Raw genomic sequence first — 56,031 nt, forward strand, 5'->3', positions numbered from 1 at the left:
GCCACACCGCATCAGGCGGCGATGAACTCGTTCCACTTGCGGATGAGGTAGGTGTTCTCATCCATCACCGCGTTCCAGCAGGCCACCCGGCCCATGCGTTGCTCATAGGAACCGCCGTCGCGCACCGTGCCCGCCTTCTCCAGCAGCGATCCGTCCGGCGCCTTGATGTCCTTCTCCGCCGGCTTGCCCTCCATCCAGTAGGCCCATTCGTAGGGCTCCATATGGGCCTTGGCCGTGCTGAGCACCGCCGAGTAGTAGCCCTGCCGGTTCAGGAAGGCGCCGGCCCAGCCGGACAGGAACCAGTTGATGAAGTCATAGGCCGCATCCAGCTTGCGCCCCTCCAGCGTGCGCGGGATGCCGAAGCCCGAGGCCCAGGCACGATAGCCCTCGCGCAGCGGCTGGAAGACGCAGGGGATGCCCTGCGAGCGCACCTTGGTCACGGCGGGCGACCACATCGACTGGATGACGGTCTCGCCCGAGGCCATCAGGTTCACGCTCTCGTTGAAGTCGCTCCAGAAGGCGCGGAACTGCCCCGCCTTCTTGGCCTCGGTGAGGATGCCGAGGGTCTTGTCGATCTCGGCCTTGGTCATGTTGCCCTTGTCGGCATAGGTGTGGGCGCCCAGCGCCTCCACCACCATCGCCGCGTCCATGATGCCGATGGAGGGGATGTTCAGGATCGAGGCCTTGCCCTTGAACTCGGGGTTCAGCAGCTCCTTCCAGCTCTCGATCGGGCGCTTGATCAGGTCGGGGCGGATGCCCAGCGTGTCGGCGTTGTAGGTGGTGGGGATCAGGCTCATCCACTCGGTCGGGCCATCGGCGAACTCCTTGGAGTTCCGCCCCTTCATGAACTGCACCTTCTTCGGCGCGGTGCCCTGCTCGCCGATCTTCCTGCCGTCGATCTCACCCTTGGTGAAGACCGGGGTAATGTTGTCGAACTCCTTGATCCGCTTCGCCTCGATGCCCTGCAGGTTGCCCGAGGGCGCGACGCGCTTGGCGGAGAAGTACTCCATGTCCAGCAGGTCGAAGGTGTTGGGCTGCGTCACCGCGCGGCGGATCACGTCATCCGTCACCACCGGGATGTATTCGATGGTGATGCCCAGGTCCTGCTTCACCTTGGCGGCTATCTCGGCGCTCTGGTTCACCGCCGTGCCGAGATAGCGCAGCGTCACCGGCTCCTGCGCATGCACCGCCGGGGCGGCCAGGCGGAAGGCACCGGCCGTGGCCAGGCCGCCCGCGGCGCCGAACAGCGCGCGGCGGCCCAGCGTCCCGAGGGCGCCCCGGGGGGAACCATGGGGCTTCGCGCCGTTCTTCCTGCTCTCGTTCATGAGCCTTGCTCCTCCGTGGCGGGTGCTGGTCGCCGCCGTGTCTGCGTCATGGCCATCCGGCCCACCGGACCGGGGATGGCGGAAAACCGCGCCGCGCTCAGGCCGGCAGCGCCTGGTCATGGGCGGGTACGCTCAGCCGGTGCGCGTCCGTGCCGCTCCAGCCCACCGTCACCGCCTCGCCCTGGCTCAGCGGCGCGGCCTCGAAGGCATCGTCGGGCAGGATGGCGGTCATCTCCGGCAGCGTGTCGCGATAGGTGCCCTCCCCGGCGAGGCGGAGCTGCACGAAGCTGCCCTGGTACTCGACCATGGCAACCCGGGCCGGCAGCCCGTCCATGCCGTTCTCGCCCGGCCAGCCGCGCGCCACCCGCATCCGGTCGGTCCGCACCGCGAAGGGCCCGCCCGCCCCGGGCAGGTCGATCACGTTGTGCCCGCCGATGAAGCGCGCCACGAAGGGCGTCGCGGGCCGCGAGAAGACCGTGCGCGGGTCGTCCGCCTGCTCGATCCGCCCGGCATTCATCACCACGGCGAGGTCGGAGAGCGCCATCGCCTCCTCCTGGCTGTGGGTGACATGGATGAAGGTGATGCCGAGCTCGTTCTGCAGCCGCTTCAGCTCCGCCCGCACCTGGATGCGCAGGAAGGGGTCGAGCGCCGAGAGCGGCTCGTCCAGCAGCAGCACGGAGGGTTCCGTCACCAGCGCCCGGGCCAGCGCGACGCGCTGCTGCTGCCCGCCCGAAAGCTGCGCCGGCAGGCGGCCGGCATATGCCTCCATATGGACGAGGCGCAGCATGGCCTCGGCCTTCGCCCGCCGCTCCGCCTTGCCCACGCCGCGCATGCGCAGGCCGAAGGCGACATTGTCCAGGCAGTTCAGGTGCGGGAAGAGCGCGTAGCTCTGGAACATCATCGCCGTCCCGCGCGCCGCCGGGGCCAGGCCGCCGACATTGCGCGGGCCGATCAGGATGTCGCCGTCGCTGATCTCCTCATGCCCGGCGATCATCCGCAGCGTGCTGGTCTTGCCGCAGCCGGACGGGCCGAGCAGGCAGCAATAGCTCCCCGCCGGGATGCGCAGGTCGATCCCCTCCACCGCCACCGCCCCATTGGGGTAGCGCTTGGTCACCTTCACCAGCTCGACACTCGCGCCGCGCATGAGCCCCCAGACCAATCCGTGTCCCCACCCCGAGGAACGCAAAGCCCGTGCCACTCCGCCCATTCCCGGAAGCATGGGTCAGGCGGGTTTTCAGGCGGCCAGCCCCGGGTGGAGGCTCCGCCTCCCCCGGTCCCCCTCCGCTCAGGGAGGCAAGGGCCTCCCCGAGACCCCGCCTCTCATTGGCACCGGTGGCAAGGTCAGCCTATGGCCTGATCCCTGGGAGCAGATGGATCGGCGGGGCTCCCGAAGAAGACGATCACCGTGCCTGCGCCGGCAGTCGCCGGAGAGTATCGCTCTCCGGCGCGATGCGGTGTCGGCGAGCGACAACGAACCGGGTCCGGCCCGCAGGGTCCTGGCGGATGGGGGGCCAAAGGGGAAAACATGGGGGAAGGCGGAGCCTTGCCCCCGGAGCGGCGGAAAACGCGGACAAGTGAACATTCTTTGTGCAGAACGGGCCGTAATGAAGCAGGCGCGGGGCAAACATGCACCGGATTCGCGGAGGAGGCTTGACCTTCCCGGAGAGGGAAGCCCCACCTCTGCTCCATGCCAGACGACCTTTCTTCCCGCACGGCGGACAGCGCTCCGGGCAACGGGCCCAGCCTCGACCTCCTGGTGGAGGGGATGACCTGCGCCTCCTGCGTGCGGCGGGTGGAACGTGCCCTGACCCGGGTGCCGGGCGTGGAATCGGCCCAGGCGAACTTCGCCACCGGCCATACACGGCTGCGCCTGCAACCCGGCACCGATCCCGCCGCGCTGGCGGATGCACTGGATGCGGCGGTGGAGAAGGCCGGCTATGCCGTGCTGCATCCGGCGCCCGGGGATGACGCCCCGGCCCCGCGCCAGCGGGCGGGATGGCTGCATCCCGCCCTGGCCGGGCTGCTCGCCCTGCCTTTCCTCCTCGGCATGATCGGCATGGGGCTGGGCCGCGACTGGATGCCGCCGCCCTTGGCGCAGTTCGTCCTGGCCACGCTGATGCAGTTCGGCATCGGCGCCGGGATCTATCGCAAAGCCTGGGGCGCGGTGCGGAGCCTCACCGGCAACATGGAACTGCTGGTCGCCATCGGCACCACGGCGGCCTGGGCGCTTTCCACCGTGCTGATGCTGAACGGGGGGCATCATCTGTATTTCGAGGCCTCGGCCCTGATCCTGGCCTTCGTCTCGCTCGGCCGCTTCCTGGAGGAACGCGCCCGCAACGCCGCCGCCGGGGCGGTGGAAACCCTGCTGAAGCTGCGCCCGGACACCGCGCTCCGCCTCGATGCGCAAGGGCAGGAGGAGGAGATCCCCACCGCCCGTCTGCGCCGGGGCGACCGCATCGCCATCCGCCCCGGCGCCCGCATCCCCGCCGATGCCGTGCTGGAGGACGGCGAGGCCGGGGTGGACGAATCCGCCCTGACCGGCGAATCCCGCGCCGTGGCCAAGAGCCCGGGCGACGCCCTGGCCGCCGGAACGGTGGTGCTGGACGGGCGGCTGGTGGCCCGCGTCACCGCCACGGGGAAGGACACGCGCCTCGCCCGCATCGCCGCGCTGGTGGAGGAGGCAGGCAGCAGCCGTGCCCCGATCCAGCGCCTCGCCGACCGGGTGAGCGCCGTCTTCGTGCCCGTGGTGCTGGCCATCGCCGCCGTCACCTTCCTCGGCTGGCTGCTGGCCGGGGCCGCCGCGCAGGTGGCGCTGCTGCATGCCGTGGCGGTGCTGGTGGTGGCCTGCCCCTGCGCCCTGGGCCTTGCCACCCCCGCCGCCGTGGTGGCCGGCACGGGCGCCGCCGCCCGCGCCGGTATCCTCCTGCGCGATGCCGAGGCGATCGAGCGCGCCCGTGGCCTCTCCATCGTCGCCTTCGACAAGACCGGCACGCTGACCGAGGGCCGGCCTCGCCTCGCCGCCCTGGTCCCGGCGGAAGGCGTGGCGCGGGAGGAGGCGCTGCGCCTCGCCGCGCGGCTCCAGGCGGGCAGCGAGCACCCCCTCGCCCGTGCCGTGCTGGCCGAGGCCGGCGGCACGCCGCAACCGGCGGAATCCTTCCGTGCCCTGCCCGGCCGTGGGGTGGAAGGGGTGGTGGAAGGCCGGCGCCTGCGCCTGGGCAGCGACCGGCTGCTGCCTCCGGGCGGCGCGCCGGAGGCTCTGGCCGCCGCCTCGGCGGAGCAGGCGGCGCTCGGCCACACGCAGTCCTGGCTGGTCGAATCCCGGCCGGAAGGCGAGTGCGTGCTGGCCCTGATGGGCTTCGAGGATGCCCCCCGCGCCGGCGCCGCCGAGGCGGTGGCACGGCTCCACGCCCTGGGCCTGCGCACCGCCATGCTGAGCGGCGACAACGAGGCCGCCGCGAAGGAAGCCGCGCGCCGCTTCAGCATCGACGAGGTCGCGGCCCGGCTGCTGCCGGAGGACAAGGCCGCCCGCCTGGCCGCCTGGCATGCCGAAGGGCGCCGCGTCGCCATGGTGGGGGATGGGGTGAACGACGCCCCGGCGCTCGCCGCCGCCGATCTGGGCATCGCCATGGGCGGCGGCACCGATGCTGCCTTCGCCGCCGCGCATCTGGCCTTGCTGCGCCCCGATCCGCGCCTCGTGCCCGCCGCGCTGTCCGTGCTGCACGCCACCTGGCGCACCATCGCGCAGAACCTCGGCTGGGCCTTCGCGTTCAATACCCTGGCCATCCCCGCCGCGGCGCTGGGCGGCCTGTCGCCGGCCCTGGCCGGTGGCGCCATGGCACTGTCCTCGCTGACCGTGCTCGGCAACGCGCTGCGCCTGACACGCTGGAAGCCGGAAGGGGAGACCGCTCGTGAACATCGGTGAGGCGGCCGCGGCCAGCGGCCTCAGCGCCAAGGCGATCCGCCGCTATGAGGAGGCCGGGCTGATCCGCCCGCGCCGCCTCGCCAATGGCAACCGCAGCTACAACGAACGCGACGTCGCCGCCCTGCGCTTCGCCCGCCATGCGCGGGAACTGGCCTTCCCGCTGGCCGAGGTGAAGCGCCTGCTGGAACTCTGGAGCGACGGCAGCCGCGCCAGCGCCGATGTCCGCGCCATCGCGCAGGAGCATATCCTGGCGCTGGAGGCCAAGGCCGCCTCTCTGCAGGCCATCGCCGGCAGCCTGCGGCAACTCGTTTCCTGCTGCCGGGGCGATTCCCGCCCCGACTGCCCCATCCTGGAGGAACTGGCGAAGTGATCGAACTGACGGTGAAGGGCATGGACTGCAACCACTGCGTCCATGCGGTGACAGAAGCGGTGAAGAGCGTGGACCCCGCCGCCAAGGTCGAGGTGGACCTGCCGACCGGCCGCGTCCGTGCCGAGACCGAGGCCGGCCGTGCCCGCCTCGCCGAGGCGATCCGCGCCGAGGGCTATGAGGTGGCGGAAGGCTGACCGGGGGGACACTCCACGGGGCGCGGCGGCCGTGGTCCACCCCCGGGGGACAAGGCTCCGCCTTTTCCCCCGGAACCCCCTTATCCGCCAGGAACCTGAGGTTCCTGGACCTCCCACCCGCTGGCTCCTGCTGAGGCAGATCACGCCGGAGAGCGATGCTCTCCGGCGACGGCCGGTACCACCAGCGCGGAGAAGGATTCTTTCTTTTTCGGAGCCCACTGATCCACCTGCGCTCAGGGATCGGACAGCAAACTGGCGGCCACCACCAGCGCCCACGAAAGCCCGGGGTCCGGGGACCGGCTTCGGTCCCCGGCGGTGAGGGGGTCCGGGGCGAGAGGCAGCGCCTCTCCCCCGGGGCAGCCACGAAGCGGAACGCCCAGAGCGGGGACAGGGGAGCTCCCGGTGCCGAAGACAGCAGGCACCAGAGCGTGAAGCCCCAGGGTTCCGCCGCGTGGTGCCTGCGCCTATATCGCTGCCGTGCTTATTCCCTTCCGCAAGATGCACGGACTCGGCAACGACTTCGTCGTGCTCGATGGCCGTGAGCAGCCCCTGCCCCTGACGCCCGGGCGCATCGCCGCCATCGGCGACCGCCGCCGGGGCGTCGGCTTCGACCAGCTCGTGGTGCTGGAACCGGCACCGGAAGGCAGCGACGTCTTCATGCGCATCGCCAACCCGGACGGTTCCGAGGCCGGGGCCTGCGGCAATGCCACGCGCTGCGTCGCCAGCCTGCTGATGGCCGAGACCGGACGGGATCGCGTCACCATCCGCACCCTCTCCGGCGCCCTGCCGGCGGAGGCGCTGCCGGACGGGCTGATCCGGGTGGATATGGGCCCACCGCGCCTCGGCTGGCGGGACGTGCCCCTGGCGCGGGAGGCGGACACGCTGCGCCTGCCGCTGGCCCTCGGCCCGGTTTCCGAACCCGCGGCCTGTTCCATGGGAAACCCGCACGCCACCTTCTTCGTCAAGGATCTGGCGGCGATCGACCCGGCGGCCCTCGGCCCGGTGCTGGAGCATGATCCCTGGTTCCCGGAGCGGGCCAATATCGGCTTCGCCCAGGTCCTGGCCCCGGATCAGATCCGGCTCGTGGTCTGGGAGCGCGGGGCCGGGCTGACCCTGGCCTGCGGTTCCGGGGCCTGCGCCACGCTGGTGAACGCGGCGCGGCGCGGGCTGACGGGGCGGGAGGCCACGGTGTCGTTGCCGGGCGGCGACCTGCGGATCGCCTGGCGGGAGGATGGGCATGTGCTGATGACCGGACCGGTCGCCACCGCCTACCGGGGCGAGATCGAGATCTGAGGGCGGCCCCGCCGCCCTTCGTTCCAGCGGCCCGGGCACCCGTTCCCGCCCCCATCCTCCGGGGCCGGTCGCCCAGGGCCATCATCGAGACACCGCTTTCCGGGCTCCTGGCCGGGGCGGCAAGGGAGGCAGGAATCGCATGGCGCTGAAGGATCTCTGGAACCGGCTGACCGGCCGCGCGCCAGCCACGGAAACCCCGACGGAAACCCCGCCCGGTGGGCTGCCGGAACCCTTCGAGCCACCGCCGCCCCCCGATGCGGCGGGCATCGACGTATGGTCCAACCCCCTCCCCGCCGTGGCCCCGGAAGGCGGCGTGCCCCTGGAGGCACTGGACCCGGCCGCCGCGGCCGAGGAGGAGGTGCAGGCCAGGCTGGCACAGACCCCGCCGCCCCTCGGGCATCCCGACCTTCCCCCGGCACCGGCACAGGCACCAGCAGCGCCCGCTTCCGTCCCAGGCGCCGTTTCCGGGGCGGGCCCGACCTCCCTCCCCGTGGCCTATGCACCATCGCCGCTCCCGGCCGTGGCCGCACCGCCTCCCGCTCCATCCGTGGCCTATGCGCCGCTGCCACCGGCCGTGCCCCCGGCTGCACCGGCGCCCGTGCCCGTCCCGCCGTCCCCCTTCGTGCCGCCCAGCGAGGCCGCCCGCCCCGCCGCACCGCCTCCGCCGCCGGTTCCCGGCTTCGCGGTGCCGCCCGCCGTGGCGCGGGCCGGGGAACCGGTGCCGGCACCACCGCCGGTCCGCGAGCCGCCGCCGCCCATCCCCGTCCCGCCGGACGAGGCGCCGGATGTGGAGGAACCACCCCCCGCCGAGATCCCCGGCATCCCCCCGGCGGAGGAGCCAACCACCCCGCCCCCGGTCCAGGAACCGCCCGCGGCGCCCGCCGGCTTCTTCGGGCGGCTCAAGGCCGGGCTGCAGCGTTCCACCCAGCGGCTGACGGAGAACCTCACCGGCCTCTTCACCAAGCGCCCGCTGGACGATGCGGCGCTGGAGGATCTGGAGGACACGCTGATCACGGCGGATCTGGGCGTCGCCGCCTCCCGCCGCATCGTCGAGGGCTTCCGCCGCACCCGCTTCGGCAAGGAGGTTTCGGACGAGGAGGTGAAGTCCGCCCTGGCCGGGGAGATCACCGAGATCCTCGCCCCGGTCGCCACGCCGCTGGTGCCGGAGCCCGGCACGAAGCCCTTCGTGGTGCTGATGGTCGGCGTGAACGGCACCGGCAAGACCACCACCATCGCCAAGCTTTCCGAACAATGGCGGGGCGAGGGCAAGCGGGTGATGCTGGCCGCCGGCGACACCTTCCGCGCCGCCGCGGTGGAACAGCTTCAGGTCTGGGGCAGCCGCACCGGCGCCCCGGTGGTGGCCCCGGCCAGGCCCGGCGCCGATGCCGCCGGCCTGGCGCATGAGGCGCTGGACCGCGCCGTGGCCAAGGGCATGGACGTGCTGCTGATCGACACCGCCGGGCGGCTGCACAACAAGGCCGGGCTGATGGAGGAACTGCGCAAGGTGGTGCGCGTCCTGAAGAAGAAGGACCCCGCCGTGCCGCACGCCACCATCCTGGTGCTGGACGCCACCACCGGCCAGAACGCCATCCAGCAGTGCAAGGTGTTCCAGGAGATGGTGGACATCACCGGCCTCGTGGTCACCAAGCTCGACGGCTCGGCCAAGGGCGGCGTCGTGGTGGCCCTGGCCCAGGAATTCGGCCTGCCCGTGCATGCGGTCGGCGTGGGCGAGAAGGCCGCCGACCTCCGCCCCTTCGATCCGCGCGACTTCGCCCGTTCGCTGGTCGGGCTGGCCTGATCCGGCCCCGCCCCACCAGCCTCAGTAGCTGAAGGGCACCCGCAGCCGGGCGCCGGGCACGATGTCCCGGAACTGGTCCCTGCGCCGTGCCAGATCGTCCTCGTCGATGCTGGGATTGCTGCCGGGCAGGCGCTGCGGCTCGAAGAGATCGGGGCCGAAGGAAGGGCGATTGTCGGCACCCTGGTCGCGCGGGCGCGGCGCCTCCATGTTGCGGTTCGGCATCGGCGCGATGTCATAGGGCCGGCTCGCCGCGGGCGGCGGGGGCGGGGGCGGTGCCTCCTGCTGCGCGGGCGGCGCCGCCCGGCGCTGTGGAGCCCGGCGCGGTGGCGGCTTCCGGCGCGGCGCGGCGGGGGCCGGCGTGGCGGAAGGACGCTCGGGCGCGGCCGCGCTGGCCGCCGGCGGCGTGGCCTCTCCTCCGGGCGCCTGGGCCTGACCAAGCATCGGCAGGGCAAGCATCGGCAGGGCAAGCAGCAGAAGTGGCAGGCTGCCCCGGTCTTTGGCGTTCATGTGGCATCTCCCGGCAGGCCGGCCGTGCCGCGTGGGTCCTCCGGCGGATTCTGGACGGCCATGGGCAGGGGTTCCAACCGTGTCGCATGCCAACTCCGCAACGCCCAGCGCACCGAGGGGAAGGCGAGCTCGTCCCAGGGGATGTCCTCCCAGCCGAAGCGGCGGACCTCCAGGCTTTCCGGCCCCGCCGCGAAGCCCGGCGCGGCCAAGCGTGCCCGGAAGAGGATCTGCACCTGGCCGATCCGGGCGATCGAATAGACCGCCAGGATGCCCTCCAGGGCGATCCGGGCCTGCGCTTCCTCCCAGGCCTCGCGCGCCGCCCCTTCCGCCGCCGTCTCGCCCAGTTCCATGTAGCCGGCGGGAATGGTCCAGAAGCCGCGCCGGGGCTCGATGGCCCGGCGGCAGAGCAGCACCGAATCCCCGTCCAGCGCCACCACGGCGCCGACCACGATCTTCGGGTTCTCATAGGCGATGAAGCCGCAGTCGGCGCAGGTCAGGCGGTCGCGCTCATCGCCCTCGTGTCGGATGCGTTCGAAGCGGCCACTCATGCTGTCATCATGTGATCCGGCTCAGGCCCCGGCAAGGCGGGCAGGGCGTCACGCCGAAAGCTGTGTTGGCCCCCAGGCGGATCGCGACGGTCACGCGGAGCCGTCATTCGCATGAGGCCGGGCCATGCCATGCCGCCGATAGGTTCGCCGCGAAGTCACCACCATGTGGACCGAACAAGTCCTGTTTAAAGGATCATGCAAAAACCGGATGAGATCGCATCATTTTCTTGATAGCAGCCGGCTTTTCCAGCCCGGATATTATGGAAGAGGGTTCAGGCGGCGCCGTGACGGGTCTATCATCCTCGCCGGGACAACGGATCTTCCCCCGGCGTCCACACCGAACGGACGGGAGATCACCCCGCATGTCCGAGGACACGCAGAGCTCCGCAACCCTGCATCTGGACTTCGACGGCCATGCCGTCGAGGCGCTGCCCGGAACCTCGCTGCTGCAGGCCTGGATGGCCGCCGGGCTGTCGCTGACGGAGAATGTCGGCTGCATGGGCCAGGGCGTCTGCGGGGCCTGCCGCGTGCTGGTGCGCCGGCCGGGACAGCGCCTGGCCAGCACGGCGCTGGCCTGCGAAATGCTGGCCGAGGAAGGGATGCAGGTCTCCTTCATCGACCATTTCCCGGCCCACCGCCCGCATGCCTATGACCTGCATGCGCTGACCGACAGCTGGACCGCGATCGACCAGATCGACGCCGTCTTCCCCGAGGCCAAGCACTGCCGCCACTGCAACGGCTGCGACCGCGCCTGCCCCAAGGGGATCGAGGTGCAGCGCATGGTCAACCTCGCCGCCGTGGGGCAGGCCAATGCGGCCGCCGAACTCTTCGACCATTGCGTGCTCTGCAACCTCTGCGTCGCCGCCTGTCCGGAGCATATCGACCCGGCGCATCTGGGCCAGTTCGTGCGGCGGATGAACGCCTCGCTGACGCTGCGCCCCTCCGACCTGATCATGCGGCTGCACGAGATCGAGGACGGGCGGCAGCCGATCGACTTCGATGCGCCCGGCGCCAATCCGCCCCCGAAGGGAGCCGCCGCATGAGCGCCGCCGGAATCCCCCATGCCCAGGCGCTGGAAGCCTGGCGCGCCGCCTCCCCCGCCCCGGCCAGGGCGCTGGACCTGCCGGTGCCGGAACTGCTGTCCGCCTATCATCCGGACCGCCAGCCGGGCGCCATGGTGACGCTGCGGGTCGGCGCCAGTGCCGGCCAGGAATGCCCGGCCATCCTGGCGGACCTGCTGCAGGCGGATTCGCTGCTGGAGGATGTGGACATCGCCGGCGCCCCGATGCTGGACGCGGACGTGCTGGTGATCGGCGGCGGCGGCGCGGGCTGCGTCGCGGCGCTGACCGCCGCGCGGGCCGGGGCGCGGGTGCTGCTCGCCACCAAGCTGCGCATCGGCGACAGCAACACGGTGATGGCGGAGGGCGGCATCCAGGCCGCGGTCGGCGCCGAGGACAGCCTGCAACGGCATTTCGAGGACACGCTGCGCGCCGGCCACTTCGCCGCCGACAAGGAACTGGTGGCGGCGCTGGTCTCCGGCGGGCCGGCGGCGATCCGCTGGCTGATCCAGGAGGGGATGAGCTTCGACCTCACCGAGGGCAGCCAGCGCATGGGCGGCACGCTGCTGCGCAAGAAGCCCGGCGGCGCCACCGCGGCCCGGCTGCTCTCCTACCGCGACTTCACCGGGCTGGAGCTGATGCGGGCGCTGCGCGAGGCGACGCTGCTGCAACCGGGGATCACCATCCTCGACCGCCATCCGGCGCTGGAACTGCTGAGCGACGACCGCGGCCGCTGCGCCGGGGCGGTGCTGCACGACTTCGCGCATGGCCGCCCGGTGCTGGCCCGGGCCGGGGCGGTGGTGCTGGCCACCGGCGGCTCCGGGCGGCTGCACCTCGCGGGCTTCCCGACCTCGAACCACTACGGCGCCACGGCGGACGGGCTGGTGCTGGCCTATCGCCTCGGCGCCCCGTTGCGGGAGGTGGACAGCTTCCAGTACCACCCGACCGGCATCGCTTGGCCTCCGCATATGGAGGGTGCCCTGGTCAGCGAGGCGGCACGCTCCTCCGGCGCCTTCCTGGTGAACGGGAAGGGCGAGCGCTTCGTGGACGAGCTGCAGCCGCGCGACGTCGTGGCCTCCGCCATCCTGCGCGAGATCGCCGAGGGCCGGGGCGTGGAACGCGATGGCAAGGTGGGGATCTTCCTCGACACGCCGACGCTGGAGAAGGGCAAGCCCGGCATCCTGGAGAAGAGCCTCGTCACCCTGCGCCATCTCGCCCATCGCGGCGGCTTCGATCCGGCCGAGGAACCCTTCCTGATCCGCCCGACGCTGCACTACCAGAATGGCGGCGTGGTGATCGACCCGGAAGGCCACACCGCCATCCCCGGCCTGCTCTGCGCGGGGGAGGTGACGGGCGGGCTGCACGGACGCAACCGCATGATGGGCAATGCCCTGCTGGAGCTGGTGGTCTTCGGCCGCCATGCCGGTGCCGGGGCCGCGGCCGAGGCGCGTGTGGAACGGCCGCGCAATGTGGGCCTGACGCATCTCGCCGACTGGCGCCGGGCCCTGGTGACGCAGGGCCTGCCCCTCACCCGCAAGGCGCCGATGATCTTTCCGCCCTACGGCAACTTCGATGCCGTCACCGACCGGGGGATGGCCGCATGACCGCCGTGCTCACCGCCGAGGCGATCCGGGTCGGCCCGGACCTCGCCGCCTGGCTCAGGGCCGGGGGCGGCCAGGGGCTGGAACGCGCCCTCGCCGATCCCGGCGGCATCATTCCCGCGCTGGAGGCGTCCGGGCTGCGCGGACTGGGCGGTGCCGGCTTCCCCACCCACCGCAAATGGGCCGCCGTGGCGGCGCAGCCGCCTTTCCCCGGGGGCGGCGGCAAGTGGATCATCTGCAACGGCAATGAGGACGAGCCCGGCACCTTCAAGGACCGCTTTCTGCTCTCCCGCACGCCGCATCAGGTGATCGAGGGCGCGCTGATCGGCGCCCTGGCGGTGAAGGCGAACCGGATCGCCCTCTACGTCAACCCGCGCGAGACCGCCTCCGTGAAGGCGCTGCGCGCCGCCGCCGATGCCTGGCGCGCGCATCCGCTGCTGGCCCGCGTCGCGGAATCCGTCGGCACGCCGCTGCAGCTCCGTGTCTGCGAAAGCTCCGGCCTCTATGTCGGCGGGGAGGAGACGGCGGCGGTGGCCAGCGTCATGGGCGGCTTCCCCTTCCCGTCGCTGAAGCCGCCCTTCCCGGCGGAAAAGGGCGTGGATGGCGCGCCGACGCTGCTGAACAATGTCGAGACCTTCGCCCATGTTCCCCACATCCTCCGCCATGGCGCGGCATGGTACCGGGGGCTGGGCATCGGAGAGGCGGTGGGCACCAAGCTCTACTCGCTGTCCGGCGACGTGCTGCGGCCGGGCCTGCACGAGTTGCCGATGGGCACCTCGCTGCGGGAGCTGGTCTTCCGCTGTGGCGGCGGCATGCTGGCCGGCAAGGCCTTCAAGGCGGTCTTCACCGGCGGCCCGTCCAACACGCTGCTGACCGACCGTGACCTCGACGTCGCACTGGATTTCGACAGCCTGCGCGCCCGCGGCTCGCGCCTTGGCACCGGCGCCATGATCGTGGTGGGCGAAGGCACCAGCATCCTGCGCAAGACGGCGGAATACGTCGCCTTCTTCGCGGCGAGCTCCTGCGGCCAGTGTCCCTCCTGCAAGATCGGCACGCACCAGGTCTCGCGCATCCTCGAACGCATCGAGGCCGGGGCCGGCCGCCCCACCGATCTCGCGGCGCTGGAGAACCTGACACGGCTCCTGCCCGGCTCCGGCCGCTGCGGGCTGGTGGACGGCGCAGCCACGGTGCTGGCCAGCTCCCTCGCCACCTTCCGGAACGAGTACGAACGGGCCCTCGGCCTGGACTGAACCGCCCTTGCGTCGCGCTTCGTGTCCAGCCCCGGGGGAGAGGCGCTGCCTCTCCCGCCGGACCCCCTCTCCGCCGGGGACCGAAGCCGGTCCCCAGACCCCGGGCTTTCGTGGGCGTCGGTGGCTGCCGTCAGTCTGCTGGCTGATCCCCGGGCGCAGGTGGATCCGCGGGTCTCCCGAAAAGAAGAAAAACACCCTCTCTGCACTGGTGGCACCGGCAGTCGCCGGAGAGCCATGCTCTCCGGCGTGATCTGGCCGCAGCAGGAGCCAACGAATGGGGTCCAGGGCGCGCAGCGTCCTGGCGGATGGGGGTTCCGGGGGGGAAAGGCAGAGCCTTGCCCCCCGGGGGACAGGGCAACGCCGGACCAATCAGGCCCGCAGGTTCGTCGGCTCGTGCAGGATCAGGCGGCCGGGGGGCCGGCCGTGCAGGGCCCGCAGCAGTTGCGTGGCGAGGCAGGCATCCTCCAGCGCCCCGTGCTGCTCGCTTTCGCGGGCGAGGCCCAGCGCCGCCGAGGCGGCGTCCAGCCCGGCGCGTTCGCCAGGGCGGTAGAGGCGCCAGGCACGCAGGGTGCAGTATTCCCCCCGCCAGGGCCGGGCGAGGCCCAGCCGGTCGAATTCCCCGCCCAGCATGCGGCGGTCGAAGGCCAGGTTGTGCGCACAGGCCACGGCGCCCTCGAAGAAGGCGGCGACCTCTCCGGCATGGGCTTCGAAGGATGGCTGGCGGGCCAGGAAACGGTCGGTCAGCCCATGGACCCGCACCGCGCCCGGATGGCAGCGCCGCCCCGGCGCGAAGACGAGGTGCAGCGTGGCCACCACGTCCAGCGCAGGGTCCAGCCGGACCGCGCCGAGGGAAACGACCCGGTCGCCGATGGTGCAGCCGGTGGTTTCGGTATCGAAGACCACCACGTCGCTCTGGAGGGAAAGCACAGGGTGCGCCAGGGGAGATAAGGTGGCGGGTTTCGTGGCGAAGTCCATCATCCCCGCCATCCTAGGACAGCCCGGCGCGTTCCGGTATGGCCGGTGGCCCGTTCCGCCCGGCCCAACCGGAGGGTGTCCCACCTGTTTCACATGGAGCAAGGCGAGAGGAACGGCACGGGGATGCGTCAGGAAATCCCGGAGGACTGGCTCCATCCACCCGATCTGGGCCGCGCCCGGCAGGTGCAGCGGGAGATGGCGGCCCGGGTGGTGCGGGAGGATGCCTTCGGCCCCATCCACCGTCTGGGCGGGGCGGATACCAGCCTGGACCGCTTCGACCCGGCGCAGAGGATCTTCGCGGCGCTGGTCACACTCGAGCCGGAGCCAGGCATCCTGGGGGATGGCGCCGGAGTGGAAAGCCCGGTGGAAAGCCAGGCGGCGGTGCTGCGCGCGCCCATGCCCTATGTGCCGGGCTTCCTCGGCTTCCGGGAGGTGCCGGTGCTGGTGGAGGCCTGGCGGCACCTGGAGCGGAAACCCGATCTGGTGATGGTGGACGGCCATGGCGCCAGCCATCCAAGGGGGCTCGGCGTCGCCTGCCATCTCGGCGTGGTGCTGGACGTGCCCACGATCGGCGTGGCGAAATCGCGGCTCTTCGGCCATCCGGATGGAGAGCTGGGGCCGGAACCGGGCGACCGGGTCAACCTCGTCCATGAGGGGCAGGTGCTGGCCGTGGTGCTGCGGACGCGGCGGCGCTCCAACCCCGTCTATGTCTCCGTGGGACACCGCATCTCCCTCGCCAGCGCGGTGGAATGGGTGCTGCGCGGCCTGCGGGGCTACCGCCTCCCGGAAGCGACGCGGCAGGCCCATCTGGCGGCGAACGCGGCGCGCCTCGCCCTGGGAATGCATGCGGAGGCGGCCGGCGGCGCAACGGAAGGCCGCTCCCCTTGACCTTGGCCGGCCCCGTGTCATCTCCCGACCATCCATGAGTGTCCCCATTCCCAGGCCCCGCCTCGCCGTGGTGCTGTTCAACCTCGGCGGACCGGATCGCCCGAGGCCATCAAGCCCTTCCTCGTCAACCTCTTCACCGACCCGGCCATCCTGCGCGTGCCGTCCTTCCTGCGTGGCGCGCTGGGGCGCTTCATCGCCGGGCGGCGGCTGAAGCCGGCCTCGGAGAACTACGCCCTGCTGGGCGGCCGCTCGCCGCTGCTGGAACTGACGCGGCAGCAGGCCGATGCGCTGGAGGCGGCGCTGGCCGGGGAGTTCGAGGTCCGCTGCTTCATCGCCATGCGCTACTGGCATCCGTTCTCGGCGGAAACCGTGGCGGAGGTCGCGGCCTGGGAGCCGGACGAGGCGGTGCTGCTGCCGCTCTATCCGCAATACAGCACCACCACGACCGGCAGCAGCCTGGACGACTGGCACGCCGCCTGCGCCGCCGCCGGGTTGCGGGTGCCGACGACGGCGCTGTGCTGCTGGCATTCCGATCCGGGCTTCGCCGCCAGCACCGCGGCCATCCTGCGCCGGGCCTGGGAGGCGGCGCGGGAGGCGCTGGCACCGGAGGTGCCGCTGCGGGTCCTTTTCTCCGCCCATGGCCTGCCGGAAAGCATCGTGAGGCACGGCGATCCCTATCAGTGGCAGGTGGAGCGCAGCGTCGAGGCGGTGGTGGCCCGGCTCGGCCTGCCGGGCGCGGAGCACCGGATCTGCTACCAGTCCCGCGCCACGCCGCAGAAATGGATCGGCCCTTCCACCGAGGAGGCGATCGCGCAGGCGGCGAAGGACCGTGTGGCGGTGCTGGTCTGCCCCATCGCCTTCGTCTCGGAACATTCCGAGACGCTGGTGGAGCTGGACGTGGAGTACCGCGACCTCGCGGAGAAGGAGGGCGTGCCCGGCTATTTCCGGGTGCCGGCGCAGAACGCCGATCCGGATTTCATCGCCGCCCTGGCCGGGCTGGTGCGGCAGGCGCGGGACTCGGGCCGGCGGCTCTGTTCCTGGGCGGGCGGGCGGCAATGCCCCAAGGCCCAGTCCGACTGCCCGCATGCCCGTGCCGCCCAGGGTTCAGCCCAGGGATCATTCCAGGGGGCCATTCCAGGGGGCCATCCCAGGAGTCCGGGCGGACGGCGCGGCGCGGGCATCGACCGGCCGGCCCGGGTCCAGTAGGCAGCGGGGAACGGCGACAAGGCGGAGCGATGGGCATGAGGGGTTTCAAGGCGGTCCTGTTCGATTGCGACGGCGTCCTGGCCGACAGCGAGCACTTGGTGGACCGGGTGGTGTCGGAGGATCTGACGGCGCGCGGCTGGGCGCTGACGCCGCAGGAATCGGGCGCCGTCTTCCTCGGCATGGCCCTGCCCGACATGGCGCCGGTGGTGAAGGCGAAGCTCGGCCACCTGCCGCCGGACTGGACACAGGAGCTGAAGCGCAAGGTGACCGAGACCATGGCGCGGGAGGTGCCGCCCGTGCCGGGGGCGGAGGCGCTGCTGCGACGGCTGCGCCGCTCCCCCTGCCCCTTGCCCTCGCCTCCAACTCCTCCCGGCTCGAACTCTCCGCCAAGCTCGGCCGGCTGGGCTTCGCGCCGTATTTCGGCGGCCGGATCTTCTCCTTCGAGGATGTGGCGCGGCCCAAGCCGCATCCCGACATCTACCTCGCCGCGGCGGCGGCCTGCGGCGCGGCGCCGGAGGATTGCGCGGTGATCGAGGACAGCCCGACCGGCGCCCGTGCCGGGGTGGCGGCGGGCTGCCGGGTCCTGGGCTTCTGCCGGCGGACGGAGCCGGAGGCGCTGCGCGCCGTGGGCGTCTCCGCCCTGTTCCGGGACCTGTCGGAACTGCCCGGCCTGCTCGGGCTGGAAGAGGAAGCGGCGTGATGGGCGGCTTTCCGGAGCTGGTCCAGCTCTACCCCTGGACCAAGGCATTGCACCTGATCTCGGTCATCGCCTGGATGGCCGGCATGTTCTACCTGCCGCGCCTCTATGTGTACCACAGCGATGCCGCGCCGGGCTCGCCGATGAGCGAGACCTTCAAGGTGATGGAGCGCCGGCTGCTGCGCGGCATCATCAACCCCGCGATGATCGCCACCTGGATCTTCGGCCTGGCTCTGGTGATGACCCCGGGCGTGGTGGACTGGGGCGCGGGCTGGTGGCATGCGAAGATGTTCGGCTTCCTGGCCATGAGCGCCCTGCACGGTTACCTCGCCGTCGAGCGCAAGCGCTTCGCGGCCGATGAGCGCCGCCATTCGGCGGCCTTCTGGCGCGTGGTGAACGAGGTGCCGACGCTCCTGCTGGTGCTGATCGTGATCATGGTGATCGTGAAGCCTTTCTGATCCGTCGGCGGAGGATGCCATCGCCGGACCGGGATAATCACGATAAAGTGATATCAGAACTTGATGTTGTTGCTTCGCAAGGAAGGCTTCGCACGCAAGTGACAGGGCGTGAGGCCGTGAGAGGAACGGACGCAACCGCGCGGTTTATATTGCGGAATGTCACCTTGGCCCGTGCGGTGTCTGTCCCCCATGGAGCACTGCTGCAATAATGCAACAGTGAAACTGGCAGGTTGTGGCTGATCTGCCGCACCCCCATGATGTCAGGGCAGCCAGATCGCGGGACGGATTCGCATCCGGACCCAGCGATGAAGATGGAGACACGCAAATGGCCCAGCGCCATGTGACGATCCTTGCTCTTGCCCTGGCGGCGGGGATCGCGCCGCTCGCCGTTCAGGCCCAGACCACCCTGACGCCCAGTCAGGCCACGCCGCGCGACAACAGCAGCTCCGGTTCTACGGCCCGCGAGTTGCGCCCGCTGGCCAGCCAGCCGGACAGCCAGGCCACGCCGGGCGCGACCCCGCGCGACAACAGCCGCGTCGGTTCCGAAGCACGCGGGCTGCGCCCGCTGACGAGTCAGCCGAACAGCCAGGCCACGCCGGGCGCAACCCCGCGCGACACGAGCAGCGTCGGCTCCGAGGCCCGTGGCGGCCCCGGCACCGGCCCGTTTCACCGCCGCCCGCGTGCTGCCGCTCCGGCCAAGGCGGCCCCTGCCAAGGCAGCTCCGGCGGCGCCCGCCGCCACCGGCTCGGGCGTCGTGATCGGCGGTCCGGACGCGGCGAAGAGCACCAGCAACATCAACGGCGCTTTCCTGGGCGGCGGCGGTGCCTTCGAGCGGATGCCGGACGGCAGCCTGCGTCAGGTCCAGTAACAACAGCCGCCAGTCCCGCCCTCCGGCGGGGCCGGCCGGAATGGCCCCAGGGGGAGGCATCGCCTCCCCCTGTTTCATTTCATCCGGGCCGCCCTCCGGGCCTCACACGCGATGCCGGTTCGCCGGAGGCCGGACTTTCGCGGCCTGCTATCCATCCTCGTCGAGCAGGCTGGCGAGCTTGAGGGCCACGCCCTTCGAACCCTCGACCCGCAGTCGGCCGGTGGAAAAGGCCAGCATGGGGTTGAGGCGCCCGGCCATCAGCTTGCCCAGATCCGGCGCGCCCAGGCGCAGCACGGTATCCGCCTCCTCCGAAGGCGAAGCGGGGCGGATGGTGACCTGACTTCCGGTTGCATCCAGAAGCAGGCTCTCATCCAGATCGGTGATATCGATCCGGACCTTGTAGCCAAGGCTGCGCAAAGCATGAGACCTCGCCAGCATGGCGTTCATCACATCGTCCGTCGTCACCATGGGAAGCCTTTCGCGTTGCAGAATCGAATCCTATTGACCTTAACGTCAACCATCTTCCTAATGGGTCACAAATCGGAGGGCCGGCCTTGAACGGCTCCGGACAGGAGAGGAGACAGCCAGCCATGGGCGGAACGGCCAGGCGCTGTTACCAGGGTGTCGTAGCGGGTCTCGCCACAGGCATCGCCATCGGGGGCTGGGGCGCCGCGCCCGCCCATGCCTCCGGCTATTTCCTGCGCGACCAGAGCGCCATCGGGCAAGGCAGTTCCTTCGCCGGCAGCACGGCGCGCGCCGACGACCCCTCCATGCAGTTCTTCAACCCGGCCTCCATGGTCCGGCTGCCCGGCTTCCAGACCAGCCTCGTCGGCACCTATGTCGCGCCCGACGCCACTGTGGAATCGAGCAGCGGCCGCCGCGCCGCCGCGCTGGGTGGAAGCACGATCCTGGGCGGCACCGGCGGCGATGTGGCACAGGATGCCTTCGTGCCCGCGACCTATGCCACGGCACAGGTCGCGCCCGACTGGTGGCTGGGCCTTTCGGTCAATTCGCCCTGGGGGCTGATCACCAAGACCGGCGCCGGCGATGTCGGCCGCTACCACGCCATGACCAGCGTGCTGCGCACCGTCGAGGTGGCGCCCTCCGTGGCCTGGAAGGCGACGCCGGAATTCTCGCTCGGCGCCTCACTGATCCTGCAGTACATGAGCGCGCGGCTGTCGAACGCGGTGGATTTCGGCTCGATCGGCGCCGCCGCCGGGCTCGGCCGGCTGGGCCTGACGCCCGGCAGCGCCGATGGCATCGGATCGGTGAAGGGCGACGACTATTCCGTCGGCTGGCAGATCGGCGCGCTCTGGGAGCCGCATCCCGGCACGCGGCTGGGCGCCAATTTCCGCTCCGCGGTCTTCCAGAAGCTGGACGGCTCCTGGCTGAGCTTCGAGAACGTGCCGGCGGCGCTGGCCAACAGCTTCCGCGCCGCGCGGGCCAGCACCAAGGTCACCACGCCGGAAAGCGTCACGCTCGGCCTGTGGCAGGATCTGGGCCGCGGCTGGACGCTGCTGTCGGACGTGAGCTGGACCAACTGGTCGCGCTTCCAGGAAATCCGCATCAAGGCGGATGGCCGCGCCGATACGGTGACGGCGGAGAACTGGCGCGACACGGTCTTCGCCTCGGTCGGCGCGGAGTACCAGGTCAACGAGAAGCTGCGCCTGCGCACCGGCTTCGCCTATGACCAGACGCCGGTGAAGACCGCCTACCGCACGCCGCGCCTGCCCGACACCGACCGCTACTGGCTCTCGGCCGGTGCCTCCTACAAGGTCACGGAACGGCTGGAGATCTCGGCGGGCTATTCGCACATCTTCGCCCGGGACGGCATCGTCAACCTGAGCGCGGGCAGCAGCGCCAGCTCCCCCGACTTCCTGCGGGGCAATCTCCAGCAGCGCTACAGCAACGCGGTCGACGTCTTCGCGCTGCAGGCGCGGATCACGCTCTAGCGGCCAGGAGGGAAGGCGATGGTGGGCAGCAGGATGATGGCGGAGAACGAAGAGACCCATCCGCCAGCCCCGTCGCCTGCCCTGGCATCAGGCCCCGCCCGCCCCTGGCTGGCGAGCTACCCTCCGGACGTGGACTGGTCCGCCCCGCTGGAGCCCGGCACCCTGCCGGAGATGCTGCGCGGCGCGGTGGCGCGCTTCGGCGACCGGCCCTGCCTCGACTTCCTGGGCCGGCGCTGGACCTATGCCCAGATCGGCGACCTGGTGGAGCGGGCGGCGGAGGGCTTCCGGCGCCTCGGCGTGCAGCCCGGCATCCGGGTCGGCCTCTGCCTGCCGAACTCGCCCTTCTATGTCGTCTGCTATTTCGCGGTGCTGCGGGCCGGGGGCGTGGTCGTGAACTTCAGCCCGCTGCAGGTGGCGGCGGAACTCTCGGCCCAGGCACGCTCCTCCGGCACGCGGATCATGGTGACGCTGGACCTGGAGCCGATGCTGGACCGCGTGCTGGGCCTGCTCGGCGAGGATGGCCCGGTGCGGCATGTGGTGGCCTGCCGCTTCGCCGGGGCGCTGCCGCTGTTCAAGGGAATCGGCTTCCGCCTGGCGCGCCGCACCAGCCTCGGCACCGTGCCGCAGGACGATCCGCGCGTGAGCGGCTTTGACACTCTGGTGGAGGCGCCGCCGCTGCGCGACGCGCCCGCCATCGCCCCCGGCGACATGGCGGTGCTGCAATACACCGGCGGCACGACCGGCCGGCCGAAGGGCGCGATCCTGACCCATGCCAACCTGACCGCCAATCTGGAGCAGGTGCGGCGCTGGTTCCATGGCTGCCGGGAGGGCGAGGAACGTGTCCTCGCCGTGCTGCCCTTCTTCCATGTCTTCGCCATGACCGTGGCACTGAACGCGGGGCTGGCCTGGGGCGCCGAGATCGTGCTGCTGCCGCGCTACGACCAGGCCGGCTTCCAGGCCGCGCTGCGCCGCAAGCGGCCAACCCTGCTGCCCGGCGTGCCGACGCTGTTCAAGGCGGTCCTCGATGCCGGCACGCCACGCGCGATGCTGTCCTCCGTACGCTTCTGCATCTCCGGCGGCGCCCCGCTGCCGCTGGAGGTGAAGCATGATTTCGAGGCGGCGAGCGGTTGCGTGCTGGTGGAGGGCTACGGCCTCACCGAAGCCTCGCCGGTCTGTTTCTGCAACCCGCTGGTGGGCGAGAACCGCGCCGGCAGCATCGGCCTGCCGCTGCCCGGCGTGGAGGCGGAGATCCGCGCCCTGGACGATCCCAGCCGCGCCCTGCCGCCCGGCGAGCGCGGCGAGCTCTGTGTGCGCGGGCCCAATGTGATGCAGGGCTACTGGGCGGAACCGGAGGAGACGGCGCGCGTGCTGCGCCCCGATGGCTTCCTGCGCACCGGCGATGTCGGGATCATGGCGCCGGATGGCTATGTGACCCTGGTGGACCGGATCAAGGACATCATCCTCTGCTCCGGCTTCAACGTCTATCCGCGCATGATCGAGGAAGCACTCTACACCCATCCCGACGTGGCGGCGGCGACGGTGGTGGGAATGCCCGATCCGTATCGCGGCGAAAGCGCCGCCGCCTTCGTGCAGCCCCGCCCTGGCGCCTCCCTCACGGTGGAGGACCTGAATGCCTTCCTGGCGGAACGCCTCTCGCCCATCGAGCGGCCGCGGCTGATCGAGCTGCGCGAGGAACTGCCGCGCACGGCGGTGGGCAAGCTCTCCAAGACCGAGCTGCGCCAGGAACTGCGCGAGCGCCATCCGGGCGGCCAGGCGTGACGATGGCGCGCCACCCGCCAACCGCAGACAGGGGAGCGCAGGCTGCGCCAGCTCTATACGGTCAACCAGCTCGCCGAGGAGCTGGGCATCACGCCACGCGCGATCCGCTTCTACGAGGCCAAGGGGCTGCTCGCCCCGGAGCGCGCCGGCACCACGCGGGTCTTCGACCGGCGCGACCGGGCACGGCTGATGCTGGTGCTGCGCGGCAAGCGCCTCGGCTTCTCGCTCAGCGAGATCCGCGAATACCTCGACCTCTACGACGCGCGGCACGGCCAGGCGGAGCAGATCCGCTGGCTGCTGGACAGCGTGCGCGAACGCATCGCCCGCCTGGAACAGCAGCGCGCCGACCTGGAACAGACCCTCGCCGAACTGCGCGATATCGAGGCCCAGGCGGCGAACGCCCTCTCCGGCCAGGGCTGACCTCCGGGTCTTTGTGCTCTGGCCAGCGAACCGGGAGGCTCTGCTTCCCGGACCCTTTGCTGAGGGAGGGGCCGCTCAGGGGCATAGTATGCCCCCGAGACCCCGCCATGAGCGCTCCGCGAGGAGGGGGTTATTCCGCCGTCGCGCCAATGGCGAGCGCTGCCCCAATCCCCCTCCTCGCGGAGCGCTCATAGGGTTCCAAGGGACCCACGTCCCTTGGCGGGAGGGGTCCGGGGAGGGCGGAGCCCTTCCCGGAGCGCCGCGCCCAAACACCAAGGACCAGAGGAACGAGCCATGACGGATGTGGTGATCGCGGCCTATCGGCGTTCGCCGTTTCACTTCGCCGGCAAGGGCGAGCTGGCGAGGACGCGGCCCGACGAGCTGGTGGCGCAGGTGATGCGGGCGCTGCTGGCGGAATCCAGGGCGGACCCGGCGGCGATCGAGGATGTGGTCATGGGCTGCGCCTTTCCGGAGGGCGAGCAGGGGCTGAACATCGCCCGGCTGGCGAGTTTCCTCGCGGGGCTGCCGCAGGCGGCGGGCGGGGTGACGGTGAACCGCTTCTGCGGCTCCTCGATGCAGGCGGTGCACCAGGCGGCGGGGGCGATCCGCATGGGGGCAGGGGAGGCCTTCCTCTGCGCCGGGGTGGAAAGCATGTCGCGGGTGCCGATCATGGGCTTCAACCCGCTGCCGCATCCGGGCCTCGCGAAGGACTTCCCGCAAGCCTACATCTCCATGGGCGAGACGGCGGAGAATGTCGCGCGGCGGCACCAGATCTCCCGCCGGGAGCAGGAGGAATTCGCCACCGAAAGCCAGCGCCGCGCGGCGAAGGCCCAGGCGGAAGGCTATTTCGCCGCCGAGATCGTGCCGATCCGCACCGGGGCCGGCACGGTGGAGGCGGATGGCTGCATCCGTCCCGACACGACGCCGGAAGGGCTGGCGGCGCTGAAGCCCGCCTTCGCCCAGGAGGGCACGGTGACGGCCGGCACCTCCTCGCCGCTCACCGACGGCGCCGCTGCGCTGCTGGTCTGTTCGGAGGAACACGCGCGGGCGCGGGGGATGGAGCCGCTGGCGCGCATCCGCGGCATCGCCGTGGCAGGCTGCGCGCCGGAGATCATGGGGATGGGGCCGGTCGAGGCCTCGCGCAAGGCGCTGGCCCGGGCGGGGATCGGGGTGGGCGACCTCGACGTGGTGGAGCTGAACGAGGCCTTCGCCAGCCAGTCCATCGCCTGCATCCGGGAGCTGGGGCTCGACCCTGCCATGGTGAACATCGATGGCGGCGCCATCGCGCTCGGCCATCCGCTGGGCGCGACGGGGGCGCGCATCGTGGGCAAGGCGGCTTCGCTGCTGCGGCGGCAGAACGGGCGCTATGCGCTCGCCACCCAGTGCATCGGCGGCGGCCAGGGCATCGCCACGGTGCTGGAGGCGGTGGAATGAGCGCGATCCAGCGGGTCGGCGTCATCGGCGCCGGGGTAATGGGCGCGGGCATCGCGGCGCAGATGGCCAATGCCAGCCTGCCGGTGGTGCTGCTGGATGTCGTGCCGGGCGGCGCGGCGAAATCCGTGGCGGCGATGCTCAGGGCCGATCCGGCGCCCTTCATGCATCGCGGCGCGGCGAAGCTGGTGCAGCCGGGCGATCTGGAGGGCGACTTGCCCCTCCTCGCGGATTGCGACTGGGTGGTGGAGGCGATCACCGAACGGCTGGAGGCCAAGCGCGAACTCTACGCACGCCTCGACGGGGTGCTGAAGCCAGGGGCGGTGCTGTCCTCCAACACCTCCACCATCCCGCTGCGCGCCCTGGCCGAAGGGATGCCGGAGGAACGCGCGCGGCGTTTCCTGATCACGCATTTCTTCAACCCGCCCCGCTACATGCGGCTGCTGGAGGTCGTGGCCGGGCCGCGGACCGATGCGGGCGCGCTCGCCACGATCCGGGAGACCGCCGACCGCCGTCTCGGCAAGACGGTGGTGATGGCGAAGGATACGCCAGGCTTCATCGCCAACCGCATCGGCACGCTGTGGATGCAGTCGGCGGTGAACCATGCGACGGATCTGCGCCTCTCGATCGAGGAAGCCGATGCCGTGGCCGGGCGGCCGATGGGCGTGCCGAAGACGGGCGTCTTCGGCCTGCTCGACCTGGTCGGGCTGGACCTGATGCCGCATGTCTCCCGCAGCCTGCTGGCCAGCCTGCCGGAGGGCGATGCCTATCGCGCCCTGTACCGCGAGCATCCGGTGGTGGCGAAGCTGATCGGGAGCGGCCGCACCGGGCGCAAGAGCAGCCTGGGCGGCTTCTACACGCGTGGCAAGGATGCCGGCGGCAAGAGCCTCAGGCGCGCCATCGACCTCTGGACCGGCGAGGACCGCGACAGCGAGAAGCCCGTGCTGGAAAGCCTGGAGGCCGGGGCGAAGGATCTGCGCAGGCTGGTGGCGCATCCCGATCGTGGCGGCCGCTTCGCCCGGGCCCTGCTGCTCGACACGCTGTCCTATGCCGCCGCGCTGGTGGGTGAGATCGCGGATGACGTGGATGCCGTCGATACGGCGATGCGGCTCGGCTACAACTGGAAATATGGGCCCTTCGAGCTGATCGACCGGCTCGGCCCCGGCTGGCTCGCCCAGGCGCTGCGGGAGGATGGACGCCCGGTGCCACCGCTGCTGGAACGGGCCGGGGAGCGGAGCTTCTACCGCACCGAGGAGGGCGTTCTGCAGTTCCTCGGCCTGGATGGCGAATACCATCCCGTGCCGCGCCCCAGGGGGTGCTGCTGCTGGCCGACATCAAGCGCCGCTCGAAGCCGCTGCTGCGCAACGGCTCGGCCAGCCTCTGGGATATCGGCGACGGCGCCGCCTGCCTGGAATTCCACACCAAGATGAATGCGCTGGACCCGGAGGTCATGGCGCTGATCGGCAAGGCCATCGCGCTGGGGAAGAAGGGCGGCTTCCGCGCGCTGGTGATCCACAACGAGGGCACGCATTTCTCCGCCGGCGCCAATCTCGGCCTCGCCCTCTTCGCCGCGAACATCGCCGCCTGGGGCGAGATCGAATCCCTCATCGAACTGGGGCAGAAGACCTATCGCGCGCTGCGCGACGCGCCCTTCCCCGTGGTCGGCGCGCCGTCCGGCATGGCGCTCGGCGGCGGCTGCGAGATCCTGCTCCATTGCGACGCGGTGCAGGCGCATGCGGAAAGCTATATCGGGCTCGTCGAGGTCGGCGTCGGGCTGATCCCCGGCTGGGGCGGCTGCGCCAATCTGCTGCGCCGCTGGCAGGAAGCGCCGGGCCTGCCACATGGGCCGATGCCGCCACTGGCCCGGGCCTTCGAGATGATCTCCACCGCCCAGGTGGCGAAATCCGCCTTCGAGGCGAAGGAGTTGCGCCTGCTGCGGCCGGAGGACGGCATCACCATGAACCGTGACCGCCTGCTGGCCGAGGCCAGGGAAAGGGCGCTGGCCATGGTGGCGGGCTACCAGCCGCCGCAGGTGGCACCGCTGCGCCTGGCCGGGCCATCCGGCCGGGCCGCGCTGGACCTGGCGGTGCGCGGCGCGGCGCAGACCGGCAAGGCGACGCCGCATGACGAGGTGGTCTGCGCGCATCTCGCCGACACGCTCACCGGCGGCGAGGGCGCGGACTACACCGAGGAAGTATCGGAGGACCGCGTGCTGTCCCTCGAACGGAAGCACTTCATGGCCCTGCTGCGCCACCCCGCCAGCCTCGCCCGGGTCGAGCACATGCTCGAAACCGGGAAGCCGCTGCGGAACTGATGCCCGGCTCCGCCCGTTGCCGCCGACGGCGCGAACCAGCGAATGGGAGGTCCAGGAACCCTGGGTTCCTGGCGGATGGGGACCGGGGAAGGCGGCGCCTTCCCCGGTCCCCGGCCTGAACGGAGAGAGGAACGGACATGCCGAGCTACAAGGCACCGCTGCGGGACATGCGCTTCCTGCTCAGCGAGATCATGGCGATGGACCGGCTGCGGGCGCTGCCGGGCTGCGAGGAGATGCAGCCGGACCTGATCGACCCGGTGCTGGAGGAGGCGGCAAAGCTTTGCGAAGAGGTGCTGTTCCCGATCAACCGGCCGGGCGACGAGGAAGGCTGCCATTACGAGAATGGCGTGGTGCGCACGCCGAAAGGCTTCCGCGAGGCCTATGACGCCTTCCGCGCGGGCGGCTGGACGGCGATGGCCTGCGACCCGGCCTATGGCGGCCAAGGGCTTCCGCGCACGGTCTCGCTGCTGTTCGAGGAGATGATCTGCTCCGCCAACCTCGCCTTCAGCCTCTATCCCGGCCTGTCGCACGGCGCCTACACGGCGCTGCACACGCATGGCACGGCGGAGATGAAGGCGCTCTATCTGCCGAAGCTGGTCTCCGGCGAATGGAGCGGCACGATGTGCCTGACGGAGCCGCATTGCGGCACCGATCTCGGCCTGATCCGCACCAGGGCTTTGCCGGCGGAGGACGGGACCTATCGCCTCAGCGGCACCAAGATCTTCATCTCCGCGGGTGAGCACGACCTGACGGAGAACATCGTGCATTTCGTGCTGGCCAAGCTGCCGGACGCGCCGCCGGGGGTGAAGGGCATCAGCATGTTCCTGGTGCCGAAATTCCTGCCGGACGAAAACGGCCGCGCGGGGCCGCGCAACGGTGTCTCCTGCGCCTCCATCGAGCACAAGATGGGCATCAAGGCCTCCGCCACCTGCGTGATGAACTTCGACGGGGCGAAGGCCTGGCTGCTCGGCACGCCGCACAAGGGGCTGCGCACCATGTTCACCATGATGAACGAGGAGCGGCTGTCCGTCGGCATCCAGGGGCTGGGCATCGCCGAGGTCAGCTACCAGAACGCCGTGGCCTATGCGCGCGAACGCCTCCAGGGCCGGGCGCTGGGCGGCGCGAAATACCCGGACAAGCCGGCCGACCCGATCCTGGTGCATCCGGATGTGCGGCGCATGCTGCTCACCATGCGCGCCTATGCCGAAGGATGCCGCGCGCTGGGCGTGGCCGTGGCGTTCCAGCACGACATCGCCACGCGCCATCCGGAGCCGGAGGAGCGGCTGGCCGCCGAGGACTATGTCGCGCTGATGACGCCGGTCGTGAAGGCGCTCTTCACCGATCTCGGCACGCTCTGCGCCAATCACGGCATGCAGGTGATGGGCGGGCACGGCTATATCCGCGAATGGGGCATGGAGCAGTATGCCCGTGACGCCCGCATCGCGCAGATCTACGAGGGCACCAACGGCATCCAGGCGCTGGACCTCGCCGGGCGCAAGATGCCGGCCCATGCCGGGCGCTATCTCCGCCGCTTCTTCCACCCCGTGCTGGGTTTCATCGAGCGGCACGAGGAGGACGAGCGGATGGGCGAGTTCATCCTGCCCCTCTCCAAGGCTTTCGGCCGGTTGCAGCAATGCACGGCGGAACTGGCGCGGCGCGGCCTTTCCGACCCCACGGAGATCGGCGCCGGGGCGACGGACTACCTGCGCCTCTTCGGCCTCACCGCCCTGGCGCATCAATGGGCCCTGATGGCCGAGGCCGCGCTGCGCGGCGATGGTGGAGAGACGCCGGAATTCTACGCCGCCAAGCTGGCCACGGCGCGCTTCTTCATGCAGCGCCTGCTACCGGAAACCGGCGCGCTCGCCTCGGCCATCCTGGCGGGCGGAGCCTCGATGATGGCATTCGACGACGCGGCGTTCTGAGGTCCGGCCCCGGAAGAGGCTCCGCCTCTCCCGGACCCACTCCGCCGGGGACCGAAGCCGGTCCCCGGACCCCGGGCTTTCGTTGGTTCCGGTGGCGACCGGCGTTCTACGCTCCGATCCCTGGGCGCAGGTGGACCAGCGGGGCACCCGAAGAAAAACAAACACCGTGTCCGCTGCGGTGGCACCGGCAGTCGCCGGAGAGCATCGCCCTCCGGCGTGATCCGACCACAGCGAGCACCAACGAGTGGGGTCCAGGGCGCGCAGCGTCCTGGCGGATAGGGGGTCCGGGGGAAAGGCAGCGCCTTGCCCCCGGAGGGACAGCACGACGCCGGAGCACCCCCTCGACAAGCCCCTGCCCCACCCGGAGACTGCCGCGCGCAGACCACCGCAGAGGAGTCCCGGGGGCATGGGGGGTTATTGGCGCCTGACGGCCAGCGAACTGGCGGCGAAGCTGCGGGGCCGGGAGGTTTCGGCCGAGGAGGTGGCGCGGGACGCCCTGGCCCGGCTGGATGCGGCCAATCCCGCCATCAACGCCGTGGTGGACCACCGGCCGGAGGAGGTCCTGGCCGAGGCGCGCGCGGTGGACCGCCGCCTGAAGGCAGGCGAGGCGGTCGGCCCGCTGGCGGGCGTGCCGGTGACGATCAAGGTGAATGTCGATCAGGCGGGCCACGCCACCACCAACGGCCTGCAGATCCAGCGGGAGCTGATCGCGAAGGAGGACAACCCGGTCGTCAGCAATCTCCGCCATGCCGGGGCGGTGGTGCTGGGCCGGACCAACACGCCCGCCTTCTCGCTGCGCTGGTTCACCCGTAACGCCCTGCATGGCAACACGAGGAACCCCCGCGACCCGCGCCTGACGCCCGGCGGTTCCTCCGGTGGCGCCGCGGCCTCGCTGGCGGCGGGAATCGGGGCGCTGGCGCATGGCACGGATATCGGTGGCTCGGTGCGATACCCGGCCTATGCCTGCGGCGTGCATGGACTGCGGCCAACCCTGGGGCGGATCGCCGCCTTCAATGCCAGCAGCCCGGAACGCGCGATCGGCGCCCAGTTGATGGCGGTGTCCGGCCCGCTGGCCCGCTCCATCCCGGATCTGAGGCTGGCGCTGAGGGCCCTGGCCGCCCCCGATCCGCGCGATCCCTGGTGGGTGCCCGCACCGCTCGAAGGGCCGCCCGTGCCGAAGCGTGCCGCCCTCTGCGTGCGGCCCGAGGGGCTGGCCACCCATCCCGTGGTGGAAAAGGCCCTGCGCGCCGCCGCCCTGGCCTTGCAGGAGGCGGGCTGGACCGTGGTGGAGACCCCCTGCCCGCCGCTGCGGGAGCCGGCGCATCTGCAGGCCCTGCTCTGGCTGGCGGAAAGCCGGCGTGGCGGCAACAGGGCCTATCAGGCCGAGAACGAGCCGGAATCCCTGGCCGTCCTGGCCCGGATGGAAGCCCGCGCCCCGGAGGCCGGGGAACACGGCGTCGCCGATGCCCTGACCCGGCGGGCCGGCTTCCTGCGGCAGTGGAGCCTCTTCCTGGAGCGCTATCCGCTGGTCCTCCTGCCCGTCTCGGCGGAACCTCCCTTCCCGGATGCGCTCGACATCGAGAGCGATGCCAGCTTCGAGCGGGTGATCGAGGCCCAGCTCGTGCAGGTCGGCCTGCCGCTGATGGGTCTTCCCGCCCTGACGGTCGCCACCTCCGGGGCCTCCACGGCACCGATGGGGGTGCAGCTGGTGGCCGGACGCTACCGCGAGGACCTGTTGCTGGAAGCCGGGGCCGTGATCGCGCCGGAGCCCATCGCGCCCGTGGAGCCAGTCACGGAGCCCGTTACAGAGTGATGCAATTCGCCCCAGGGTGAAGGCAAGTCCGCCTCGATTCCGCCATGGGGCGGCACCATCTTGGGTATCGAGGAGCAATGACCATGCGCCGCATCACCAAGATCAGTCTGGCCGCGATGGCCGCCCTTTCCCTGGGCGCCGTCGCCGCAGCCCCGGCCGAGGCCCAGCCTTACTGGGGACCGGGCGGTGGCTACCACCACCATCACGGCCCTGGCCCCGGCGGCGCGCTTGCCCTGGGCCTGGGGGCCGGTGTCCTGGGCGGTCTCGCCCTCGGCCTGGCCACGCAGGCGCCTCCGCCTCCGCCCCGCGTCTATTACGCACCGCCCCCGCCGCCGGTCGTGTACGAATACGCGCCGCCGCCGGTGGTCTATCAGCCGCCGCCCGTGGTGTACCGCCCGGCGCCGGTCTATGCCCCGCCGCCCGCCGGCTATGTGGTCCGCGGCCCGGGCTACTGGTAACGCGGTGGCCGCCTGGCGCGGCCACCCCGCCATCGGACGCATTCAGCAGAAAGGCCTTTCCCCTGTGGGGGAAAGGCCTTTTTCGTCGGGGCCGGAGTGGCCCGGTCTCAGCGCGCGGCGGTCGCCTGCCCGCTGCGGAGTTCCCTCGCCCGGGCGAGGACCTTGTCCTCGAGCTCCGCGCTGGTGGCGCTGGACACGGGGGCATCCTGCCAGACGCCGTTGTGCAGTTCCTGGCGGAAGACCGACACGCGGACGCCATCGGAGCGGAGCTGCCGGCCCAGGATATAGGCCGTGGCCCGGAAACGCTCTCCGTTGGCGGCGCTCGGCGTGTACCAGTCGGTGATGATCACCCCGCCGAAGGGGTCGGCCGAGGAAAGCGGCATGAAGGACAGGGTATCCAGCGCGGCCCGCCACAGATAGGCGTTCACGCCGAGCCCGGTGCCGGACTGGTCGCCCGCGCCATCTCGGTTGGTGCGGTCGGTCCCGAACAGCAGGATGCCGTCGGAGCCGCCCAGGCGCCCCTGGACACGGGCGCGCCGGCTGTCATCCGTATATTCGTCGTTGCCCACTTGGCGGGTCTGGGAACAGGCCCCCACCAGGACGGGCAGCAGCAGCAGAGCGAGGCGTGTCTTTGGCATGGCGGGCGCACAGTAGAAGCCAGCGCGCCACTTGCAAGAGGGGAAAAAGCAGAGGGACCACGAAGAAATCGTGGCGGCCGATACAAAAAGGGCGGCGGATGGACCCGCCGCCCCTTCTGCACCGGATAGACGCCGCGATCAGAAGGCGATGCGGGTACCCAGGATGAAGACCTTGGACTCGACCTTGTTGTTGGCGGTGCCCGCCGAGCCGGCGATGAAGTTGTAGCCGGCTTCCTTGCGGTAGACGTCCGTGTAGTCGGTCACGATGGTCAGGCCAGGAGCTACGACATAGGTCGCGCCGACCGACCAGGCGAATTCGCGACGGCCAGCCGCCACAGCCTGCGCACCGGCGGTCTGCAGGTCGTAGTAGTTGGCACCGACCGTGACCGGGCCCCAGGTATAGGACACGCCGGCGAAGACCTGGCCCATGTTGCGCGTATCCACGGCACCGCGAACCAGCGGGGCATAGGTCGCGTTCGCCTGGCCCCAGTAGTACTCGCCGCCAAGGGTCACGCCATAGGCCTTCGCCTGCAGGCCGCCATAGCCCATCCACATCGGCTTGGCGGAGGTGATGGCGCTGCCGTTCACCGAGGCGCCCTTGGTGGCATCGGCGGTCATGCCGCCGATCGCGGCCTGCAGGCCGACGCCACCGAAGGAACCGCGCCAGCGGGCGATGCCGAACACCTCGTTACGGCGGCGCGGCGTACCGGAGAAGGCATTGGCCGTGTCGCAGTCGCCGGTCGGCGTGGACAGGATGCAGCCCGTGTCCTCGCCCTCGCCCTGATTGAAGGCGAAGGAGGCGCCGAAGTCGAAGCCATAGAACTGCGGCGACAGATAGATGATCTTGGTGTTGTCGCCCGGGTCGGCGGTGAACATCGTCGCGGCGCGGTGCGTGCCGGTCACGCTGTCGAACCAGTCACCGTCGACGCCACCGGTGCCGAAGTTGGCGACGTGACCGACGCTCATCAGGTTCCAGGCGACGTCCTCGTCACCGAAGCGGACCTGGCCGAAGTCACCGGCCACGTACATCCACATCTCGTCGGTATCGAGAGCGGTCTTCGAGATGCTCGCGCGGGCGCCCGAGTAAGGCGTGTAGCGGCCGTCGCTGTTGTCGACCTGCAGCTCGATCGCGACACCGTAACGCAGGCCGTTCGTGGCCTTGCCGTTGGCGACGATGTGGATCTCGGCATCGGAGGCGAAGTCGGACTTGCCGAGGCGCGCGGAGGTCGCGGGCGTCGTGCTCGTGCCGGCCAGCGGCACGCCGGCTCCGCTGTCCTTGTTCCGGCCGTTCTGGTCCTGCTCGGTGAAGTTGTAGTTGAAGCGGAAATAGCCGCCGACGCGCACTTCAAGGGCGCGGTGGGACATCATCGGCGGGCCGGGCGGCAGGAACGGGTCCGCACCCTGCGCCAGAGCGCCCTGCGGGGCGAACAGAGCGGCAGCGGCGATGGCCGTGCTGCCCAGAAGAAGCTTACGCATCAAATCCCTCCTCACGCGCAGGGGCCGTACTGCCCCGCGATCCCTCAGCCCGCCTGCCCCCCTGACAGGGAGCCCCTCATCCGGCGCACCACAGCGATGCACCCGGCGTGGAGCCAGGCCCGGGCGGACTATGGTTCAGGCCATTCGGAAGGGGCAATGGCCCGGATCACGAGGGCGCGACTTCTGCGAAACACTGTGACCTGCGGGCAACAACCCCTCCAGTGCCGAGATGCCACAGGCCCAGGCGGGGAGGCGCCGGGCGCGCCGGGAATCCACGCCGCCCAGCGCCACGGCGCCGCAGGCGGCGCGCCGGGCCAGCGCCGCCCAGCGCAGCGGCCCCAGCGCCGGAGCACCCGGATGGCTGGCGGTGGGAAAAGCGGGAGAAAGCAGCACGCCGTCCGCGCCGAGTCGCCGGGCGCGGGCGAGGCCGGAGCGGCCATGCGCGGCCTGGCTGAGCCGCCAGCGGCGCGGGTTCCGCCGCCGCGCCAGGAGATAGGGCAGCAGCCCCGTGGCGGGCCGGCGGTCCGGCAGGTGCAGCCCCCCCCCAGCCGCAGCGCCGCGCGCCCGTCCCCCGCCAGCATCAGCACCAGCCCCCGCGCCCGGCAGAGCCGCGCCAGGCCGGGCAGCAGCGCCGGCGCCACGTCGCGCGCCAGCACCGCCGCGCCGCGTGGCAGGCCGAGGGCGGCCCCGCGCGGGTCGGGCAGGCGGCGGGCGTCGGAGACCAGCCAGAGCCGGGGCAACCCGTCCCGCCCCGGCGGCGGCCGGAAGCGGCGCGCCGCGAGGATGGTCCTCCCCGCGGCTATCTTCTTCGGGCGCGGGCGTTTATCCCTCCCTTCCATGAGCGACGCTTCCTCCCTCGCGGATGCCTCCATCCCGGCCGCCCTGGCCCGGGTGCGGGCCGAGATCGCCGAAGCCTGCGCCAGGGCCGGCCGCTCCCCCGACTCGGTACAACTGGTCGCGGTCTCCAAGAGACATCCGGCGGAAAGCGTGGTCCAGGCCCTGGCGGCCGGCCAGGCCGTCTTCGGCGAGAACCGCGTGCAGGAGGCGCAGGGCAAGTTCCCCGCCCTGCGCCCGGCCCATCCGGAGCTCCGCCTGCACATCATCGGCGGGCTGCAGACCAACAAGGCCCGCGATGCGGTGCGGGTGGCGGATGTGATCGAGAGCCTGGACCGGCCGAAGCTCGCCGAGGCCCTGGCCGCCGCCATGGCGAAGGAAGGCCGGCGGCCCGATTTGCTGGTGCAGGTGAACACGGGCGAGGAACCGCAGAAATCCGGCGTCGCCCGGGCGGAGGCCCGGGATTTCCTGCGCGCCTGCCGGGACGAGCACGGCCTCACCATCTCCGGCCTGATGTGCATCCCCCCGGCCGGGGAGGACCCGGTGCCGCATTTCGCCTTCCTGGCCGATCTGGCGGCCCGCCACGGGCTGAAGCGCCTTTCCATGGGCATGAGCGGCGATTTCCCGCTGGCCATCGCCCAGGGCGCCACCCATGTGCGGGTCGGGACCGCCATCTTCGGCCACCGGCCCGCTCCCGCCGCCTGACCGTCCCAACCCGTTTCCCCCTTCCGAGGGGCACGCGAATGGCGAGGCCGCCGCGCCGCATTCGCCTTCCGATGGCGGGGCGCCCATGCTACCCGCCGCTTCACATCACCCAGCCGATCGCAGGTTTGCCATGTCCGATCCGATCCAGCCCGCCAATCCCGGCGACACCAGCGCGCCGCCGGCCCCCCTGGTCGTCAACCTGCAATATGTGAAGGACCTGTCCTTCGAGGTGCCGGGCGCACCGGAGGTCTTCACCCAGCTCCGCGAGCAGCCGCGCATCGATATCGGCCTCGACGTGCAGGCCCGGCCGCTGCAGCAGGACGGCAACACCTTCGAGGTCTCCCTGCAGATCCGCTGCGACGCCAAGTCCGGCGAGACCACGGCCTTCATCGCCGAGCTGGTCTATTGCGGCATCTTCACCGTCAACGTGCCGCAGGAAAGCCTGGAGCCGGTGCTGCTGGTGGAATGCCCGCGCCTGCTCTTTCCCTTCGCCCGCAACGTCCTGGCCGATGCGACGCGCGAGGGCGGCTTCATGCCCGTGCTGCTGACGCCGATCGACTTTGTGGCGCTGTGGCAGTCCCGCCGTGCCCAGGCCGGCCAGCCGCCCGTCGGCAACGCCTGAGCCCGGACGGGCCGCCGGGGAGGGTCCGCCCTCCCCGTCACGCCCCCCTTGCTCACGTCACCCGGTCGAGCTCCTCATAGCTCATGCCGCCCGGCACGATGGTGACGGGGCAGCGCAGCCGGTGGGAATGGCGGCTGGTCATCGCCGTGACCAGCGGCCCGGGATTGCCGCCGGAGGCCGAGGCGGCCAGCACCAGGATCGAGATGCGCGGATCGCTCTCGATGAGGCCCAGCACCTCCTCGATCAGGTCGCCCTCGCGGATGATGATCAGCGGCAGCCCGTCGGTGATCTCCTGCACCTCGGCGGCCAGGGCGGACATCATCTGCTCCGCCTCCTCCCGCCGCTCCTGCTGCAGCAACTGGCCGACGCCGGCCCATTCCTTGCAGGCCCACGGGTTCCGTCACCCGCAGCAGGGCCACCCGCCCGCCGGACTTCTTCACCCGCAGGCAGGCATAGCGCATCGCCAGCACCCGTTCCGGGCTGTCATCCACGACGACGAGAAAGACGCGGTCGCTCGGCAAGCCAGTTCTCCCGGAATCCGCCTTGCGGCGGTATGGTCAGCGATCCCCGGACGGGAAGAAGCCGGGCTCCATCCCTCGCAGCCTGCCATCGCGGCCTTCCGGAAGGCCAGGATTATAGGGAAGGCCGCGATGCACGCCATGCCCACGCCCCGCCGCCCCGGAATGCGGGCCGCCCCGGGTCATTGCCTCCGGGGTCACTTCCCGATGCAGAAGCTGCCGAACACGACATCCAGCACCTGCTCGACACCCACCCGGCCCGTGAGGCGCCCCAGGGCCAGCGAGGCGGCGCGCAGCCCTTCGGAGGCCAGCTCCGGCACGGGCGCGGCCTCCGCCTCGGCCAGGTGCCGCGCCACCTCCTCCAGCGCGGCGCGGTGGCGCGGGCGGGTCAGCAGGGCGGCGCCGCCGGCCCGCCGCTCCGCCTCCGCCTCCAGCCGGGCCCGCAAGGCGCCGAGTCCCCTGCCGGTCCGCGCCGAGACCGGCAGCGGCGCCACGCCCGCGTAATCCGCCGGCGGCTCCGCGAGGTCGCAGCGGTTGGCCACCACCACGCAGTCCCGCCGCGCCAGCAGGGCCAGCGTCTCCGCATCCGGCGGCGCGTCGGCCGCGAAGACGGCCAGCACGATATCGGCTTCCTCGCCCCGCCGGTGCGCGCGCCGGATGCCCTCGGCCTCGATCTCCTCGGCCCCCTCGCGCAGCCCGGCCGTGTCCGCCAGCACCGTCGGCACCCCGGCCAGGTCGAAGCGCGCCTCCACCACATCCCGTGTGGTGCCCGCCCGGGCCGAGACGATGGCGGCCTCCCGCCCCGTCAGCGCGTTCAGCAGCGAGGACTTGCCGACATTCGGCGCGCCGAGGATCGCCACATCCAGCCCCTCGCGCAGCCGCTCGCCGCGCCCACCATCCGCCAGCGCCGCCGCGATCTCCGCCCGCAGCGCCCCGGCCCCCGCCCGCACCACCGCGTCCAGGTCGGAGGGCAGCCCTTCCTCGGCGAATTCCAGCGCCGCCTCCTGCTGCGCCAGCAGGCGCGTCAGCCGCTCCGCCCAGGCCCGTGCCTCCCGCGACAGGGCCCCTTCCGTCTGCCGCAGCGCCTGCCGCCGCTGCGCCTCGGTCTCCGCCTCGATCAGGTCGGCGATGCCCTCGGCCTCGGTGAGGTCCAGCTTCCCGTGCAGGAAGGCCCGCCGGGTGAACTCCCCGGGCTCCGCCACCCGCGCCCCGGCCGCCACCAGCGCCTCCGACACCGCCGCCACCACGGCCCGCCCGCCATGCAGGTGCAGTTCCGCCGCATCCTCGCCCGTGTAGGAGCGCGGCGCCGGGAACCACAGCACCAGCGCCCGGTCCAGCGCCGCCCCCGCCGCGTCCCGCAGCGTCCGCAGCGTGGCCATCCGCGCCGCCGGCCGCCGGCCGGCCAGCCGGTCCAGCACCGCCCCGCAACCCGGCCCCGACAGCCGCAGCACCGCCACCGCCGAACGCCCGGCCCCCGTCGCCAGCGCAAAGATCGTGTCCGCCGTGCTCATGCTTCCCCTGGGGTTGCTCGTCGAGGATCGGGCGTGGCGCTCCGGGAGGCTCTGCCTCCCGGACCCTCCGCTCAGGGGGATAGTATCCCCCCGAGACCCCGCCATGAGCGCTCCGCGAGGGGCTGACCGCCGTTCCGCCAAATGGCGACCGGCATCCTGTTCCCCTCCTCGCGGAGCGCTCACAGGGTTCCCAGGGACTAACGTCCCTGGGCGGGGTGTCCAGAGGGGCAGAGCCCCTCTGGCCCCGGCCTGAAACCTCCGAGAGCCCTCTGGCGGGCGAGGTGGGGGCACCTTAGGTGCGCTGGCATGGGCCAGACCTATCCGAGCGAGAACATGCTGCGCCACGAGGCCAGCCCCTATCTGCTCCAGCATGCGGGGAATCCGGTGCACTGGCGGCCCTGGGGGCCGCGGCGCTGGCGGAGGCGCGGGCGACCGGGCGGCCGATCCTGCTCTCGGTGGGCTATGCCGCCTGCCACTGGTGCCATGTGATGGCCCATGAATCCTTCGAGGACCCCGGGACGGCGGCGCTGATGAACCAGCTCTTCGTCAATGTGAAGGTGGACCGGGAGGAGCGGCCCGATATCGACGCCGCCTACATGAACGCGCTGCACCTGCTGGGGGAGCAGGGCGGCTGGCCGCTGACCATGTTCCTGACGCCCGCGGGCGAGCCCTTCTGGGGTGGCACCTACTTCCCGCCCGAGCCGCGCTGGGGCCGCCCCTCCTTCCGCCAGGTGCTGCGCGGCGTGGCCGCCACCTATGCGCGGGAGCCGGAGAAGATCGCCCAGAACACCGCCGCGCTGGGCCAGGGCCTGGCGCAGCTCGCCGCCAGCCACCCCGGCGCCCTGCCGGACCGGGATCTGCTGGAACGCGTGACCGAGGCGCTGATGGGCATCCAGGACCCTGTGCAGGGCGGGCTGCGCGGGGCGCCGAAATTCCCCAACGCGCCGATCTTCCGCTTCCTGTTGCAGATGGCGCAGCGGCTGGAACGCCCGGATTGCGCCGGCGCCGCGCATCTTCTGCTGCGGCGGATGAGCCAGGGCGGGATCTGGGACCATCTCGGTGGCGGCTACGCCCGCTATGCCGTGGATGGCGTCTGGCTGGTGCCGCATTTCGAGAAGATGCTCTACGATAACGCCCAGCTCCTGGAACTCCTGGCGCTGGCCTATGCGCAGCAGCCGGACGCCCTCTACGCCATCCGCGCGGAGGAGCTGGTCGGCTGGCTGGAGCGCGAGATGGTGGCCCCCAACGGCGCCTATGCCGCCGCGCTGGACGCGGACAGCGAGGGCGAGGAAGGCCGCTTCTATGTCTGGACCGCCGCCGAGGTGAACGCGGTGCTGGGCGAGGAGGCCGCGCTGTTCCGCGAGGTCTATGACGTGAGCGGCGAAGGCAACTGGGAGGGCAAGGTGGTGCTGAACCGCTCCGCCCATCCCGACCCCTTGCCGGAGGATCAGGAGGAAGCCCTCGCCGGGGCCCGCGCCCGGCTGCTGGAGGCCCGGGCCGCGCGGGTGCGCCCGGGGCAGGACGACAAGGTGCTGGCCGACTGGAACGGGCTGATGGTCTCCGGCCTGGTGCGCGCCGCCCTGGTCTTCGACCGGCCGGACTGGCTGGACCTCGCCCGCCGGGTCTTCGAGGCGGTGGCGCGCGACCTCGCGGCACCGGACGGGACCCCAGATGGGCGGCTGCTGCATTCCTGGAAGGACGGCCAGGCCGGCGCCACCGGGCTGCTGGAGGATCACGCCGCCATGGCCCGCGCCGCGCTGGCGCTGCATGAGGCGACGGGCGAGGCCGGCTTCCTCGACCGGGCCGCCGGCTGGGCCGAGGCCGCCGAGCGCCACTTCGCCGCGCCGGACGGCGCTTATTTCAGCAGCGCCGGGGATGCCGCCGACGTCCCCTACCGGACCCGTAGCGCGGGCGACGGCCCCAGCCCGAACGGCAACGGCATGCTGGCCGAGGTTCAGGCCCGGCTCTTCCACCTGACCGGGGAGGACCGCTGGGCCCGGCGGGCGGAGGCGACGGTTTCGGCCTTCACCGGGCTGGAGGGCGGCGTGACCGCCATGCCGACCCTGCTGGGCGCGGCGGACCTGCTGGTCTCCGGCCGCAGCGTGGTGGTGGCGGGGCCGCCGGGCGCGGTGCAGCCCCTGCTGCGCGCGGCGCTGCGGGCACCGGACCCCGCCACGGTGGTGCTGCGCGCGCCGGGGCCGGAAACGCTGCCACCCGGCCACCCCGCGGCCGGCAAGGGCATGGTGGAGGGCGAACCCGCCGCCTATCTCTGCGCCGCCGGGCGCTGCGGCCTGCCGGTGACGGAGGTGGCGGCGCTGGTCGCGCGGCTGCACCAGACCTGATCCCCGGCCCCGGTCGCCTTTCGCCCACCGCCCCCGGCCAGCGGGACCGGGCTGGCCACACCTCGCCGGAGGCGGGCGGAGCCTGGACGGCCATGCCCGGATCGCGTGAAGGGCCTGGTCCGATTCCACCACAGCCATGCGCCGGTCCGGAGCGGTCCCCGGCCAGGGAGCTTGACGATCGCGGGCAGGAGAGGGCCAATCCGCCCGACATGCCGCAACTCACGCTTCACTCGCCGCTCGGCGAGCTCACCGTGTCGGAAGAGGATGGCCGGATCGTCGCCCTCGACTGGGGGCGCGGAAGGGACCAGACCGTGACACCCTTGCTGGCCGAGGCGCGGGAGCAACTCCATGACTGGTTCGACGGCAAGCGGAGCGATTTCCGCCTGCCGCTCTCCCCCTACGGCACGGATTTCCAGAAACGCGTCTGGCAGGCCATGCGGGAGATCCCGACCGGCCGCACCGCCACCTATGGCGAGATCGCCCGGGACCTGAACTCCTCCGCCCGGGCGGTGGGCATGGCCTGTGGCGCCAACCCGATTCCGATCATCATCCCCTGCCACCGTGTGGTCGCCGCCAGCGGCCGGCTCGGCGGCTATTCCGGCGAGGGCGGCGCGGAGACCAAGCGCTACCTCCTCCGTCTCGAAGCCGCCTTCGTCCAGGAACTCCTGCCATGAACCATGCCATCCGCATCCATGAATATGGCGGCCCCGAGAGGATGCTCTGGGAGGAGGTCCCGCTGCCCGCGCCCAAGCCCGGCGAGGCGCTGGTGCGGCACACCGCCGTCGGGCTGAACTACATCGACGTCTATTTCCGCACCGGGCTCTACAAGGCGCCCAGCCTGCCGGCGGTGATCGGCATGGAGGCCGCGGGCGTGGTCGAGGCGGTGGGCGAGGGCGTGACCGAGGTGGCCCCCGGCGACCGCGTCGCCTATGGCACCGGCCCGATCGGCGCCTATTCCGAGGCCCGGGTGGTGCGGGCCGACCTGCTGGTGAAGCTGCCCCGGGAAATCCCGGACGAGACCGCGGCGGCCATGATGCTCCAGGGCATGACGGCGCAGTACCTGCTGCACCGGACCTTCCCGGTGAAGGCGGGCCAGACGATCCTGGTCCATGCCGCGGCGGGCGGGGTCGGGCTGATCCTCTGCCAGTGGGCCCGGGCCCTGGGCTGCACCGTGATCGGCACGGTCAGCACGCCGGAGAAAGCCGATCTCGCCCGGGCGCATGGCGTGGCGCATGTGATCCTGCCGGGCGAGGACCTGCCGGAGCGGGTGAAGGAGATCACCGGCGGCGCGATGCTGCCGGTCGTCTATGACAGCGTCGGCAAGGACACCTTCATGGCCTCGCTGGACTGCCTGGCGCCGCTCGGCACCATGGTCACCTACGGCAATGCCTCCGGCCCCGTGCCGCCGGTCGATCCCGGCCTGCTGGCGGCCAAGGGATCGCTCTTCCTGACGCGGCCGACGCTGGCGACCTATACGGCGAAGCGTGCCGACATGGTGGCCAGCGCGGAAAGCCTCTTCGACGCGGTGAAGACGGGCAAGGTCGAGATCGTGGTGAACCAGCACTGGCCGCTGCACGACGCGGCGGAGGCGCATCGCGCGCTGGAAGCCCGCCGCACCACCGGCAGCACGGTCTTCATCCCCGGCTGAAAACCGGGACCGGCCCTGGCCTCACGGCAAGGGCCGCCGGGCAGGGGCGGTCAGACCTCGACCTGCTCCACCGCCACGACCTCCGGCACATAATGCCGCAGCATCGTCTCGACGCCATGCTTCAGCGTGGCGCGGGAGGACGGGCAGCCGGAGCAGGCGCCCTGCATGTGCAGGCGCACGATGCCGTCGCGGAAGCCGCGGAACACGATGTCGCCGCCATCGCCGGCCACGGCCGGGCGGACGCGGGTGTCCAGCAGTTCCTTGATCTGGGCCACCACCTCGGCATCGGCGGGGTCGGTGTCCTCCTCCTCGATGGCCTCGGCGGGTTCGCCGGCCAGGATCGGGCGGCCGGCCATCAGATGCTCCATCAGCGCACCCAGCACCTGGGGACGCAGGCTCTGCCAGTCGGCCTCCTCACCCTTGGTGACGGTCACGAAATCGGCGCCCAGAAAGACCCGCGCCACGCCCTCCAGCCGGAAAAGCCGCTCCGCCAGCGGGGAACGGGACGCCTGTTCCGCATCGGGGAAATCGGCCGTGCCGCGCGCGCCCATCACATCCTGCCCCGGCAGGAATTTCAGCGTGGCGGGATTGGGGGTGGATTCGGTCTCGATGAACATGCGGCGGATTCCTTCACGCCGCATGTGGTCCCGTCCGCCGCCTGGTGCAACATGGTTTCGCAACATGGCTTCTAGGCGGATCGGCCCGGCCACATGCACGGCATGGGTTGCTCTCCGTGGCCGCCCCCGAGGGCAAGGCGCTGCCTCGCCCCCAGCCCCCCACACCGCCCATGACCATGATGGGGGACCGAAGCCGGTCCCCGGACCCCGGGCTTTCGTTGGCGCCGGTGGGTGCCGTCGGTCTGTGAGCTGTCCCTGGGAGCAGGTGGTTCAGCGGGGCACCCGAAAGGAAAAATGCACCCTCTTCGCGCTGGTGGCGCCCGCAGCCGCCGGAGAGCATGGCTCTCCGGCGCGATCCGATGTCAGCGAGAGCCAACGAATGGGGTCCAGGGCGCGCAGCGTCCTGGCGGATGGGGGGTCCGGGGGGAAAGGCGGAGCCTTGCCCCCCGGGGACAGAGCAACGCCGGACGTAAAGCCACCACCGGGCGGGGCCGCCATTCCGGATCAGACCCGCAGATCAAGCAGGCTGCCACGCGGCGGTGTTCCGCTTTGTGGGGAGGCTGCGACGCTGCCTGCTTCCGTGCCACGGGGCTCCGCCATGCGGCGCGGCGCCGGGGCGACCTGTTCCACGCTGGGGCCGCGGCTGGGCGAGACCGCCGAGACGCTCGCGGCGGGTTCGCCCCGGGCGAGGCTCTGCGAGAAGGCGGCCAGGGAGTTGAACGCGATCATGCGCAGGATCGTCGCCGACAGATCCGAAGAATCGGTGAATGGCAGGGGCCGGTGATGGACGGGACGAGCAGGGCGGGTCTGCATATCCCTGGCATCGCCCGGACCGCCGTTAACGCTCCAGCAACCGGAAGGCGTGTTTTAGAGACAGTACTCAGTTATTGATCCGATAGTACTGGCGGTACCAAGCCACGAACCGCCCCAGCCCTTCCTCCAGCGGCGTGCGCGGCGCGAAGCCCACCGCGGCTTTGAGCGCCGAGACATCGGCCCAGGTGCGCTCCACATCGCCCGGCTGCATCGGCACCGGGCGGCGCAGCGCAGTGCGGCCGGTGTGCCGCTCCAGGATGTCGATCATCTCTCCCACCGGGACCGGTGTGTGGTTGCCGATGTTGAAGACGCGGTGCGGCGCCTCGGGCACCGGGCGGCCGGGCTCGTCCGGCGCGGCCGGCGGGCGCGGCAGCAGGCGGGCGATGGCCTCCACCACCTCGTCCACATAGGTGAAGTCCCGCCACACCTGCCCGTGGTTGAAGACCCTGATCTCCCGATCCTCGTAGAGCGCCTGGGTGAAGCCCCAATAGGCCATGTCCGGCCGCCCCCAGGGGCCATAGACGGTGAAGAAGCGCAGCCCCGTCAGCGGCAGGGCGAAGAGATGCGCATAGGAATGCGCCATCAGCTCGTTGGCCCGCTTGGTCGCGGCATAGAGCGAGGAGGGCCGGTCCACCGGATCGTCCTCGCGGAACGGCACGCGCGTGCTGGCGCCATAGACGGAGGAGGAGGAGGCATAGACGAGATGGCGCACCGGATGCGCCCGCGCCGCTTCCAGCACCTCCAGGAACCCGTCGAGATTGGCCCGGCCATAGGCGCGCGGCGCCTGCAGCGAATAGCGGACCCCCGCCTGGGCGGCGAGATGCGCCACCATGTCGGGCGCGAAGCCGGACCAGTGCCGCGCCAGCAGGCCGGGCTCGGCGAGATCGGCCTCGGCGAAGCGGAAGCGCGGATGGTCGAGCATCGCCGTCAGCCGCGCCCGCTTCAGCGCCGGGTCGTAATAGGGGTTCAGGTCGTCGAGGCCGAGGACCTCCGCCCCTTCCTCCAGCAGCCGGCGCGACAGATGCGCGCCGACGAAGCCCGCCGCCCCGGTGACGAGGATGCGGGCCCCGGCCAGGGTTCCGGCCAGGGCGGGTGGCGCGCCCTCCCCGCTCATGCCGCCAGTTCCCGCAGGCGCTGGCCCTCGATCCAGCCCAGCCGCCCGGCGAGGTCGTCCTCCCGGCACAGCATCACCCGCACCAGCGCGGCGCCGAGGACGCGCTCGTCGCCTTCCGGGTGGACGGGCGTGCTCTCGATATCGGCGCGCAGCAGGCGGCAGCCCTCCGGCATCGCCAGGCGCAGCGCGCAGCCACCCTGGGACCCGCCCTCCAGATAAAGGCTGCCGGAGGCGAGTTCGATGCCTTCCGCCTCGGCCCGCAGGCGCACCTCACCGCCGCCGGGGGGTGCCACCAGTTCCAGATACAGGCGCCAGGACGCGGCAGGGCCCGGCGGCACCGGCAGGCGCAGCGTCGCCGCGCCGCCCTTGGTCCAGACCCCCCAGTCCTCCGGCATGTGCCAGTTCGGCCCGTCGCGGAGGACCTGCCGCACCGCCATGGCGGCGTCGGGCCGCGTCTCGTCGCCCAGCACCATGCGGTAGGGCTGCCCGGGCTCCAGCGCCAGCCTCTCCTCCAGCGGCGAGGTGGCGCGGGCGGCCATGGCCTGGAGATGGCCGAAGACCTCGTCGCGCAACGCCTCCCAGCGGCGCAGCCCGGCATGCTGGCGCACCGCCGCCTCGCGCTCCGCCAGGAAGGATGGGTCGGCGATCAGCCGCTCCAGCTTCGCCGCCAGGTCCGGCTCGTGCTGCGGGGCGAAGTAGACCGCCGCGGGCCCGCCGGCCTCCGGCAGGGCGGAATGCCCGGGGATCACCGGTACCTTGCCATGGGCGAGGCTTTCGGTGACCGGCAGGCCCCAGCCCTCGTAGAAGGAGTTGTACACGGTGAAGCGGCAGCCGGCGTAGAGCGCGGCCAGGGCGGCATCCGAGACGCCGTGCAGCAGCACGACATGGCGCTTCAGCTCGGCGCTGTTGGCCAGGAGTTCCAGCGCCCCCTGGGCGTGCCAGCCGGGCTGGCCGACGCAGACCAGGCGCGGCACCCGGCCGGCGCCGAGGCGGCGGATCAGCGAGAGCCAGGCGCGGAAGACCAGGAGATGGTCCTTGCGGCTCTCGATCGTGCCGACGAAGAGGGTATAGGGCTGGCCGGGGCGGAAGCCGCGCAGCCCTTCCAGCGCCAGCGGGTCGGGCTCGGTGCCGTCCGACATCGGATCGGCGTCGAGGCGCACCACCTCCATCGGCAGGTCCAGCCCCGGCAGCAGCCGCGCGAGCTGCGCCCGCCCGTCGCGCCGCGTGCATTCGGAATTGCACAGGAAGCCATGGGCATGCACGCCGACCGCGGCGAACCAGCGGACATAGTCGCGCACCATCTGTTCCTGGCAGTGCTCCGGCACCACCAGCGGCACGCAGTCGTGCAGGAAGGGGATGTAGCGGATGCGGCGCTCGCGCTGCGCCGCGCGCAGGCCGCGGAAATAGTCCGGCAGGCCCCAGGAATTGCCCAGGTTCACCAGCAGCCCGCCCAGGGGGAAGAGGTGGCGCGGCGCCTGGGCCAGGGCCTCGTCCGTCCGTGCCAGCGCGGCGATCCAGGCGGGATCGTCGGTCTCGGCGCCGGTGTGGGAGGCCTCGATCACCCCGCGCAGGGCGGTGGCGGGCACGGCGCGCCAGCAGGCTTCCCGCAAATCATAGGAGACATAGGCGATGCGGGCCTCCGCCGGGTTGCCGCCGCGCAGCGCGGCGCCGACGATGCCGCACTGGACGCGCTGGATGCCCGTGGGCGTGCGCTTGCCCCGGAAATAGTCGAGCAGGTCGGTGACGTCGAAGGCGACATCCAGACCCGCCACCGCATCCGGGCCGCTGTCCTGGCCGCCCAGGGGAAGGGCGGAAAGCGGCGCGCCGGACGGGCCGTGCCATGCGCCGTCACCGGAGAACCCGGCCTCCACCACCGGTTGCGGGGCAACGGGGCGGCCCAGGCGGCGCAGCGTGGCGGCGATCTGGCGCTGGATCTCCGGGTCGCGCGGGCTGAGGGATTCGGCCTCGCGGAAGCTGTCGAGTGCCTCCTCCGGCAGGTCCGCCGCCAGCAGGCAGAGGCCCCGTTGCAGCATCAGCGGCCAGGCATCGGGCCGCTGCCGGATGACGCCCGCATAGGCTTCCGCCGCGGACAGCCAGTCCCCCGCATCGCGCCTGGCATCCGCCTCCGCCAGAAGCGCTGCCGCCCCGTTCGCCCGATCGCCCGACATACGGTTCTCCGCCCTTGTGGCTACAACCCATGCGTATGGCGAGCCGCCCCTCCGCGCTAGGGGGAAGTGGCGCCGCCCCCGGATGGAAGGGCGGTGGTGGCCGCCCCCCTGGCCGCCCCCCTGGCCGCCCCCCTGGCCGCGGCACCCGGCAGCCATGCGGCCGGTGGCGGTCGCGCCCCCTTGCCCCCGCCCCGCCGCCCCGCTATAGGCCGCCCCTCTCCGCGCGTCCGGGCCGTGTTGGGCTGCCCGGCCGTGGAAGCGTGTCCCCGCCGCATGGTGTGGTGCCTGCCTGGGCCGGATTTCCGGCACGGGCTTCCGGGATGCGCCGGCCTGAACCACAGGAGGTCCGAAATGCCCAAGATGAAGACCAAGTCCGCGGTCAAGAAGCGGTTCAAGATCACGGCGACGGGCAAGGTGCTCGCCGGTCCGGGCAAGAAGCGCCACAACCTGTCCGCCCGCCCCCAGAAGGCCAAGCGCCAGAACCGCGGCACCCAGGTGCTGCGGCATCAGGACGGCCTGACGGTGAAGCAGTGGCTGCCCTACGGGCTGGATCGGTAAGGGAGCGCACAGATGGCTCGTGTTAAGCGCGGCGTTACCGCCCATGCCCGTCACAAGAAGGTCCTCAAGCTCGCCAAGGGCTATGTCGGCCGTTCCTCCACCGCCTACCGTCCCGCGCTCGAGCGGGTCGAGAAGGCGCTGCAGTACGCCTACCGCGACCGCCGCAACAAGAAGCGCGAGTTCCGCGGCCTGTGGATCCAGCGCATCAACGCGGCCTGCCGCGAGCACGGCGTGGTCTATTCCCGCTTCATCGCGGGGCTGAAGGCCGCCGGGATCGAGCTGGACCGCAAGGTCCTGGCCGCGATCGCCTATGAGGACGCGGCCGGCTTTGGCGCCCTGGTCGAGAAGGCCAAGGCGTCCCTGCCCGCGGCGTAAGCAGCCGCATAACGGGGCACCGGAATGGGCTCAGGCCCGCCGGCGCCCCGATCCGGATTTCGGCAGATGGGGCCGCCTTCGCCTCTCGGGACACCCCCGGGAGCGAGGCGGCCCTTTTTGCTTTGAACAGCCATTGAATCCCCGTCGGGAGATCGAGATGTCGGACGACCTCGCCGCGCTGCAATCGGAGACGGAAGCCGCCATCGCGGCCGCCGCCGACCTGCGCGCGCTGGATGCGGTGCGCGTGGGCGCGCTGGGCAAGAGCGGCCAGGTGACCGCGCTGCTGAAAGGGCTGGGCGCCGTGCCCGCCGAGGAGCGCAAGGCGCGCGGTGCCGCCGTCAACGCGTTGCGGCAGGCGGTCGAGCGCGCGCTCGAAGCCCGCAAGGCCGTGCTGGAGGAAGCGGCGCTGGAGGCGAAGCTCGCCGCCGAGCGCCTCGACGTCTCGCTGCCCCCCCGCCCGCATCCCCCCGCCGGGGCGGAAGGCGGCGCGATCCACCCCATCGCCCGCACGGTGGAGGAGCTGACGGCGATCTTCGGCGCCATGGGCTTCGCCGTGGCCGAGGGGCCGGACATCGAGAGCGACTGGTACAACTTCAACGCCCTGAACATCCCCGGCCACCATCCGGCGCGGCAGGACCAGGACACCTTCTACCTGCCCCCCGCCCATGGCGCGGGCTTCGAGACGGTGCTGCGCACGCACACCTCGCCGGTGCAGGCGCGGACCATGCTGTCGCAGGAGCCGCCGATCCGCGTGATCGTGCCGGGCCGCACCTACCGCGCCGACCATGACGCCACGCATTCCCCGATGTTCCATCAGGTGGAAGGGCTGGTGATCGGGCGCGACATCACGCTGGGCCACCTCAAGGGCTGCCTGATCGACTTCCTGCGCGCCTTCTTCGGGATCGCGGAGCTGCCGGTGCGCTTCCGCGCCTCCTACTTCCCCTTCACCGAACCCTCGATGGAGGTGGATATCGGCTGGGACCGCAGGACCGGCGAGCTGGGGAAGGGCTCCGACTGGCTGGAGATCCTGGGCTCCGGCATGGTGCATCCGAAGGTGCTGGCCAATTGCGGCATCGACCCGCGCCAGTGGCAGGGCTTCGCCTTCGGCATGGGGATCGAGCGCATCACCATGCTCAAGCACGGCATCGCCGACCTGCGCCCCTTCTACGAGAGCGATGTGCGCTGGCTGCGCCATTACGGCGCGCCCGTCCTCTCCCCCTACACCCTCCATGATGCGGGCTGACCGGCGATGAAGTTCACCCTGTCCTGGCTGCGCGACCACCTGGAAACCGAGGCTTCGGTCGAGCGGATCGCCACCACCCTCTCCGCCATCGGGCTGGAGGTGGAAAGCGTCGAGAACCGCGCCGACGCCCTGGCGCCGTTCCGCATCGGCTATGTGGTCGAGGCGGTGCAGCACCCCAATGCCGACCGTCTGCGGGCCTGCAAGGTCGATGTCGGTGACGGCGTCATCCGCTCCGTGGTCTGCGGCGCGCCGAATGCGCGCACCGGCATGAAGGCGGTGGTGGCGCTGCCCGGCGCCTATGTCCCCGGCACCGGCATCACGCTGAAGGCGGGCGAGATCCGCGGCGTGAAGAGCGAGGCCATGATGTGCTCGGCGCGCGAGCTCGGGCTCGGCCAGGACCATGACGGCATCCTGGACCTGCCGGAGGATGCGCCGGTGGGCGAGGTCTATGCGAAGTGGCTCGGCATGGACGACCCGGTCTTCGACATCAGCATCACGCCGAACCGGGGCGACGCGCTGTCCGTGCGCGGCGTGGCGCGCGACCTCGCCGCCGCGGGCCTCGGTACGCTGAAGCCCTGGAAGCCGGAGCCGGTGGCGGGGCGCTTCCCCTCCCCGCTGCGCTGGGCGATCGAGGATGCCGAGGGCTGCCCCTGGGTGCTCGGACGCTCCGTGCGCGGCCTGCGCAACGGCCCCTCGCCGCAATGGCTGCGGGACCGGCTGACCGCCATCGGCCTGCGCCCGATCTCGGCACTGGTGGACGTGACCAACTGGTTCACCTTCGACCTCGGCCGGCCGCTGCATGTCTTCGATGCGCGGAAGGTGGCGGGCGAGGTGCTGACCCTGCGCCGCGGGCGCGAGGGCGAGAGCTACCTGGCCCTGAACGGCAAGGAGATCGCCGTCACGCCGGAGGATCTCGTGATCGCGGATGCGGAGGGGGTGGAAAGCCTCGCCGGCATCATGGGCGGCGAGCATTCGCTGCGACGCGGACACCACCGAGTGCTTCATCGAATGCGCGCTGTTCGACCCGGTGCGGATCGCGCTGACCGGCCGCCGCCACGGGCTGCATTCCGATGCCCGCGCCCGCTTCGAGCGCGGCGTGGACCCGGCCCTGCTGCCGGAGGCGCTGGAGGCCGCGACGCGGCTGATCCAGGAGCTTTGCGGCGGCGAGGCGAGCGAGGTGGTTTCCGCCGGGGCCGAGCCGCGGTGGCGGCGCGAGGCCAGGCTGCGCTTCGAGCGTATCCGGGGGCTCGGCCATTCCGCCATCACGGCGGATGAGGCGGTGTCCTCGCTGGAGCGGCTGGGCTTCGCCACGGTCGCGCGCGACGCGGAAAGCGTGACGGTCGCCGTCCCGTCCTGGCGCAACGACATCGCCTCCTCGGCCTCCGCCTACCGCGCCGGGGGCACCGATCTCGACCAGTTCACCGCCCTGGCGCCGGAGCGCGCGGCGCAGGCCGCCGAGGGCGTGGAGCGGATCGAGGCCGAGTGCGACCTGCTGGAGGAGGTGCTGCGCCTGCCCGGGCTGGACGCCGTGCCGCCGGTCTCGCTGCCCGTCTCCTCCCCCGTGCCGCTGCCCTCGCTGACCCCGGCGCAGTCGCGCGCCGTGCTGGCCCGCCGCGTGCTCGCCGCGCGCGGCATGCTGGACTGCGTCAGCATGGGCTTCCTGGCGCATGAGGTGGCGGCGCTGTTCGGCGAGGCGCCGGAATCGCTGCGGCTGCTGAACCCGATCGCTTCCGACCTCGACCAGATGCGGCCGACCCCGGTGGCGAGCCTGCTGCTCGCCGCCGGGCGCAACGCCGCGCGCGGCTATCCCGACCTGGCGCTGAGCGAGGTGGGCGGCGCCTATCGCGATCCCTCGCCCGCCGGGCAGCTCACCGTGGCGGCCGCGCTGCGCGCCGGCGCCACGCCGCGCCACTGGAGCGAGCCGTCGCGCCCGGTGGATGCGATGGACGCCAAGGGCGACGCGCTGGCCGTGCTGGGCGCCCTGGGCGCGCCGCTGGCCGGGATCACGGTGACGGCGGATGCGCCCGGCTACTACCACCCGGGCCGGTCCGGCGTGCTGCGCCAGGGGCCGAAGGCGGTGCTCGCCCAGTTCGGCGAGATCCACCCCAAGGTGCTGGCGGCGCTCGACATCAGCGGCCCGGTGGTGGCCTGCGAGGTCTTCCTCGATGCCATCCCGGAGCCCAAGCGCCGGAAGAAGTCGGCCCTCGCCCTTTCCGCCCTGCAGCCGGTGCGGCGCGACTTCGCCTTCCTGGTGGATGCCGCGGTCCCGGCCGAGAACGTGCTGCGCGCCGCCCGGGGCGCCGAGCGGAACCTGATCGCCGATGTGGCGCTCTTCGACCGCTATGCCGGCGACAAGCTGCCGGAGGGCAAGGTCTCGCTGGCGGTCGAGGTGACACTCCAGCCGCGCGACGCCTCCCTCACCGATGCCGAGATCGAGGCCGTGGCGGCCAAGGTCGTGGCGGCGGTGACCAAGGCCACCGGGGCCGTGCTGCGGGCCTGAGGCGGCACCGCGGCCTCCGGCCCCCGCCCCGGCCCCGGCCCCGCTGGGGGCAAGGCGCTGCCTTGCCCTCGAGACCCCCACCCCGCCGGGGACCGTAGCCGGTCCCCGGGACTTTCGCGGGTGCTGGTGACTGTCCTTGTTCTGCGGCCCGCGCCGCCTGACCGCCCGATCCTACTCCGCGCGGATGCCGGCGGCGCGGATCACCGGCTCCAGCAGGCTGCGCTCCTCCTCCACCACGGCGGCGAACTGCGCCGGGGTGCCGCCGCCGATCTGCGCCCCCTGCTCCACGAAGCGCCCGCCGATCTCCGGATCGTGCAGCGCCGCCGTGACCAGCTCCGCCACGCGTCCGGTGATGGCGGGCGGCGTGCCCGCCGGCGCCGCCATGCCGAAGGCGGTGCCGAAGACGAAGTCCACGCCCTGTTCGCGCATGGTGGGGACCTCCGGCAGTTGCGGCAGGCGCTGCGGGCTGGCCACCGCCAGGGGCCGCACGCCATGGCCGCGGATCTGGCCCAGGATGTTCGGCACGTTGTCGATGACCATGTCGATGTTCCCGGCGACGAGATCCGTCACCGCCGGGGCCGCGCCGCGATAGGGGACGTGCTGGATGTCCACGCCCGTGCGCTGCTTGAACAGTTCCAGCGCCAGATGGAGGCTGCTGCCCGCCCCGGCCGAACCGGCGGTGAGCCGGCCCGGCGCCGCCTTCGCCGCCGCGATCACCTCCCCCACATCGCGCCAGGGGCGCGCATTGGCGACGCAGAAGACCTTCGGCGTATGGGCCAGCAGCACGATCGGCGCGAAGGCGGTCTGCGTGTCATAAGGCATGCTGCGATAGATGTACTGGTTGACCGCGAGGGGGCCGAGCGCGCTGGCCAGCAGCGTGTGGCCATCGGGCGGCGACTTCACCACCACATCGGCGCCGATATTGCCGCCCGCGCCGGCCCGGTTCTCCACCACCACCGGCTGGCCGAGCTGTGCCGTCATCCGCTGCGTCACGGCGCGGGCCAGCGTGTCCACCAGCCCGCCGGGCGGGAAGGGCACGATGACGCGCACCGGCTTGCTCGGCCAGGGAGCGCCAGATGCGTCCTGGGCGCGGGCCATGCCCGGCATGGCCGCGGGCACGGACAGGGCGAGGCTGCCGAGGGCGAGCCCCCGGCGGGTGACGATCCCGGACATTGCTTTTCTCCTCCTCCTGAAGCGCCGCCCTGCTTCTTCCGGCGGGTGGCGCGGATCTCCGGGGTCAGGGCTTGTGGTAGAGGGCGGGGATCGCCGGATCGACCGCGACTTCCACCAGCATCGGCCCCTCGCACTGGCAGGCGTCGCGCAGCGCCTCGTCCAGCGCGGCGGGATGCGTCACGCATTGCCCGGGACAGCCCAGCCCGCGCGCCAGATCGACGAAGCCGATGCCCGGCAGGTCGATGCCCGGCACGTCGCGCACCTGCATCACCTGGCTGAAGGACCGCATGGCGCCGTAGCCGCCGTTGTTGATCACCACCACGGCCAGCGGCAACCGGTGCTGCACGGCGGTCCAGAGCGCCTGGAAGGAATACATCGCCGAACCGTCGCCGATCAGGCAGACCACGCGCTGCCCCGGCTTCGCCAGCGCGATGCCGACCGCCGCCGGCAGGGAGTAGCCGAGCCCGCCGCTGGCCATGGTGAAGAAGCTGCCCCAGCGGTTGCGCGGCATCTGCGCCTGGATGGCCGGGCGGTGCGAGGGCGCTTCCTCCACCAGCACCGCATCCGCCGGCAGGGCGGCCTGGAGGCGATGCAGCAGCCAGGCGGCGGGGATCGGCTCGGCGGGGCGGGGTGGCGCCGGGCGCGGGCGCGGGGCCGGCAGGGCGCGCTCCGCCACCGGCAGGGCGGCGGCCAGCGTTGGCAGGCCGAGGCGCAGGCTGCCCAGGATGGCGGTGCCGGCGGGGGCGGAGGCGGCGGCCTCCCCATCCATGGTGAGCTGGAAGATCGGGATGCCGCTGCGGAAGAGGGGCGCGTCGCCCTCGATATGGAAGGTGAAGACCGGCGCCCCTACCACCAGCACGAGGTCATGAGCCATCAGCCTGTCGGAGACCGCCTGGGGCGCCGCGGGCAGGAAGCCGGCGAAGAGCGGATGCTCCTCCGGGAAGGCAAGGCGGGATGCGAAGGGCGCGGTCATCACCGGCGCGCCGAGACGCTCGGCCAGGGCGACCAGCGCTTCGCCCGCGCCCTCGGCATCCACCTCCGACCCGGCCACGATCACCGGCCGCCGTGCTGCGGCGATGGCCTGGGCGGCGGCCGCGATGGCGGCGGGGTCGGGCGCCATCTCCGCCGAGAGCCGCCGGGGCTGCACCGGCTGGCAGGCAGCCGACCAGTCGTCGGAGGGGATGGAGACGAAGCAGGGGCCGAAGGGGCGCTGCATGGCGATGCGGTGTGCCTGGGCGATGGCCGCCGGCACATCCGCCGCCCGCGCCGGCTCGATGCTGAACTTCACATAGGGGCGCGGGAACTGCGCCGCGTCCGTGGCGCCGAGGAAGGGCAGGTTCGGCAGCAGCGAGCGCGCCTGCTGCCCCGCCGTCACCACCAGCGGCGTCTGGTTGCGCCAGGCGGTGAAGAGGTTGCCCAGCGCATGGCCCACCCCGGCGGCGGAATGCAGGTTGACGAAGGCGGCCCGCCCCGTGGCCCGGGCGTGGCCATCCGCCATGCCGACCACGCTCGCTTCCTGCAGGCCCAGGACGTAGCGGAAATCCGCCGGCCAGCGGTCGAGCAGGCCGAGCTCGGTGGAGCCGGGATTGCCGAAGACCGTGGTCATGCCGAGGTCGCGCAGCAGGTCGAGCACCGCCTGCCGCACGGTGGTCGTGCCGCCGGGGCGGGCGGTGGCGGAAGGGGCGGACATGGCTGGCGTTTCCTTATGCCTATTCTTTTCGGTTTCTTTTTGGTTTCGCGGTGGCTCAGCCGATCCCGGCGGCGATGCGCCGCAGGATGGCCAGGAACACCTGCCGCTGCTCCGTCCCGACCAGCGCATCGAGCGCCGCGTCATGCGCCGCCGCATGGCCCGACAGGTCCCGCAGCACGGCCTCGCCTTCCGGCGTGATGTGGAGGGCGTAGCTGCGCCGGTCCCGCGGCGCGCGCCGGCGCTGGATCAGGCCGCGCTTCTCCAGATCGGCCAGGACGGGGGTCAGGGTGGATTTGTCGCGCCCCGCCGCGGCGCTGAGCGCCGTCTGCGACAGGCCGGAATTCGCCGCGATGATGCGCAGGATCGCGAAGCGGCCGGGCCGCAGGTCGCTCTGCCCCGTGCGCCGCGCGAAGGCGGCGAAGGCGGCTTCCTGCGCCAGGCGCAGGTTGAAGCCCAGCATCTCCTCCAGGCCGCCCAGATGGATCTCCGGGCGCGCCTCGTCATCCTGGCGGGCGGCGGCTGGGGGAGCGGGCGGCTGATCCGGGGAGGCGGGGCCGGCCTCCTCCGAAGGCAGGAAGGCACCGGGCCGCGAGGCTCGCAGCGGGGCCATGACTGTCGCTCCTCTCCCTGTGCAGCGGGCTCTGGCGGCCCGCCTGCCTGATTGGTAGGGTATCCAACTTTCTGCCGGCAGGACAAGGGGGGATGCGGCGGCCATCGCCCACCCGGACGGGGGCAGCGCCCCGGCCGCTATCCCGCCCGCCGGAAGCGGAGCCAGCGCATGCCCGGCCCGACCTCCAGCACCGCCTGCCGCCCCCGCGGGCCGTCCGAGAGCGTGACCCCGTCCGCCCGCCAGCGGCTGTCGCGCAGGGCGTCGCCCAGCGCCACCTCCTCCATCCCCCCGGCCACGGACAGGGTGATGCGGCGGGACGGCGGAGGCTCCAGGCGGCGCCTGGCCACCACGTCGTAGAGTGGCGCGCCGAGCTGCATTCCGTAGAAGAAGGTTCCGGCGGAATCCTGCAGCAGGCAGGTCACCACCCCATCCGTGACCTCCTCCGCCCAGGGGTTGGACAGGTCGCCGGACAAGGCGAGGCCGAGCGTGGCAGGCGTGAAGGCCGAGGCGCCAGGCGCATCGTCGCGCAGCAGCGCCAGGGTGTTGCGCAGGGCGTGGAAGCCCGGCTTGCGGCTGCCATCGCCGCGCACCAAGCCGAAATGTGCCTCGTTGGAGCGGCCGCGCGACAGCGGCTCGTCCAGCAGTTCGTAGAAGTACCAGCGCTCCAGCCCGTTCTTCAGGCAGTAGGCGCCATAGCCGGTCATGTAGAGGCCGGCGATGTCCTCGGGGCAGGGGTGGTTGCCTTCGTCCAGCCCCGTCGGATCGGTGTTGTAGCCCAGCTCCGTCGCCCAGAAGGGCTTGCCCGGCGCCAGCGGGTTGGCGGCATAGGTGGCGCCATACCGCAGGCTGCCATAGCGCAGTGTTTCCCCGCCCCGCCTCAGGGACGCGCCCTGTCCCCGCAGCCAGGGCGGCCGTCCGCCGGGATAGGGGTGGAAGGTGCCGCGGTCGTTGAACGGGATCGAGCCCGCGATGCGCCAGGACTGGCGGAAGTCGATCACCTCGGCGCCCCGATCGGCAGGCCGGCGAAGCGCGGATCGGCATCCCGCGCCGCCCGCAGCTCCCGCTGCCACCGTACCGCCTCGGCATCGCCGTCGCGGTTCTGGCGGCGCATAAAGCCCTGGTACCAGCCGTCGATCTCGTTGGAGCCCTCGAACCCGTCCACCGCCCCCGGCACCAGCTTGCGCGCGATGGCGATGCAGCGGGCCGCCGGGAAGTCGTTCGCCCCCGCATGGCTCAGCAGGGTGATGCCGTGCCGCTCCTGCAGCGTGTTCACCCAGCCGATCGGCGCCGGCCGGTCGGGCAGGGAGCCACGGATGCGCCGGATGCCCAGCTCCGCCAGGGCAGGGCGGACACGGCCCTCGAAATCCTCGTAGTCGCGGCTGTTCTGCAGATGCACGTTGATGCCGTGCCCGCGATGGAAATCCGCCACCCGCAAGGCGGTGACGCGCCCCTGCATCGGCTGTGGCGGCGGCAGGGGGCCGGCATAAAGGTCCCGGGCACGTTCCGCCTTGGCATCCTGGAGGGCCGGAGCGGTGATCAGGCCCGACAGGGCCAACCCGGCCAGATGGCGGCGGGCGATGGGGGTGGCGATAGGTCGTCTCCCTCCTGGCATGAAGGCCATGGTCCCGACCGCACCCTTGGCGTCAAGCCTCCTGGCCGGACCCGGATGCTCCAGCCGATCCAACGCAAACCACCCGCGCCCAGGGATCGGCTGGCAGACTGAGGGCCACCACCAGCGTCAGCGAAAGCCCGGGGTCCGGGAACCGGCTTCGGTTCCTGGCGGGGAGGGTGTGGGAGAGGCTCCGCTTCTCCCGCAGGGCGGCCATCGG

Annotated in this window: 49 protein-coding genes and 2 pseudogenes; 31 read left to right on the plus strand and 20 right to left on the minus strand. The window is 71.9% G+C overall.

Features of this window, described 5'->3' with window-relative positions; all coding sequences use genetic code 11:
* Window positions 1-11: 11 nt before the first annotated feature.
* Window positions 12-1,325 carry an ABC transporter substrate-binding protein gene (locus MVG78_RS02935; RefSeq protein WP_247558051.1) on the minus strand — a complete coding sequence of 438 codons (1,314 nt, stop codon included), beginning with the start codon at window positions 1,323-1,325 and terminating at the stop codon, window positions 12-14.
* A gap of 97 nt (window positions 1,326-1,422) precedes the next feature.
* Complete coding sequence (locus tag MVG78_RS02940) at window positions 1,423-2,469, minus strand: ABC transporter ATP-binding protein (RefSeq protein ID WP_247558053.1); 1,047 nt, start codon at window positions 2,467-2,469, stop codon at window positions 1,423-1,425.
* A gap of 543 nt (window positions 2,470-3,012) precedes the next feature.
* Between MVG78_RS02940 and MVG78_RS02945 the strand changes: the two genes are divergently transcribed.
* The 5 genes from MVG78_RS02945 (at window position 3,013) to ftsY (ending at window position 8,902) form a co-directional block, all read left to right on the plus strand.
* Complete coding sequence (locus MVG78_RS02945; protein WP_247558055.1) at window positions 3,013-5,247, plus strand: heavy metal translocating P-type ATPase; 2,235 nt, start codon at window positions 3,013-3,015, stop codon at window positions 5,245-5,247.
* A complete protein-coding gene (locus MVG78_RS02950) occupies window positions 5,234-5,617 on the plus strand; it encodes a MerR family transcriptional regulator (protein WP_247558057.1) in 384 nt (127 codons plus the stop codon). The genes MVG78_RS02945 and MVG78_RS02950 overlap by 14 nt, the downstream gene beginning before the upstream one ends.
* The gene (locus tag MVG78_RS02955) at window positions 5,614-5,811 is read left to right on the plus strand and encodes a heavy-metal-associated domain-containing protein (protein WP_247558058.1); all 198 of its coding nucleotides are present in this window, start codon (window positions 5,614-5,616) and stop codon (window positions 5,809-5,811) included. The genes MVG78_RS02950 and MVG78_RS02955 overlap by 4 nt, the downstream gene beginning before the upstream one ends.
* Window positions 5,812-6,288: 477 nt before the next feature.
* Window positions 6,289-7,104, plus strand: coding sequence for a diaminopimelate epimerase (gene dapF, locus MVG78_RS02960; protein ID WP_247558060.1), 816 nt, complete (start codon window positions 6,289-6,291; stop codon window positions 7,102-7,104).
* Between the two features lie 910 nt (window positions 7,105-8,014).
* Window positions 8,015-8,902 (plus strand): signal recognition particle-docking protein FtsY, encoded by an 888-nt coding sequence (gene ftsY / locus MVG78_RS21915; RefSeq protein WP_428480798.1) that lies wholly within the window; start codon window positions 8,015-8,017, stop codon window positions 8,900-8,902.
* A 21-nt stretch (window positions 8,903-8,923) separates the two neighbouring features.
* On the opposite strand, the gene MVG78_RS02970 is transcribed toward ftsY, so the two are convergent.
* Window positions 8,924-9,409: a hypothetical protein gene (locus MVG78_RS02970; RefSeq protein WP_247558062.1), complete on the minus strand. Its 486-nt coding sequence runs from the start codon at window positions 9,407-9,409 to the stop codon at window positions 8,924-8,926.
* On the minus strand, window positions 9,406-9,957 hold the full coding sequence (locus MVG78_RS02975) for an NUDIX hydrolase (protein ID WP_247558064.1): 552 nt from the start codon (window positions 9,955-9,957) through the stop codon (window positions 9,406-9,408). The genes MVG78_RS02970 and MVG78_RS02975 overlap by 4 nt, the downstream gene beginning before the upstream one ends.
* Window positions 9,958-10,319: 362 nt before the next feature.
* On the opposite strand from MVG78_RS02975, the gene MVG78_RS02980 reads away from it, so the two are divergent.
* Genes MVG78_RS02980 through MVG78_RS02990 form a run of 3 tightly spaced genes read left to right on the plus strand, consistent with a single transcriptional unit; the run spans window position 10,320 to window position 13,866 of the window.
* A complete protein-coding gene (locus tag MVG78_RS02980) occupies window positions 10,320-11,000 on the plus strand; it encodes a 4Fe-4S dicluster domain-containing protein (RefSeq protein ID WP_247558066.1) in 681 nt (226 codons plus the stop codon).
* Window positions 10,997-12,619: an FAD-dependent oxidoreductase gene (locus tag MVG78_RS02985; RefSeq protein WP_247558068.1), complete on the plus strand. Its 1,623-nt coding sequence runs from the start codon at window positions 10,997-10,999 to the stop codon at window positions 12,617-12,619. Before MVG78_RS02980 ends, MVG78_RS02985 begins: the two co-directional genes overlap by 4 nt.
* A complete protein-coding gene (locus MVG78_RS02990) occupies window positions 12,616-13,866 on the plus strand; it encodes a complex I 51 kDa subunit family protein (RefSeq protein ID WP_247558069.1) in 1,251 nt (416 codons plus the stop codon). Before MVG78_RS02985 ends, MVG78_RS02990 begins: the two co-directional genes overlap by 4 nt.
* A gap of 369 nt (window positions 13,867-14,235) precedes the next feature.
* Here MVG78_RS02990 and MVG78_RS02995 read toward each other — a convergent pair whose 3' ends face one another.
* A complete protein-coding gene (locus MVG78_RS02995) occupies window positions 14,236-14,844 on the minus strand; it encodes a 3'-5' exonuclease (protein ID WP_247558071.1) in 609 nt (202 codons plus the stop codon).
* 120 nt (window positions 14,845-14,964) lie between these two features.
* Here MVG78_RS02995 and nfi point away from each other — a divergent pair, with 120 nt between their 5' ends.
* From nfi to MVG78_RS03020, 5 genes are all read left to right on the plus strand, one after another.
* Window positions 14,965-15,729 carry a deoxyribonuclease V gene (nfi, locus tag MVG78_RS03000; RefSeq protein WP_282615042.1) on the plus strand — a complete coding sequence of 255 codons (765 nt, stop codon included), beginning with the start codon at window positions 14,965-14,967 and terminating at the stop codon, window positions 15,727-15,729.
* A 156-nt stretch (window positions 15,730-15,885) separates the two neighbouring features.
* Complete coding sequence (hemH, locus tag MVG78_RS03005; protein ID WP_345892851.1) at window positions 15,886-16,935, plus strand: ferrochelatase; 1,050 nt, start codon at window positions 15,886-15,888, stop codon at window positions 16,933-16,935.
* Complete coding sequence (locus tag MVG78_RS03010) at window positions 16,820-17,635, plus strand: HAD family hydrolase (protein ID WP_345892871.1); 816 nt, start codon at window positions 16,820-16,822, stop codon at window positions 17,633-17,635. The genes hemH and MVG78_RS03010 overlap by 116 nt, the downstream gene beginning before the upstream one ends.
* A complete protein-coding gene (hemJ, locus tag MVG78_RS03015; RefSeq protein ID WP_247558075.1) occupies window positions 17,635-18,090 on the plus strand; it encodes a protoporphyrinogen oxidase HemJ in 456 nt (151 codons plus the stop codon). The genes MVG78_RS03010 and hemJ overlap by 1 nt, the downstream gene beginning before the upstream one ends.
* A gap of 325 nt (window positions 18,091-18,415) precedes the next feature.
* Window positions 18,416-18,958 (plus strand): hypothetical protein, encoded by a 543-nt coding sequence (locus MVG78_RS03020; protein WP_247558077.1) that lies wholly within the window; start codon window positions 18,416-18,418, stop codon window positions 18,956-18,958.
* 147 nt (window positions 18,959-19,105) lie between these two features.
* Here the strand turns inward: MVG78_RS03020 and MVG78_RS03025 are convergent, their stop codons facing one another.
* Window positions 19,106-19,426: an SCP2 sterol-binding domain-containing protein gene (locus MVG78_RS03025; RefSeq protein ID WP_247558079.1), complete on the minus strand. Its 321-nt coding sequence runs from the start codon at window positions 19,424-19,426 to the stop codon at window positions 19,106-19,108.
* Between the two features lie 122 nt (window positions 19,427-19,548).
* On the opposite strand from MVG78_RS03025, the gene MVG78_RS03030 reads away from it, so the two are divergent.
* The 9 genes from MVG78_RS03030 (at window position 19,549) to MVG78_RS03065 (ending at window position 31,047) form a co-directional block, all read left to right on the plus strand.
* Window positions 19,549-20,910 (plus strand): OmpP1/FadL family transporter, encoded by a 1,362-nt coding sequence (locus MVG78_RS03030; protein WP_247558081.1) that lies wholly within the window; start codon window positions 19,549-19,551, stop codon window positions 20,908-20,910.
* An 18-nt stretch (window positions 20,911-20,928) separates the two neighbouring features.
* Window positions 20,929-22,689, plus strand: coding sequence for a long-chain-fatty-acid--CoA ligase (locus MVG78_RS03035; protein ID WP_247558082.1), 1,761 nt, complete (start codon window positions 20,929-20,931; stop codon window positions 22,687-22,689).
* Between the two features lie 102 nt (window positions 22,690-22,791).
* On the plus strand, window positions 22,792-23,109 hold the full coding sequence (locus MVG78_RS03040) for a MerR family transcriptional regulator (protein WP_428480799.1): 318 nt from the start codon (window positions 22,792-22,794) through the stop codon (window positions 23,107-23,109).
* A gap of 294 nt (window positions 23,110-23,403) precedes the next feature.
* The gene (locus tag MVG78_RS03045; protein ID WP_247558084.1) at window positions 23,404-24,543 is read left to right on the plus strand and encodes a thiolase family protein; all 1,140 of its coding nucleotides are present in this window, start codon (window positions 23,404-23,406) and stop codon (window positions 24,541-24,543) included.
* A complete protein-coding gene (locus tag MVG78_RS21920; protein ID WP_428480736.1) occupies window positions 24,540-25,970 on the plus strand; it encodes a 3-hydroxyacyl-CoA dehydrogenase in 1,431 nt (476 codons plus the stop codon). The genes MVG78_RS03045 and MVG78_RS21920 overlap by 4 nt, the downstream gene beginning before the upstream one ends.
* Window positions 25,856-26,854, plus strand: coding sequence for an enoyl-CoA hydratase/isomerase family protein (locus MVG78_RS21925; protein WP_428480737.1), 999 nt, complete (start codon window positions 25,856-25,858; stop codon window positions 26,852-26,854). Before MVG78_RS21920 ends, MVG78_RS21925 begins: the two co-directional genes overlap by 115 nt.
* 137 nt (window positions 26,855-26,991) lie before the next feature.
* Complete coding sequence (locus MVG78_RS03055) at window positions 26,992-28,776, plus strand: acyl-CoA dehydrogenase C-terminal domain-containing protein (RefSeq protein WP_247558085.1); 1,785 nt, start codon at window positions 26,992-26,994, stop codon at window positions 28,774-28,776.
* Between the two features lie 406 nt (window positions 28,777-29,182).
* Window positions 29,183-30,589, plus strand: coding sequence for an amidase family protein (locus MVG78_RS03060; RefSeq protein WP_247558087.1), 1,407 nt, complete (start codon window positions 29,183-29,185; stop codon window positions 30,587-30,589).
* A gap of 83 nt (window positions 30,590-30,672) precedes the next feature.
* Window positions 30,673-31,047 (plus strand): hypothetical protein, encoded by a 375-nt coding sequence (locus MVG78_RS03065; RefSeq protein ID WP_247558089.1) that lies wholly within the window; start codon window positions 30,673-30,675, stop codon window positions 31,045-31,047.
* 107 nt (window positions 31,048-31,154) lie between these two features.
* Here MVG78_RS03065 and MVG78_RS03070 read toward each other — a convergent pair whose 3' ends face one another.
* From MVG78_RS03070 to MVG78_RS21690, 3 genes are all read right to left on the minus strand, one after another.
* Window positions 31,155-31,685 (minus strand): DUF3576 domain-containing protein, encoded by a 531-nt coding sequence (locus MVG78_RS03070; protein WP_247558091.1) that lies wholly within the window; start codon window positions 31,683-31,685, stop codon window positions 31,155-31,157.
* 138 nt (window positions 31,686-31,823) lie between these two features.
* Complete coding sequence (locus MVG78_RS03075) at window positions 31,824-33,161, minus strand: porin (protein WP_247558092.1); 1,338 nt, start codon at window positions 33,159-33,161, stop codon at window positions 31,824-31,826.
* 135 nt (window positions 33,162-33,296) lie between these two features.
* A complete protein-coding gene (locus MVG78_RS21690) occupies window positions 33,297-33,890 on the minus strand; it encodes a thiamine phosphate synthase (RefSeq protein WP_345892872.1) in 594 nt (197 codons plus the stop codon).
* 108 nt (window positions 33,891-33,998) lie between these two features.
* Between MVG78_RS21690 and MVG78_RS03085 the strand changes: the two genes are divergently transcribed.
* Together MVG78_RS03085 and secB are read left to right on the plus strand one after the other, a co-directional pair.
* Window positions 33,999-34,700 carry a YggS family pyridoxal phosphate-dependent enzyme gene (locus MVG78_RS03085; protein WP_247558094.1) on the plus strand — a complete coding sequence of 234 codons (702 nt, stop codon included), beginning with the start codon at window positions 33,999-34,001 and terminating at the stop codon, window positions 34,698-34,700.
* A gap of 130 nt (window positions 34,701-34,830) precedes the next feature.
* Window positions 34,831-35,322, plus strand: coding sequence for a protein-export chaperone SecB (gene secB / locus MVG78_RS03090; RefSeq protein WP_247558096.1), 492 nt, complete (start codon window positions 34,831-34,833; stop codon window positions 35,320-35,322).
* A 52-nt stretch (window positions 35,323-35,374) separates the two neighbouring features.
* Here secB and MVG78_RS03095 read toward each other — a convergent pair whose 3' ends face one another.
* Entirely contained in the window at window positions 35,375-35,680 is a 306-nt protein-coding gene (locus tag MVG78_RS03095; RefSeq protein WP_247558098.1) for a hypothetical protein, read from the minus strand.
* 357 nt (window positions 35,681-36,037) lie between these two features.
* A complete protein-coding gene (gene mnmE / locus MVG78_RS03100) occupies window positions 36,038-37,351 on the minus strand; it encodes a tRNA uridine-5-carboxymethylaminomethyl(34) synthesis GTPase MnmE (RefSeq protein WP_247558100.1) in 1,314 nt (437 codons plus the stop codon).
* Between the two features lie 333 nt (window positions 37,352-37,684).
* Between mnmE and MVG78_RS03105 the strand changes: the two are divergent.
* The 3 genes and pseudogenes from MVG78_RS03105 (at window position 37,685) to MVG78_RS03115 (ending at window position 41,341) form a co-directional block, all read left to right on the plus strand.
* Window positions 37,685-39,693, plus strand: a pseudogene (locus MVG78_RS03105) (thioredoxin domain-containing protein).
* 209 nt (window positions 39,694-39,902) lie between these two features.
* Window positions 39,903-40,367: a methylated-DNA--[protein]-cysteine S-methyltransferase gene (locus MVG78_RS03110; RefSeq protein ID WP_247558102.1), complete on the plus strand. Its 465-nt coding sequence runs from the start codon at window positions 39,903-39,905 to the stop codon at window positions 40,365-40,367.
* On the plus strand, window positions 40,364-41,341 hold the full coding sequence (locus MVG78_RS03115; RefSeq protein WP_247558104.1) for a quinone oxidoreductase family protein: 978 nt from the start codon (window positions 40,364-40,366) through the stop codon (window positions 41,339-41,341). Before MVG78_RS03110 ends, MVG78_RS03115 begins: the two co-directional genes overlap by 4 nt.
* A 50-nt stretch (window positions 41,342-41,391) precedes the next feature.
* Here MVG78_RS03115 and MVG78_RS03120 read toward each other — a convergent pair whose 3' ends face one another.
* From MVG78_RS03120 to MVG78_RS03135, 4 genes are all read right to left on the minus strand, one after another.
* Complete coding sequence (locus MVG78_RS03120) at window positions 41,392-41,958, minus strand: NifU family protein (RefSeq protein ID WP_247558106.1); 567 nt, start codon at window positions 41,956-41,958, stop codon at window positions 41,392-41,394.
* Window positions 41,959-42,462: 504 nt separating this feature from the next.
* Window positions 42,463-42,687 carry a hypothetical protein gene (locus MVG78_RS03125; protein WP_247558108.1) on the minus strand — a complete coding sequence of 75 codons (225 nt, stop codon included), beginning with the start codon at window positions 42,685-42,687 and terminating at the stop codon, window positions 42,463-42,465.
* A 151-nt stretch (window positions 42,688-42,838) separates the two neighbouring features.
* Entirely contained in the window at window positions 42,839-43,885 is a 1,047-nt protein-coding gene (locus MVG78_RS03130) for an NAD-dependent epimerase/dehydratase family protein (RefSeq protein ID WP_247558110.1), read from the minus strand.
* Complete coding sequence (locus MVG78_RS03135; protein ID WP_247558112.1) at window positions 43,882-46,053, minus strand: glycosyltransferase family 4 protein; 2,172 nt, start codon at window positions 46,051-46,053, stop codon at window positions 43,882-43,884. The genes MVG78_RS03130 and MVG78_RS03135 overlap by 4 nt, the downstream gene beginning before the upstream one ends.
* A gap of 351 nt (window positions 46,054-46,404) precedes the next feature.
* Between MVG78_RS03135 and rpmI the strand changes: the two genes are divergently transcribed.
* From rpmI to pheT, 4 genes and pseudogenes are all read left to right on the plus strand, one after another.
* Complete coding sequence (gene rpmI, locus MVG78_RS03140) at window positions 46,405-46,611, plus strand: 50S ribosomal protein L35 (protein ID WP_247558114.1); 207 nt, start codon at window positions 46,405-46,407, stop codon at window positions 46,609-46,611.
* 12 nt (window positions 46,612-46,623) lie between these two features.
* The gene (gene rplT / locus MVG78_RS03145) at window positions 46,624-46,986 is read left to right on the plus strand and encodes a 50S ribosomal protein L20 (protein ID WP_027281833.1); all 363 of its coding nucleotides are present in this window, start codon (window positions 46,624-46,626) and stop codon (window positions 46,984-46,986) included.
* A gap of 157 nt (window positions 46,987-47,143) precedes the next feature.
* A complete protein-coding gene (pheS, locus tag MVG78_RS03150; protein WP_247558115.1) occupies window positions 47,144-48,229 on the plus strand; it encodes a phenylalanine--tRNA ligase subunit alpha in 1,086 nt (361 codons plus the stop codon).
* A 6-nt stretch (window positions 48,230-48,235) separates the two neighbouring features.
* Window positions 48,236-50,729 (plus strand): annotated as a pseudogene (pheT, locus tag MVG78_RS03155) (phenylalanine--tRNA ligase subunit beta).
* A 171-nt stretch (window positions 50,730-50,900) separates the two neighbouring features.
* On the opposite strand, the gene MVG78_RS03160 reads toward pheT, so the two are convergent.
* The 5 genes from MVG78_RS03160 to MVG78_RS03180 all read right to left on the minus strand — a co-directional run bounded on the left by MVG78_RS03160 (window position 50,901) and on the right by MVG78_RS03180 (window position 55,823).
* On the minus strand, window positions 50,901-51,902 hold the full coding sequence (locus MVG78_RS03160) for a Bug family tripartite tricarboxylate transporter substrate binding protein (RefSeq protein ID WP_247558117.1): 1,002 nt from the start codon (window positions 51,900-51,902) through the stop codon (window positions 50,901-50,903).
* Between the two features lie 64 nt (window positions 51,903-51,966).
* Window positions 51,967-53,592, minus strand: coding sequence for a benzoylformate decarboxylase (mdlC, locus tag MVG78_RS03165; protein WP_247558119.1), 1,626 nt, complete (start codon window positions 53,590-53,592; stop codon window positions 51,967-51,969).
* Window positions 53,593-53,647: 55 nt separating this feature from the next.
* Window positions 53,648-54,202, minus strand: a complete 555-nt coding sequence (locus MVG78_RS03170) for a MarR family winged helix-turn-helix transcriptional regulator (RefSeq protein WP_247558121.1) — start codon at window positions 54,200-54,202, stop codon at window positions 53,648-53,650.
* A gap of 137 nt (window positions 54,203-54,339) precedes the next feature.
* Window positions 54,340-55,200 carry a hypothetical protein gene (locus tag MVG78_RS03175; protein WP_247558122.1) on the minus strand — a complete coding sequence of 287 codons (861 nt, stop codon included), beginning with the start codon at window positions 55,198-55,200 and terminating at the stop codon, window positions 54,340-54,342.
* Window positions 55,197-55,823 carry a hypothetical protein gene (locus MVG78_RS03180; protein WP_247558124.1) on the minus strand — a complete coding sequence of 209 codons (627 nt, stop codon included), beginning with the start codon at window positions 55,821-55,823 and terminating at the stop codon, window positions 55,197-55,199. Before MVG78_RS03180 ends, MVG78_RS03175 begins: the two co-directional genes overlap by 4 nt.
* Between the last annotated feature and the right edge of the window lie 208 nt (window positions 55,824-56,031).

The organism is Roseomonas gilardii subsp. gilardii, from assembly GCF_023078375.1.
In the GTDB taxonomy this organism is placed as follows: domain Bacteria; phylum Pseudomonadota; class Alphaproteobacteria; order Acetobacterales; family Acetobacteraceae; genus Roseomonas; species Roseomonas gilardii.

Excerpts from the sequence above, each read along its gene's own strand:
- MVG78_RS02935 (WP_247558051.1), bottom strand. The coding sequence starts at position 1,325 with ATGAACGAGAGCAGGAAGAACGGCGCGAAGCCCCATGGTTCCCCCCGG.
- MVG78_RS02940 (WP_247558053.1), bottom strand. The coding sequence starts at position 2,469 with ATGCGCGGCGCGAGTGTCGAGCTGGTGAAGGTGACCAAGCGCTACCCC.
- MVG78_RS02945 (WP_247558055.1), top strand. The coding sequence starts at position 3,013 with ATGCCAGACGACCTTTCTTCCCGCACGGCGGACAGCGCTCCGGGCAAC.
- MVG78_RS02970 (WP_247558062.1), bottom strand. The coding sequence starts at position 9,409 with ATGAACGCCAAAGACCGGGGCAGCCTGCCACTTCTGCTGCTTGCCCTG.
- MVG78_RS02975 (WP_247558064.1), bottom strand. The coding sequence starts at position 9,957 with ATGAGTGGCCGCTTCGAACGCATCCGACACGAGGGCGATGAGCGCGAC.
- MVG78_RS02980 (WP_247558066.1), top strand. The coding sequence starts at position 10,320 with ATGTCCGAGGACACGCAGAGCTCCGCAACCCTGCATCTGGACTTCGAC.
- MVG78_RS02985 (WP_247558068.1), top strand. The coding sequence starts at position 10,997 with ATGAGCGCCGCCGGAATCCCCCATGCCCAGGCGCTGGAAGCCTGGCGC.
- MVG78_RS02990 (WP_247558069.1), top strand. The coding sequence starts at position 12,616 with ATGACCGCCGTGCTCACCGCCGAGGCGATCCGGGTCGGCCCGGACCTC.
- MVG78_RS02995 (WP_247558071.1), bottom strand. The coding sequence starts at position 14,844 with ATGATGGACTTCGCCACGAAACCCGCCACCTTATCTCCCCTGGCGCAC.
- nfi (WP_282615042.1), top strand. The coding sequence starts at position 14,965 with ATGCGTCAGGAAATCCCGGAGGACTGGCTCCATCCACCCGATCTGGGC.
- hemJ (WP_247558075.1), top strand. The coding sequence starts at position 17,635 with ATGGGCGGCTTTCCGGAGCTGGTCCAGCTCTACCCCTGGACCAAGGCA.
- MVG78_RS03020 (WP_247558077.1), top strand. The coding sequence starts at position 18,416 with ATGGCCCAGCGCCATGTGACGATCCTTGCTCTTGCCCTGGCGGCGGGG.
- MVG78_RS03025 (WP_247558079.1), bottom strand. The coding sequence starts at position 19,426 with ATGGTGACGACGGACGATGTGATGAACGCCATGCTGGCGAGGTCTCAT.
- MVG78_RS03030 (WP_247558081.1), top strand. The coding sequence starts at position 19,549 with ATGGGCGGAACGGCCAGGCGCTGTTACCAGGGTGTCGTAGCGGGTCTC.
- MVG78_RS03035 (WP_247558082.1), top strand. The coding sequence starts at position 20,929 with ATGGTGGGCAGCAGGATGATGGCGGAGAACGAAGAGACCCATCCGCCA.
- MVG78_RS03045 (WP_247558084.1), top strand. The coding sequence starts at position 23,404 with ATGACGGATGTGGTGATCGCGGCCTATCGGCGTTCGCCGTTTCACTTC.
- MVG78_RS21920 (WP_428480736.1), top strand. The coding sequence starts at position 24,540 with ATGAGCGCGATCCAGCGGGTCGGCGTCATCGGCGCCGGGGTAATGGGC.
- MVG78_RS03055 (WP_247558085.1), top strand. The coding sequence starts at position 26,992 with ATGCCGAGCTACAAGGCACCGCTGCGGGACATGCGCTTCCTGCTCAGC.
- MVG78_RS03060 (WP_247558087.1), top strand. The coding sequence starts at position 29,183 with ATGGGGGGTTATTGGCGCCTGACGGCCAGCGAACTGGCGGCGAAGCTG.
- MVG78_RS03065 (WP_247558089.1), top strand. The coding sequence starts at position 30,673 with ATGCGCCGCATCACCAAGATCAGTCTGGCCGCGATGGCCGCCCTTTCC.
- MVG78_RS03070 (WP_247558091.1), bottom strand. The coding sequence starts at position 31,685 with ATGCCAAAGACACGCCTCGCTCTGCTGCTGCTGCCCGTCCTGGTGGGG.
- MVG78_RS03075 (WP_247558092.1), bottom strand. The coding sequence starts at position 33,161 with ATGCGTAAGCTTCTTCTGGGCAGCACGGCCATCGCCGCTGCCGCTCTG.
- MVG78_RS03085 (WP_247558094.1), top strand. The coding sequence starts at position 33,999 with ATGAGCGACGCTTCCTCCCTCGCGGATGCCTCCATCCCGGCCGCCCTG.
- secB (WP_247558096.1), top strand. The coding sequence starts at position 34,831 with ATGTCCGATCCGATCCAGCCCGCCAATCCCGGCGACACCAGCGCGCCG.
- mnmE (WP_247558100.1), bottom strand. The coding sequence starts at position 37,351 with ATGAGCACGGCGGACACGATCTTTGCGCTGGCGACGGGGGCCGGGCGT.
- MVG78_RS03110 (WP_247558102.1), top strand. The coding sequence starts at position 39,903 with ATGCCGCAACTCACGCTTCACTCGCCGCTCGGCGAGCTCACCGTGTCG.
- MVG78_RS03115 (WP_247558104.1), top strand. The coding sequence starts at position 40,364 with ATGAACCATGCCATCCGCATCCATGAATATGGCGGCCCCGAGAGGATG.
- MVG78_RS03120 (WP_247558106.1), bottom strand. The coding sequence starts at position 41,958 with ATGTTCATCGAGACCGAATCCACCCCCAATCCCGCCACGCTGAAATTC.
- MVG78_RS03125 (WP_247558108.1), bottom strand. The coding sequence starts at position 42,687 with ATGATCGCGTTCAACTCCCTGGCCGCCTTCTCGCAGAGCCTCGCCCGG.
- MVG78_RS03130 (WP_247558110.1), bottom strand. The coding sequence starts at position 43,885 with ATGAGCGGGGAGGGCGCGCCACCCGCCCTGGCCGGAACCCTGGCCGGG.
- MVG78_RS03135 (WP_247558112.1), bottom strand. The coding sequence starts at position 46,053 with ATGTCGGGCGATCGGGCGAACGGGGCGGCAGCGCTTCTGGCGGAGGCG.
- rpmI (WP_247558114.1), top strand. The coding sequence starts at position 46,405 with ATGCCCAAGATGAAGACCAAGTCCGCGGTCAAGAAGCGGTTCAAGATC.
- rplT (WP_027281833.1), top strand. The coding sequence starts at position 46,624 with ATGGCTCGTGTTAAGCGCGGCGTTACCGCCCATGCCCGTCACAAGAAG.
- pheS (WP_247558115.1), top strand. The coding sequence starts at position 47,144 with ATGTCGGACGACCTCGCCGCGCTGCAATCGGAGACGGAAGCCGCCATC.
- MVG78_RS03160 (WP_247558117.1), bottom strand. The coding sequence starts at position 51,902 with ATGTCCGGGATCGTCACCCGCCGGGGGCTCGCCCTCGGCAGCCTCGCC.
- mdlC (WP_247558119.1), bottom strand. The coding sequence starts at position 53,592 with ATGTCCGCCCCTTCCGCCACCGCCCGCCCCGGCGGCACGACCACCGTG.
- MVG78_RS03170 (WP_247558121.1), bottom strand. The coding sequence starts at position 54,202 with ATGGCCCCGCTGCGAGCCTCGCGGCCCGGTGCCTTCCTGCCTTCGGAG.
- MVG78_RS03180 (WP_247558124.1), bottom strand. The coding sequence starts at position 55,823 with ATGGCCTTCATGCCAGGAGGGAGACGACCTATCGCCACCCCCATCGCC.